This is a genomic window from Nocardioides sp. NPDC006303, assembly GCF_040613175.1.
GTDB lineage: Bacteria > Actinomycetota > Actinomycetes > Propionibacteriales > Nocardioidaceae > Nocardioides.
Map to the genome: position 1 here is coordinate 1 of NZ_JBEXRR010000040.1, position 55938 is coordinate 55938.

Consider the following 55938-nt stretch of genomic DNA (forward strand, 5'->3'; position numbering starts at 1 on the left):
TTTTTTAAAATGGTATTTTTTGGGGTATTATTGTGGTGGGTCCTATAAAACCACCCCCCCCGCGACTCCAGGAACTCGCCGGGGTCGTTGACCTCCGACTGCCAGTCCATGAGCTGTTTGACCCAGCTCATGTCGTTGTCCATCGGCCGGTCGGTGTCGACACCGGCGCGGCCGTCCTCCTTGTACTTCCAGTGCGCGGCCACGCCGAACTCGGCGCGGCGGTGCATCGCGAAGGTGCGGATCTGCAGCTCGACCGGCTTGCCCTGCGGGCCGATCACGGTGGTGTGCAGCGACTGGTACATGTTGAACTTCGGCATCGCGATGTAGTCCTTGAAGCGCCCCAGGACGGGGTTCCACCGTGAGTGCAGGATGCCGAGGACGGAGTAGCAGTCGCGCTCGTCCTCGACCAGGATCCGGATGCCGACCAGGTCGTTGATGTCGGAGAAGTCCTTACCGCCGACGATCATCTTCTGGTAGATCGAGTAGTAGTGCTTCGGTCGGCCGGTGACCGTCGCCTTGATCCGGGCCTCGTGCAGGTCGCGCTCGACCTGGTCGATGACCTGGGCCAGGAACTTCTCCCGTGACGGGTTGCGGTCGGCGACGAGGCGGACGAGCTCGTCGTACATCTTCGGGTAGAGGGTCGCGAAGGCGAGGTCCTCGAGCTCGAACTTGATGGTGTTCATGCCGAGCCGGTGGGCCAGCGGCGCATAGATGTCGAGGGTCTCGCGGGCGCTCCGCTCCTGGCTCTTCTGCGGGACGTAGCGCAGCGTACGCATGTTGTGCAGGCGGTCGGCAAGCTTGATCACCAGCACCCGGATGTCGCGGGACATCGCCACGACCATCTTGCGGATCGTCTCGGCCTGCGCGGAGTCGCCGTAGGTGACCTTGTCGAGCTTGGTGACGCCGTCGACGAGGTGGGCGACCTCCTCACCGAAGTCCCGGGTGAGCTCTTTGAGCGTGTAGGGCGTGTCCTCGACGGTGTCGTGCAGCAGCGCCGCCACCAGGGTCGGCTCGGTCATGCCGAGCTCGGCGAGGATCGTGGTCACCGCGAGCGGGTGGGTGATGTAGGGGTCGCCGCTCTTGCGCATCTGCGTGCCGTGGAGGCGCTCGGCCGTGACGTACGCCCGCTCCAGCAGGGCCAGGTCGGCCTTCGGGTGGTTGGACCTCACCGCCCGGAAGAGCGGCTCCAGCACAGGATTGCCCGGCGTGCCGCGGCCGCCGATCCGGGCCAGGCGCGCACGGACACTGCGGCCCGACGGGGCCGGGCCACTGCTCTCCCGCGCCTCGATGTTGTGCGCACGAGGCTGCGCGACGATGCGATCCTCTGCCATAGCCAGAGTCTACCGGCCCGACCCGGAGCGTTGGCTAGGACGACACTTGCGGGTTGGACACTTGCGGGCCACCTGCTAGCTGGTGAGCAGTGCGTGCACCGGCGTGTCCGGCAGCTTGCTGCGCGGGTCGAGGAAGCCGAGCTCGAGCAGAACCGAGACGCCTACGACGACACCGCCGCAGCGCTCGACGAGCTCGATCGTGGCCGCCGCGGTGCCACCGGTCGCGAGGACGTCGTCGATGACCAGCACCCGCTCCCCCGGCGCGACCGCGTCGGTGTGGATCTCCAGGGTGGCCTCGCCGTACTCCAGCGAGTAGGAGACCGCGTGGGTCTCGCGGGGCAGCTTGCCGGCCTTGCGGACGGGCACGAAGCCCACGCCGAGGTGCAGGGCCGCGGGGGCGCCGAGGATGAAGCCTCGCGACTCCATGCCGAGCACCTTGGTGACGGTCACGTTGCCGTCGGCGTCGCGCGCCGGAGCAGCGAGCGCCTCGACCACCTGGCTGAAGCCCGCGTGGTCGGCCAGCAGCGGGGTGATGTCCTTGAACCCGACACCCGGCTCCGGGAAGTCGGGTACGTCGGCGACCAGCCGCTCGAGGGTTTCCTCGAGCGACCGGCCACCAGCGGCCGTCTCGGAGACAGTCACTTCCGCTTCGACCTCGACTCGCGCTTCGGCTGCGGACGCCCGGCGGCGCCGCTGTCGGAGACCGAACGGTGCTGGTCGGGTACGTTGCGGCCCCGGCCGGTCGCGTTGCGGTTGGGGCTGGTGCCCCGGCTCACGCCGGCCTCGTGAAGGTCCTCGGAGGCGTTCTCCCGGAGCTCGTCCGGCTCGTCGTCCTCCGCGACCGGCATGCCCTCGTCGAAGACGGGAACCGCGGCGTACTTGTCGGCTTCCTTCATCCGTGCGGCGGCACGCTTCTCGGCGTCGACGACGTCCTTCTCCCTCGACTTCAGGTGCACCAGCAGCGGGGTGGCGATGAAGATCGAGGAGTAGGTGCCGACGGCCATACCGACGAAGAGGACCAGGGAGATGTCCTTCAGCGAGGAGGTGCCGAGCTGGACCGCGCTGACGTAGAGGATCGCGACGACCGGCAGCAGACCGATGATCGAGGTGTTCACCGAGCGGACCAGGGTCTGGTTGATCGCCAGGTTGGCCGCGGCGGCATAGGTCTGCTTCTTCTGCGACAGGTTGCGGGTGTTCTCCTTGACCTTGTCGAAGACCACCACCGTGTCGTAGAGCGAGTAACCGAGGATCGTCAGGAAGCCGGTGACCGTTGCCGGAGTCACCTCGAAGCCGATGATCGCGTAGACGCCGACCGTGATCACCACGTCGTGGAGCAGCGCGACGACGGCCGCGACCGACATCTTCCACTCCCGGAAGTAGATCCAGATGAACAGGACCACGCCGACGAGGAAGATGCCCAGCGCGAGGGCCGCCTTCGAGGCGACCCGCTGGCCCCAGCTGGGGCCGATGCCGGTGCGGCTGATGTCGTCCTCGGCCACGTCGGCGGTCTTGGTGATCGCCTCCATGATCGAGTTGTCGGCCTCGGAGTTGTCGGGGATCGCCTTGGTCTCGATGACGATCGACTTGCCACCGGCCGTGCGCACCGTGGCGCCGTCGGCGGCCTCGACGGCCGTGTCACCGACCGCCGTACGCAGGTCGTCGGCGAGCTCCTGGTCGGCCTGCGCGACAGTCACGGTGTAGCGCGTGCCGCCGGTGAAGTCGATGCCGAGGTTGATGCCCTGGAGCGAGACGCCGAGGACGACGGCGACGAGCACGACCGCGGAGACGGCGTACCAGAGCATCCGGCGACCGACGAAGTCGAAGGACTTCTCGCCGGTGTAGAGCTCCTTGCCGAGCCGCGAGATGGAGAACTTGCTCATCAGGCCTTGCCTCCGACCAGAGTGGTGCCCTTGGGCGTGGTGCCCTTGGGGGCGTCGACGGTGCCGATAGCGCGCTGGTCCATGCCGGAGAGCACGTGGCCCTTGTTGAAGAAGCCCCAGCCGGCCATCAGCTTGGTCATCGGGTGGGTGAACCAGAAGAACACCAGGACGTCGATGATGGTGGTCAGGCCGAGCATGAAGGCGAAGCCCTTGACCTCGTTGGTCGCGAAGACATAGAGCACGAACGCGGCCAGGAACGAGACCCCGTCGGAGGCCAGACACGTGTTTCGGGCGCGCGGCCAGGCCGTGTCGACGGCCACCCGCATCGAGCGGCCCTCACGCATGTCGTCACGCATCCTCTCGTAGAGGATGATGAAGGAGTCGGCGGTGATGCCGATACCGACGATCAGACCGGCCACGCCCGGAAGGTCCAGGGTGACGCCGGCGGTCTCGCTGAGCAGCAGGATCATCCCGTATGTCATCGCCCCTGCCACGAGCAGAGAGCCGATCACCACGATGCTCATCGCGCGGTAGTAGAGGATCGAGAAGATGACCACCAGGATCAGGCCGACGAGGCCGGCCCAGAGTCCGGCGGTGAGCTGGTTGCCGGCCAGGGTCGGGCCGATGACCCGGGTCTGGATGCCGTCCTCGGGGAAGTCGAGCGGCAGCGAGCCGTACTTCAGGTTGTTGGCCAGCGCGGCGGCGGACTCCTGAGTGAAGTCACCACTGATCTGGGCGCCTCCGCTGATCCGCGAGTCGGCGGTCGGGGCCGAGATCACCTTGCCGTCCAGGACGATCGCGAACTGCTCGCCGGTGCCGGCGATGGCGCCGGTGGTGTCGGCGAAGACCTTGTTGCCCTCGGACTTGAAGTCGAGGGTCACCACGTAGTTGGCCTGCTGCTGCGGGATGCCGTAGGAGGCCTCGCTGATCTCGGTGCCCTCGATGACGGCCGGCGTCAGCAGGTAGGGGACGCCGTCCTCGTCACAGGTCAGCAGCGGCTTTCCGGGGATGTCCTCGGCCGGCTCGGCGCCCGGGGCGGGACAGGTGAAGGAGTTGTAGGCGGTTGCCCACTCCTGCGGCACGTTGCGCATGAACTCGACCGCTTCGTCGACCGGAACGACCTCGTTCTCGTTCTGCTTCTCGGGCTCGGCACCCGCCGAGGCCGAGGGGCTGGCGCTCGGGTCGGTGCTCTCGGACGCCTTCTCGGATGCCTTGTCGGACGCACTGGCGGTCTCGGAGGCACTGGCGGTCTCGCTGCCGAACGCCGCGCGCGGCGAGGTGCCCGGGACGGTGCCGGCCGAGGGGTCCTCGACCATCGAGCCGCCGCTGGGGTCCGCGGCGCCGCAGGGCTTCTGCGGGCTGCAGGCGACCAGGCGGAAGCGGAGCTTCGCGGTCTGGCGGACGCGCTCGGCGGTCTCCTGCTGCACCTTGCCGGTGCCGGGGATGGAGACCTTGATGACGTCGTTGCCCTCGGTGGTCACTCGGCCGCCGGTGATGCCGGAGCCGTTGACGCGCTGGTCGATGATCGACTTGGCCTCGTCGAGGCTCTCCCTCGGGACCGATCCGCCCTCGGAGTTCTCCGCGGTCATCGAGATCTCGGTGCCGCCGCGCAGGTCGAGGCCCAGCTCGGGCTTCCAGGTGCCGGCGTACGCGATGCCGCCGAACATGATCGCAATGGCCAAGAAGAGCAGTGCGAGTGTCCGGCCGGGGCGCGCTGTCTTGCGTGCCATGTGTTGGTCAGTCCTTCTTGTCGAGGTCCACGATGACGTTCTCGGCGCCCTCAGGGGTCTCGTCGGCCTTGGCCTCGACCTCGGGGTCCTCGGCGGTGTTCTCGTCGATCTCCTCGGCAGGCGCCTCGGTGACCTTCTGGGCCACGGCCTGGCGCACGACCTGGATGACGACGCCGTCGGCGATCTCGACCTTGATGTTCGTCGTGGTCTCCTCGACCTCCGTCACCGTGCCGAAGAGCCCGGCGGTCAGCATCACCCGGTCACCCGGCTGGAGGTTGAGCTGGAGCTCACGAGCCTGCTTCGCACGCTTCTGCTGCGGCCTGATCAACAGGAAGTAGAACAGGACGATGATGACGATAAAGGGAAGGAATTCCACGGGGGTTCGGCTCCGACAGTCTGAGTGGTCACCGGCAGGCGCACGGCGACGTGCAAGTCTAACCAGGCACCTGGTTGAGACTGTGAATCAGGCCTCATCCCAGAGCGTTTCCTTGGACCAGGCCGCAGCTTCGGCGTTGGACGGCACCGGCAGCCCGAGGTGCTCCCATGCTGCCGGGGTCGCGACCCGGCCACGCGGCGTACGTGCCAGGAAGCCGGACCGCACCAGGAACGGCTCGGCCACCTCCTCGACCGTCTCGCGCTCCTCCCCCACCGCGACGGCGAGGGTGGAGACGCCCACCGGGCCGCCACCGAACCTCCGGCACAGGGCGTCGAGCACGGCCAGGTCGAGACGGTCCAGGCCGAGCGGGTCGACCTCGTAGAGATCGAGCGCCTTCTCGGCGATCTGCTGGGTGACCGTGCCGTCGGCCTTGACCTGGGCATAGTCGCGTACGCGGCGCAGCAGCCGGTTGGCGATCCGCGGAGTGCCTCGGGAGCGGCCGGCGATCTCGGCGGCGCCGTCGTCCTTGAGGGTGACGTCGAGCAGGCCCGCGGAGCGGCGCACGATCAGCTCGAGGTCGGCCGGGTCGTAGAGCTCGAGGTGGCCGGTGAACCCGAACCTGTCCCGGAGCGGGCCGGGAAGGAGGCCGGCGCGCGTGGTCGCTCCGACCAGCGTGAACGGCGGCAGGTCGATCGGGATCGCGGTCGCGCCCGGGCCCTTGCCGATGACCACGTCGACCCGGAAGTCCTCCATCGCCAGGTAGAGCATCTCCTCGGCTGGTCGGCTCATCCGGTGGATCTCGTCGACGAAGAGCACCTCGCCCTCGTTGAGCCCGCTCAGGATCGCGGCCAGGTCGCCGGCATGAGTGATCGCCGGGCCGCTCGTGATCCGAAGCGGCGCCGACATCTCGGCCGCGATGATCATGGCGAGAGTGGTCTTGCCGAGGCCTGGCGGCCCGGACAGGAGTACGTGGTCGGGGGCCCGCTCCCGCTGCCGTGCCGCCTCCAGGACGAGGCCGAGCTGCTCGCGGACGCGTTGTTGGCCGATCAGCTCGTCGAGGGTCTTCGGGCGCAGCGCGGCCTCGACGGCGCGGTCGTCGCCGTCGGCCTCGGCGATGGTGAGCGAGGAGCTGTACCCATCAAAGCGGGAGTCCTCCTCGGCCCGGTCCAGATCGTCCTCGTGCATGGGTCCTTATGCCTTCGAAAGGGTGCGCAGGGCCGCTCGCAGCAGCAACGAGATGTTGGCCTGGTCACCGGCCTCGGGCTCGATCGCGGTCACTGCCTTGTCGGCGTCCCGGGCGTTGTAGCCCAGGCCGACGAGGGCCTCGGTGACCTGGTCGCGCCACGGCGCCGCTGTGGTGGCGCGCGCTGGGGCGGAAGTGGTGCCGGTCGGTGCGCCGATCCTGTCCTTGAGCTCCAGGATGATCCGCTGGGCGCCCTTCTGGCCGATGCCGGGGACCTTGGTGAGGGTCTTGGCGTCCTCGCCCGCGATGGCCAGGCGGATGCCGTCGGGCGAGAGGACGGCGAGCATCGCCTGGGCGAGCTTCGGGCCGACGCCGGAGGCGGTCTGGAGGAGCTCGAAGAGGGTGCGCTCGTCGGTGTCGGTGAAGCCGAAGAGGGTCAGCGAGTCCTCGCGCACGACCAGGCTGGTCGGGAGGTGCGCCTCCTCACCCGTGCGGAGCGTGGCCAGTGTGTTGGGCGTGCAGAGCAGCTCGATCCCGATGCCGCCGACCTCGACGACGGCGGTGGAGAGACTGACTGCGGCGACCTTGCCGCGCACGGACGCGATCATCGGCGTACCTTCCCTGCCGCGGCCACCGCGGCTTCGATGCGGTTCTGGGCGCCTCCGCGCCACTGGTGGGTGATGGCCAGCGCGAGCGCGTCGGCGGCATCGGCAGGCTTCGGTGGGGTCGGGAGCCGCAGGATACGGGTCACCATGGCGGTCACCTGCTGCTTGTCGGCCCGGCCGTTGCCGGACACGGCGGCCTTGACCTCAGAGGGCGTGTGCAGGGCGACCGGCAGGCCGCGCCGGGCGGCGCAGACCATGGCGAGGCCGCTGGCCTGGGCCGTACCCATGATCGTGGAGACGTTCGAGCGCGCGAAGATCCGCTCGATCGCGACCGCGTCGGGCTGATGCTCCTCGATCCAGGCGTCGATGCCCTTCTCGATGCTCACCAGCCGCTCCCAGACGGGAAGATCCGAGGACGTACGGATCACTCCGACGTCCACCATCGACAGCGGCCGGCCGAGCGACCCGTCGACCACGCCCATCCCGCACCGGGTCAGGCCGGGGTCGATCCCAAGCACCCGCATCAGCACCTCCATCGAACGTCTGTTCGTAGCGTACCGGCATCGCTGGTCGAGCCGCCGGAGCCCCTGGGCGGAGGCGTGTCGAGCGTTGTATCGAGCTTGTCGAGATGACCAACACAGTCCTCTGTCCGCTCGACAGAACCGTGTTGGTCTCGACACGGATTCGCTCGTTCCTCACGAATCCGGCTCGACCAGCGAGGAGGTCAGGCGTCGACGGTCTCCATGACCTCGTCAGGGATGTCGGCGTTGGAGAAGACGTTCTGTACGTCGTCGAGGTCGTCGACGGCGTCGATGAGCTTGAAGACCTTCTCGGCGGACGGGGCGTCGGCGACCGGGATGTCCATGCTCGCGACGAACTGGACCTCGGCGGAGTCGTAGTCGATGCCGGCGTCCTGCAGCGCGGTGCGGACCGCGACGACGTCGGACGGGTCGGAGACGATCTCGAAGGACTCACCGAGGTCGTTGACGTCCTCGGCACCGGCATCGAGGGTGGCCTCGAGGAGATCGTCCTCGGAGACCTCCTTGCCCTCCTGCGCCTTCGCCACGACGACGACGCCCTTGCGGTCGAAGAGCCGCGAGACCGAACCCGGGTCGGCCATGGTGCCGCCGTTGCGGGTGACCGCGGTGCGCACCTCCATGGCCGCCCGGTTGCGGTTGTCGGTCAGACACTCGATGAGGAGCGCGACGCCCTGGGGGCCGTAGACCTCGTACATGATCGTGTCATAGCTGACCCCGCCGCCGTCGAGCCCACCACCGCGCTTGACCGCACGGTCGATGTTGTCGTTGGGGACCGACTGCTTCTTGGCCTTCTGGATCGCGTCGAAGAGGGTCGGGTTGCCGGTCGGGTCGGGACCGCCGGTCTTGGCCGCGATCTCGATCGTCTTGATGAGCTTGGCGAAGAGCTTGCCGCGCTTGGCGTCGATCGCCGCCTTCTTGTGCTTCGTCGTTGCCCACTTGGAGTGGCCGCTCATCTGGAAACCGTCCTTTGCCCCGCGTCGTCGCTGATGCTTGTCGTGCCACCACCGCTCTACCCATTTCGGGGCGCCACATGGCAGCAGACACCCAGTTTAACTACGTGCCGTACGTCACCGTCAGCAGCAGGTGTCGACGAAGAGCCGGTGCAGCCGGTCGTCGGCGTTGACCTCAGGGTGGAACGAGGTCGCCATGAGCTGGTTCTGACGTACCGCGACGGGGTGCTCCCCCACGCTCGCCAGCACCTCGACACCCGGGCCGATCTCCTCGACCCAGGGCGCCCGGATGAAGACGCCGTGGACCGTCTCGTCCAGCCCGGTGACCTCCAGGTCGGTCTCGAACGACTCCGTCTGCCGCCCGAAGGCGTTGCGCCGGACCGTGATGTCGAGCCCGCCGATGGTCTCCTGGCCCTGGGCCGCGTCGAGCAGCCGGTCGGCCAGGAGCACCATGCCGGCGCAGGTACCGAGCGCCGGCATCCCGCCCCGGACCCGCTCGCGGAGCGGGTCGAGCAGCTCGAACGTACGCGCCAGGCGCCACATCGTCGTCGACTCACCGCCGGGGATGACGAGCGCGTCGCACGCGTCGAGCTCCTCCCGGCGGCGTACGGACGTTCCCTTCACCCCCAGGCGGTCGAGAGCGGCGAGGTGCTCGCGGACATCGCCCTGGAGGGCGAGTACGCCGAGGGTGGTCACCAGCCGCGCTCCGCGAACTGGATCGACCTGGCGGGCTCGTCGACGTTGATGCCGACCATCGCCTCGCCGAGGCCGCGGGAGACCTTGGCGACGACGTCGGGGTCGTCGTGGAAGGTGGTCGCCTTGACGATCGCCTCAGCGCGCTGGACCGGGTTGCCGGACTTGAAGATGCCGGAACCGACGAAGACGCCCTCGGCACCGAGCTGCATCATCATCGCGGCGTCGGCGGGGGTCGCGATGCCGCCGGCGGTGAACAGGACGACCGGGAGCTTGCCGTTCTCGGCGACCTCCTTGACCAGCTCGTACGGAGCCTGGAGCTCCTTGGCGGCCACGTAGAGCTCGTCCTCGGCGAGGGCGCCGAGGCGGCGGATCTCGCGGCGGATCGTACGCATGTGGGTGACCGCGTTGGACACGTCGCCGGTGCCGGCCTCGCCCTTGGAGCGGATCATCGCCGCGCCCTCGGTGATGCGGCGCAGAGCCTCGCCGAGGTTGGTCGCGCCGCACACGAACGGCACGGTGAAGGCCCACTTGTCGATGTGGTTCTCGTAGTCGGCCGGGGTCAGCACCTCGGACTCGTCGATGTAGTCCACCCCGAGGCTCTGCAGCACCTGGGCCTCGGCGAAGTGGCCGATCCGGGCCTTGGCCATGACCGGGATGGAGACGGCCTCGATGATGCCGTCGATCATGTCGGGGTCGGACATGCGGCTCACGCCACCCTGGGCGCGGATGTCGGCGGGGACGCGCTCGAGCGCCATCACCGCCACCGCCCCGGCGTCCTCGGCGATCTTCGCCTGCTCGGCGGTGACCACGTCCATGATCACGCCGCCCTTGAGCATCTCCGCCATCCCGCGCTTGACCCGCGAGGTTCCCGTCTCATTCATGCTTGTTGCCATGGGGCGATCGTAGGTCGGGACAAGGCGTACGCCACCCTCGGAAAGCCCTGGTCAAGCCACTGTTCCCAAAGTGGACTGCTCCAAGTGGACTGCTACCCGGCCAACACCTCGGCGGCCTCTGCCACCGCGGTGGGGGCGCCGGCCAGCGACCAGGTGACGCCACCGGCTTCCACCTGGGTCATGGCTCCGCCGGCGCCCAGGACCAGGGCCGCGCCGGGGAGGCGGTCCCAGTCGGGGACAGAGTGCTGGCAGAAGAGGTGGAGCTTGCCCTGGGCGATGGCGGTGAGGTCCATCGAGCCGGAGCCGAGGATCCGGATGGAGGCGGCACCGCTGGTGACGCGGACGTACGCCTCGCCGACCGGTTGCTTCAGCTTCGAGGGGTGGAGGTAAGTGGTGAGGCAGGCGAGGGCGAGCGGCGTGTCGGGCATCGCGTCGAGCCGGACGCCGTTGCGGGTCGTGGGCAGCTCGGGGCCACCGACGTAGACCGCGTCCTCCGCCGGTGAATAGATCGCACCCAGGACGATACTGTTCACGTCTCCCGGGGCGCCGTCGGTCAGCGCCAGCGCCGAGCACCACCAGTCGAGGCCGCGTACGAAGTTGTAGGTGCCGTCGACCGGGTCGATGGTCCACACCCGGCCGGTGGTCGACTCGCGGGCCGAGCCCTCCTCGCCGAGGATGCCGTCCCCCGGGTGCTCGGCCGTCAGGCGTTCGACGATCGCCTTCTCCGCGGCCTTGTCGGCGGCGGTGACCAGGTCGGAGACCGAGGTCTTGGTCTCGATCGAGTCGCCGATGCCCTCGACACGCATCTTCGCGGCGAGCGAGCCGGCGCCGCGGACGAGCTCCGCGGCCAGGCGTACGTCTGCCTCGGTCGGCGCGGTCACGAGGCCGCCTCCTCGGCGAGGGCCTGCTTGCGGACGGTCCAGATGCGCTGACCGACGGTGACGGTCGAGGCGACGGCGAGGATCCACAGCGCGATGTAGATGAGCAGGTCGAGGGAGAAGATGCCGGCGAAGCCGGTCATCACCAGGACCAGGACCAGACGGTCGGCGCGCTCGGCGATGCCGACGTTGGCGGTGAAGCCCAGCGACTCGGCGCGGGCGCGGGCGTAGGAGGTGACCGCACCTATGACGAGGCACCACAGGGACAGTGCGAGATAGAGGTCTGAGTCGCCCGGGCCGGCGAAGTAGAGCGCCAGGCCACCGAAGACCGCGCCGTCGCCGAACCGGTCGAGGGTGGAGTCCCAGAAGGCACCGAACTTCGACGTACGTCCGACGGCACGCGCCATCGCCCCGTCGATCAGGTCGCTGAACACGAAGCAGGTGATGAAGATCGTGCCGGCCAGCAGCTCGCCGCGCGGGTAGAACGCCAGCGCTCCGACGACTACTCCGATGGTGCCGACGAGCGTCACGACATCGGGGCTGATCTTCAGCGCCACGAACAGCCGGACGATGGGCGCGAGGACGACTCCCTGAACGAAGCCTTTGATGTGATCCAACATGGCGCGGCCACGCTATCGGATCCCGCCGAGGCGTCACTCCCGCGCGCCGAAACGTCACCCACATTCTGCCGAGGCGTTACTCACGTCGGCCGAGGCGTCGCTCCGGTCGGCCGAGAGGTCAGCGGGTGACATCTCGGCCGACCTAAGTGACGTCTCGCCCGACGTAACTGACGTCTCGGCTAGGTTCCTTCGGTCAGATCGCGGACCTCGGCGTAGCGGGAGCGTACGGCGGGGTCGGGGTCGGCCTCGTAGACCTGGGTGCCGGCTAGCTCCCAGGTCGGGGGCTCTGCGCCGCCGGTGAGGATCCAGGCGGCCTGGCGCGCGGCGCCGTCGGCGACGTACTCCCCCGGCTCGGGGACGAGGACGGGATGGCCGAGGACGACGGGGGCGAGGCGGCGTACGGCCTCGGAGCGGGCGCCGCCGCCGACGAGGAGGACGCGGTTGACGGCGACGCCCTGGGACTTCAGGGCGTCGATGCCGTCGGCGAGGCCGCAGAGCAGTCCCTCGACGGCCGCGCGTGCCAGGTAGGCGGGCTCGGCGGTGGCGAGGGTCAGTCCGTGGATCACGCCACGAGCCGACGGGCGGTCGGGGGTGCGCTCGCCCTCGAGGTAGGGGACGAGGACCAGGCCGCCGGAGCCGGAGGGCGCCTCGAGCGCGAGCCGGGAGAGCTCCTCGTGGCTCACCCCGAGCAGCCGGGTGGTGGCGTCGAGGACGCGCGCGGCGTTGAGGGTGGCGACCAGCGGCAGGTAGCGGCCGGTGGCGTCGGCGAAGCCCGCCACGGTGCCCGACGCGTCGGAGGTGGGTGTCTCCGAGACCGCGCAGGCGACGCCGGACGTGCCGATGGAGACGACGACGTCGCCGGGCCGGGCGCCCACGCCCAGGGCCGCGCCGGCGTTGTCGCCGCAGCCGGGGCCGAGCAGCGCCCCCGCCGGCGTACGTCCCGCCGAGGCCGAGGGCGCGAGCACCTCCGGCAGCACGACGTCGTCCCGCCCGAGCGCGCGTTTGAGCAGGTCGCGACGGTATTCGCCGGTCACCGCGGAGTAGTAGCCGGTGCCGCTGGCGTCGCTACGGTCCGTACGCAGGGCCTCCAGCCCCGGGGCGCCGGCAAGCTTCCAGGTCAGCCAGTCGTGGGGCAGGCACACCGCCGCGACCCGAGCCGCCGAGTCCGGCTCGTGCTCGGCGAGCCAGCGCAGCTTGGTGGCCGTGAAGCTGGCCACCTGCACCGACCCGACGGCCTCGGCCCAGGCCGCGGCACCCAGCTCGGTGTTGAGCGCGGCGGCCGCGCCGGCCGAGCGGGTGTCGTTCCACAGCAGGGCCGGGCGTACGACCTCTCCGGCCTCGTCCAGGCAGACCATCCCGTGCTGCTGTCCGCCGACGGAGACGGCGCCGACATCATCGAGCCCGCCGGCGGCCTCGGCGGCCGACTCGAGCGCGGTCCACCACGCCGCCGGGTCCACCTCCGTCCCCTCGGGGTGCGGCGCGGAGCCGGAGCGCACCAGCGCCCCGGTCTCCGCGTCACGGACGACGACCTTGCAGGACTGGGTCGAGGAGTCGACCCCGGCGACGAGCGGCATGCCCTGCAACCTAACGAAGCCCGAGGAGGTGGTCCATGGCCAGCTGGTCGAGGTGCTCGAACGCGTAGCCGTGGTCCAGCTTCTCGATGTCGTACGTCGCCTTGCGGATGTCCTCGAGCGTCTCGCCCTCGGCCAGCGTCGGCACGGAGAGCTCCTCGACCTGCGAGGCCTCGAGCGCAGCCTTGACCTCCGGGTCCGCCCGGAACGCCTTCGCCCGCTCGCGCAGCACGAGGTAGTTGCGCATGCAGCCCGCGGCCGAGGCCCACACGCCGTCCTCGTCCTCGGTGCGCGGCGGCTTGAAGTCGAAGTGGCGCGGGCCCTCGTAGCCCTTGGTCTCCAGCAGGTCGACCAGGTTGAACGCGCCGCGCAGGTTGCCGGCGCCGAAGCGGAGGTCCTGGTCGAAGCGCGGGCCGTGCTGGCCGTTGAGGTCGATGTGGAAGAGCTTGCCGTGCCACAGCGCCTGGGCGACACCGGAGGCGAAGTTGAGCCCGGCCATCTCCTCGTGACCGACCTCCGGGTTGAGGCCGACCATCTCGGGACGGTCGAGAGAGTTGATGAACGCGAGCGCGTGGCCGATGGTCGGCAGCAGGATGTCGCCGCGGGGCTCGTTGGGCTTCGGCTCGATGGCGAACCGGATGTCATAGCCCCGTTCGGTCACGTAGTCGCCGAGCAGGTTGACCGCCTCGCGGTAGCGGTCGAGCGCGGACGCGATGTCCTTGGCCGCGTGGGACTCCCCACCCTCACGGCCACCCCACATGACGTACGTCGTCGCGCCGAGCTCCGCGGCGAGGTCGATGTTGCGCGCGACCTTGGCGATCGAGTAGCGGCGCACCTCACGGTCGTTCGAGGTGAAGCCACCGTCACGGAAGACCGGGTGACCGAACAGGTTGGTGGTGGCCATCGGCACCTTGAGGCCGGTCTCGTCCAGTGCCGCCTTGAGCTTGTCGATCTCCGCCTGACGCTCGGCGTCGCTCGCGTCGATCGCGAAGACGTCGTTGTCGTGGAAGGTGATGCCGTAGGCGCCGAGCTCGGCCAGCTTGTGCACCGAGTGGGCGACGTCGAGGTGAGGCCGGCTCGCCGAGCCGAACACGTCCTGCCCGTTCCAGCCCACGGTCCACAGCCCGAAGGTGAACTTGTCCTCGGGGGTGGGGGTGTAATCCGTCATAGCCTTGCTTCCTCACATTAGTTCATGACTCGGACTATATGGTCCTCATGAAACGCGACGGCCGTCACATTGTCAACCCTTTGGACACCTGTAAGCGGGTCGCTTGACCTAAAGTTCAGAACTTGGTCTAATCCCGTGCATGACCGTGAGAACCGAGCCTGCCCAGCATGCCGGGATGCGGGCGAGCAACCTCGCGCTCGTGCTCGGCGAGGTCGCCCGCACCAGCCCGGTCTCGCGGGCGCAGGTCGCTGCGCGCACCGGCCTGACGAAGTCGTCGGTATCCGGGCTGGTGTCCGATCTGATCTCCGCCGGCCTGATCCAGGAGAGCGCCCCGGCCGCGACCGAGCGTGGCCGGCCCGCCACGGCGCTCAACCTCGCCCCCGGAGGCGTCGCCGGCCTCGGCCTGGAGGTCAACGTCGACTACCTGGCCGCCGTGGTGACCGACCTGACCGGCGTGCCGCGCTACCACCACGTCGTACGCCGCGACAACCGCGGCCGCGAGGTCGACGAGGTGGTCGCCGACCTCATCGATCTGGCCCGTACGGCCACCCGCAGCGCCGCCTCCCAGGGTCTGCCGCTGTCAGGGGCCTGCGTCGCCGTGCCCGGCCTGACCGTCGAGGGCGCCGTCGTACGCACCCCCAACCTGGGCTGGGCACGGGTCGACCTCGCCGACGCCGTCGGCGAGGGCACCGGGCTCGAGGTCGACGTCGAGAACGAGGCCAACCTGGCGGCGCTCGGCGAGATGTGGTTCGGCGGTCACGAGCACGACGGCGCTCCCCTGCGCGACTTCGTGCACGTCTCCGGCGAGATCGGCATCGGTGGCGGCATCGTGCTCGGCGGCGAAGTGTTCCGCGGCGCGCACGCGGGCGCCGGCGAGCTCGGCCATGTCGTGGTGGCCCCCGACGGCCCGCGGTGCGGCTGCGGAGGCCACGGCTGCCTGGAGCGGATGGCCGGGCAGCAGGAGATCCTCGCCCGCGCGCAGGTGGCGACGATGGCCGACCTCACCCGGGCCTGCGAGGCGGGCGATCAGACGGCGCTCGATGCCGTCGCCGGCGCCGGCCGGCACCTCGGCGTCGCGCTCGCCTCGGTCATCACCCTCCTCGACCCCACCGCGATCGTGCTCGGTGGCGCCTTCGCCACCCTCGCGCCCTGGCTGACCGCGGCGACCGCGGCCTCGATCAGCCACCACACCGGCGCCGTCGAACCGCCCCGGCTGCTGGTCTCCGGGCTCGGCAGCGACGCCGCCGTGCGCGGAGCGGCCGGGACCGTCGTACGCCGCGTCATCGCCGATCCCGCCGCCCACCTCGCCCGCCAGGCAGCCCGCACCACCGGCTAGTTGCGCGAGACCGTCACCGTCGTGATCCGCCGGTCAGCGGTGCTGACCCGGTGCACGTCACCGGTGATCGTGACCAGAGCCTTGTCGGTGCCCGACTCGCCGGCGGCCGAAGCGGCCTCGACGTCGGAGAGCTCCGCGATGCCCTCGGCCACGGCGGTGGCGACCTTCTCCCCTGCCGAGGCGGCGACCCAGACCTCGACCTCACCGGGCTCGACGACGCGGTTGTAGCTGCGGTCGGCGAAGGCCAACCGAGTCGTCGGCACGTCGAAGCGTACGGTCGCCGACTCGCCCGGCTGCAGCGCCACCCGCTGGTAGCCGAGCAGCTGCGTGACCGGGCGGACCACCGAAGCGAGCAGATCGCGTCCGTAGAGCTGGACCACGTCCACGCCGGCGACGTCACCGAGGTTGGTGACGGTCGCCTCGACACCAAAGGTGCCACCCGCCTCGACCGAGCGGTCGGCCGAGAGCCCGCTGTAGCCGAAGGTGGTGTAGGAGAGTCCGAAGCCGAACGGGCGGGCCGGCGTCGGGTCGGTGCTGGTGACCTCGGACGGACCGCCCAACAGCGGCTGGAGGTAGCTGTAGGGCTGAGTCCCGGAGACCCGCGGCAGCGAGACCGGGAGCCGGCCCGACGGGTTGACCGCGCCGGAGATGACGCGCGCCAGTGCCGCACCGCCCTCCTCGCCGGGGAAGAACGCCTGCAGCACCGCGGCGGGGCGGGTCTCGTCCTCGAGCGCCCACCCGATGGCGTACGGGCGGCCGGTGACGACCACGAGCACGACGGGCGTGCCGGTCGCGACGACCGCGGACACCAGCTCGCGCTGGACGCCGGGGAGCTCGAGCGACTCGGAGTCGTTGCCCTCCCCCACCGTACCGCGGCCGAAGAGGCCGGCCTGGTCGCCGACGACGACCACGGCCACGTCGGCGTCCTCGGCGGCGGAGACCGCGGCGGGGAAGCCGGAGCGGTCCGTGCCCTCGACGTCACACCCGGCGACGACCTCGTAGGAGGAGGCGCCGAGCTCGGCCCGGACCGCCTCGGCGATCGTCGGCAGCTCGATGCCCAGAGGCTTCTCGGGGTAGCTCACCATCACGTGGTTGACGAAGGAGTAGCAACCCATCAGCGCCTCGGAGCGGTCGGCGTTCGGGCCGATGATCGCCACCTTGCCGAGGTCGCCCCTGAGCGGGAGGACCCCGTCGTTGCTGAGCAGCACGACCGACTCCTCGGCGAGCCGACGGGCCAGCGAGCGGTGGGCCGGGGAGTCCAGGTCGATCGACTCCGGAGCCCCCTCCTCCAGACCGGCCGCGAAGGACTCGTCGAGAAGACCGAGCTCCTCCTTCTGCTTCAGCGCGCGCAGCACGGCCCGGTCCACGATCGCCTCGGAGACCTCGCCGGAGCGGATCAGCGCCGCGAGCGGCTCGAGGTAGGCATCCCCGCTCGGCAGCTCGATGTCGACACCTGCCTCGAGGGCGTACGCAGCTGCCCTCCCGCGATCGGCAGCGATCGCATGCATCACCGCCAGGAACGCGACACCGAAGTAGTCGGCGACCACGACCCCGTCGAAGCCCCAGGTCTCGCGCAGCAGCGTGGTGAGGTGCTCGATCGAGGCATGCTGCGGCACACCGTCGATGTCGTTGTAGGACGCCATCACCGACCGCGCGCCACCGTCGAGGACTGCCATCTCGAACGGCGGCAGGAAGATGTCGGCGATCTCGCGCGGACCCGCCGAGAGCGGTGCGTGGTTGCGCCCGGCCCGCGAGCCCGAGTAGCCCACGAAGTGCTTCAACGTGGCATGCACACCGGCCGACTGCAGCCCGCGGACGTACGCAGTGCCGACCGTCCCGACGAGGTAGGGGTCCTCGCCGATGGCCTCCTCGCACCGGCCCCAGCGCGCGTCCCGGATCACGTCCAGCACGGGCGCCAGGCCCTGGTGGATGCCGAGGTCGCGCATGTCGGAACCGATCATCGCCGCCATCTCCTCGACCGCCTCGGGGTCGAAGGTGGCTCCCCAGGCCAGCGGGGTGGGAAACGTCGCCGCCTCCCAGGTCGCGAGTCCGGTCAGGCACTCCTCGTGGACCAGCGCGGGGATCCCCAGTCGGGTCTCGTCGACCAGACGCTTCTGCTCGGCCCACAGCCATGCGGCCCGTTCGGCAGGCTCGACCGGCCGGGTGCCGTAGACCCGGGTGTAGTGGCCCAGGCCGTGGGCGGTGATCTCCGAGAGTCGGCGGTCACCTCCCGAGATGTTGCTGCTCATCTCGTTGGCCATCGGCGCGACGACGTCGCCGCCGCGATCGAGCCAGTAGCCCACGATCTGGGCGAGCTTCTCCTCCAAGGTCATCTGGGCATGCAGGTCACGCACGCGGTCGGAGACGTGCGGCCAGGCGGGAAGGGGGGCGTTTTCAGTCACAGTTGTCCCTACTAGCCCTTCACCGCGCCCTGCAGGCCGCTGACGAGCCGGCGCTGGAAGGCGAGGAAGAGCACGAGAGCCGGGATCATCGCGAGCGTGGTGAACGCGAGGACACCGGCAGTGTCGGCGGAGTGTTCGGTGGAGAAGTCGGCGACGCCGAGCGGAAGCGTGCGCATCTTGTCCTGCAGCAGCAGGAGCGGCAGCAGGTAGGCGTTCCAGGAGGTCACGAAGGCCAGCACCCCGACGGTGATCATCCCGGGTGCGGACAGCGGCATCAGGACCCGCCAGAAGATGCCGATCCGGCTGGCACCGTCGATCAGCGCGGCCTCCTCCAGCTCCTTGGGCAGCGCCATCAGGAACGGCCGGAGGATGACCACCGTCATCGGCAGCGCGAACGCCGCCTGCGGCAGGGCCACGCCCCACCACGTGTTCGCCATCTGCAGGTTGCGGGTGATGATGATGAACAGCGGGATGATCGCCACCGCGGCCGGGAAGAGCAGGCCGAGCACGAAGACCATGAACAGCGCCTCGCGCCCACGGAACTGGTAGCGGGCCAGCGGGTACGCCGCCATCAGCCCGAAGACGACGGTCACCACGGTGGTGATGATCGCGATCATCGTCGAGTTGAGTGCGTACTGCCAGAACGAGGGGTTGTTCAGCACGCCCGCGTAGTTCGTCCAGACCCAGGGGTCGGGCAGCCCGGCCGGCTTGTCGGCGAGCTGGGCGTTGCTGCGGAAGCCGCCCAGTGCGCCGTAGAGGACGGGCCCGAGCGTGATCGCGACCACGACGAGCGCGATCAGGTATACCCACAGGTTGCCGCCGCCGAAGTTGCGGCGACGCTGCTTGCGGGGTGATCGGCCCGAGCCGTTTCCGGTCTCGGCGAGAGGTTCGAGGGTCACGCTGGCCATCACGCCGCCTTTCGCTTGCGGAAGAGAGCACCGACCAGAGCGCGCTCCGCCCGGGTGTATCGCTGGGTGTCGTCCTGGGTGTCACGACGCAGGATGAGGACCTGGTAGGCCAGCGCCATCGCGAAGGCGATGACGAACAAGATCACCGAGGCAGCGCCCGCGATGCCGTAGTTGTGGCGCTTGGTGCCCTCGTCGATCAGGTACGTCGCCATGGTGGTCGTCGCGTTCGCGGGACCGCCCTGGGTGAGCACCCAGATCATGTCGAAGCACTGGATCGACCCGATCATCGACAAGAAGGCCCAGGTGCGCATGGTCGGACCCAGCAGCGGGATGGTGATCTGCCGCTGCGTCTGCCACCAGGAGGCGCCGTCGAGCTGGGCGGCCTCGTAGAGCTCCTCGGAGATACCCTGCATGGCTGCCAGGAAGAGCAGCACGGCCAGGCCGAGATACTTCCAGGTGAGCACCAGGAGCACGACCCACAGGGCGTACTCCGGAGTGCCCAGCCAGCCCTGATCGGGCGGGGTCAGCCCGACCTTCGCGGTCATCGCGTCGAAGAAGCCGTACTGCGGTTGCAGCAGCTGCAGCCAGACCACCGCGGCGATGACCTCGGCGAGGACGTACGGCACGAAGATGATGGTCCGGAGCAGGCCCTGGCCCCTCATCCTCCGATTGAGCAGCAGCGCGATCGCCACTCCGAGCGGCAGCTGGAGCAGGATCGAGCCCACCACGATCACCGCGTTGTGGGCGACCGCGCTGCGGAAGACCTCGTCGCCGAGGACCTCGGCGTAGTTCTCCAGGCCGACGAAGTCGGTCAGGTCACCGAAGCCCTTCCAGTCATAGACCGAGAAGCGCACCGCGGTGATGATCGGCCAGGCGACGAAGAGCGCGATGAGCACCAGTGCGGGAGTGACGAAGACAAGGATCTCGAATCGCTTGCGCCAGGTGTCACCACTGAGTCCGGCACCCTTCGTACCGCCGGGCCCCCGGCGTACAGGAGCTGTACGCCGGGTGCCCGATGTGGCGTGTCCTGGCACCGCCCGAGCGGGGTCGGTCACGTCGTGTGTCACAGGTTCGACTCACTTTTCCTTGTCCGCGGCGGCCTGGGTGGCCTCGACGATGTCGGCTGCCGAGCCCTTCCCCGCGAAGACGTTGATGATGGCGTCGTTCATCGCGCCGCCGACGGACTGGCCGAAAGCGGTGTCGAAGTAGAGCTGGACGTACGGAGCGCTGTCACGGACCTTGATCAGGTCGGCCAGAGCGGGGTCCGTCAGCGAGCCGACCGCGTCGGGGTTGGTCGGCAGGCCCATCCCGTTCTCGGCGAAGCCCTTCTGCACATCGGTGGAGAGCAGGTACTTGGCGAAGTCGACCGATGCGTCGGGAGCGCCCTCGGAGACAGCCCAGGCGTCACCTCCGCCCATCTGCGCGGCCGGGTCGCCCTGGCCACCGTCGATGGTCGGGAAGGAGAACCAGCCGGTCTTCTCGCCCAGGCCCTTCTTGTCCTCGGTGATGCCCTGCATCACGCCGGGCTCCCAGTGGCCGGCGAGCTCCATGGCGACCTTCTCGGTCGCGAGGAGGCCGGAGGCCGAGGTCGGGCCCTCCTGGGCGCCGGTGGAGAGGAAGCCCTTGTTGAACGGCTCCTTCGCGACGATGTCGACGACGTCCTCACCCGCCTTCTCGAAGCAGGGGTCGGAGAAGTCGAGACTCTTGACCGCCGAGGTCAGCACGTCCTGCGAGCACTCCCGGACCGCGGTCCAGTAGTAGTAGTGCGCGGCCGGCCAGGCGTCCTTGCCACCGACCGAGACCGGCGCGATGTTCGCGGCCTTGAGCTTGTCGACGGCGGCGTAGAACTCATCCATCGTCTTCGGCGCGGCGCTGATGCCGGCCTTGGCGAAGAGGTCCTTGTTGTACCAGAAACCGACGACTCCGATGGAGAACGGCAGAGCGTACGTCTTGTCCTCGACCTGCCAGCCGGCGACCGAGCCGCCGATCATCTCGATCTCGTCGGCCGCGTCCTCGCTCAGGTCCTTGGTCAGCCCCGCCTCGACGTGGTCGGCGAGCTCGCCGCCGCCACGCTCCATGTAGACGTCGGGGATCTGCTCGGGGTCACCGCTCTGGAACGCAGCGTCCAGCTTGGTGAGCATGTCCTCGTGCGCGAACGCCTGCACCTTGACGTCGACGCCGGGGTTCGCCTTCTCGAAGTCCTTGGCGACCTGCTCGTAGTAGCCCTTCCCGGGATCGTTGTTGGAGTTGTGCCACCAGATGATGGTGTTGTCGTCGCCGCCACCGGAGTCGCCCGAGCCACCACAACCGGTGGCGGCAATCATCAATCCGGCGCACAGCGCGGCGAGCGCTTGTGTCTTCCTCGACATCTTGGGACCTCTTCGTCACTGCTCGGGGTATGGGGTGATCATGTGACTGCCGCCACATCGTGTGGTCGAGCATGGCGCGTGAGGGCGAGCATGTCAATCGTTGTCGATAACGTTTTCGTAGCCTGTTATCGACAATCCCCGAAGTGGGCTACTGTCAGGCCATGAGCACGCTCGATCAGCCACGCCCCCGCCGGGTGACCATCACCGACGTGGCCCGCGAGGCCGGCGTCTCCGTGGCCACCGTCTCCAAGGTGATCAACGAGCGCTACGGCGTCAGCGAGGCGACGGCCGAGAAGGTGCTCGCGGTTATCGACGAGCTCGGCTACCAGTCCTCGCTGATCGCCTCGAGCCTGCGCCGCAAGTCCACCGGCGTGATCGGCGTGCTCGTGGCCGAGTTCGAGCCCTACTCCGCCGAGCTCCTCAAGGGCATCTCGGCGGCGCTGGACGGCACCGGCTACGAGCTCCTGGCCCACGCGGGACGCACCGGCGCCCACAACCACACCGGCTGGGAGCGCCGCTCGCTCTCCCGCCTCGGTCACACCCTGATCGACGGCGCGATCGTGGTCACGCCGTCGATGATCATCACCGACGAGACCACCATCCCGGTCGTCGCGATCGACCCCCACACCGGGCCCGACGGCCCGATGACCGTCGACGCCGACAACATCACCGGCGCCCGGCTCGCCGTCGACCACCTGGTCGGGCTCGGCCACCGGCGCATCGGGTTCCTCGGTGGGCGCCCCGACCTCCGCTCCGCCGGCCTGCGCGAGCAGGGCTACCGCGAGGCCCTCTACGGCGCCGGTCTCAGCGTCTCCCCCGACCTGATCCGGGTGGGCGGCTACCACCCCGAGCTCGCCGAGGCACCGGCCCGCGAGCTGCTCTCACTCCCGGCCGGCGAGCGGCCCACCGCCATCTTCGCCGCCAACGACATCTCCGCGATCAAGGTCATCGAGGTCGCCGGCTCGCTCGGCCTGCGCGTGCCCGAGGACCTCTCGGTGATCGGCTTCGACAACGTACCCGAGGCCCGCGACGCCACTCCCCCGCTCACCACCGTCGCCCAGCCGCTGCACGAGATGGGCCGGGCCGCCCTCGGGCTCCTGCTCGAGCTGCTCGAGGGCAAGCAGACCGAGCGCCATCTGCGGCTGCCCGCCGAGCTGGTCGAGCGCAGCAGCACCGCTCCGCCGGCCTGAGCCTTCATCACGGTATGCAGCGAAAGGCGCACATCCCGTGCGGAGCTCCGCTGGGGATGTGCGCCTTCGCCTGCATACCTTGGTGAAGGAACGCGCCCGCTACACGTGCCCGGTAGCCGATGCTCTCCGCCGTGAGAGCGCGTCGACGCTGGCCGCGACCAGGAGGACCAGGCCGGTGACCATCCAGACGGTGCCCTGGGGCTGGTCGAGCAGGCCCATCCCGTTGTCGATGACGGCCACGACGGTGCCGCCGATGACGGCATCGATGACCCGGCCCTTGCCGCCGAAGAGCGAGGTGCCGCCGATGACGGCGGCGCCCACGGCGTACAGCAGGGTCGTCTCGCCGCCCGTGTTCGGGTTCACCGAGTTGGTCCGGCTGGCGATCATGATGCCTGCCACCGCCGCCATGGTCGAACAGAGGATGAAGCACGACAGGCGCACCCGGAACACGTTGATCCCGGCCCTCCGTGCGGCCTCGGCGTTGCCGCCGACCGCGTAGACGTGCCGGCCCCAGGCTGTGCGGGTCAGCGTGAAGGTGAGCAGGATCAGCAGGCCGACGATCACCACCAGCGAGACCGGCACCCCCTTGAGCGAGGTCAGCGCCGGGTTGCGGCTGCGCTCGGTGGAGAGGTAGCCGACCACGCCGAGCACCACGACCGTCAGCAGCCCGGTCTTCAGCGCCCACAGCAGGATGGGCTGCACCGTGAGGTTCTTGGCCCGGCGACGCGCATCGGTGATGTACGTCGAGCCCGCATAGCCCACGATGCAGACGATGCCGAGCACCCAGCCGAGCCAGACCGGCAGGTTGGCGTTGTTGAGGCCGTTGATGAAGTCGTTGCGGATGGGGATCGTCCCGCCCTCACCGATCATCGTCAGCAGCACGCCCTGCAGCCCGAGGAAAGCGGCCAGCGTGACCACGAACGACGGGATCCCGAGCCGGGCCACCAGCAGCCCGATGGTCAGGCCGATCACCGCTCCGGTGAGCAGTGCCGCCAGCAGCGCCGGGATCAGCGGCCACTCCTGCCGGGTGAGGCACACGCCGAGCACCCCGGCGCACGTGCCGCCCGCGAATCCCGCGGACAGGTCGATCTCGCCCAGCAGCAGCACGAAGACCAGGCCCATCGCGAGCACGGTCACCCCCGCCGACTGGCCGATCAGGTTGGCGAAGTTGAACGAGTTGGTGAACTGCTCGGGACGCAGCGCGGAGAAGACCACGACCAGCGCGATCAGACCCAGCACCGCCGGCAGCGAGCCGACCTCACCACCCCTGAGCTTGGCCATGTAGGCCCGGAAGATCCCGCCCAGCGAGTTGTCGGGCTCCGGGTCCGGTGCCGCGGCGATCGTCGGGTCATCGGTGTCGGTACTCATGCTGCACCTCCCTCAGGAACGACGCCGGTGGTGATCGCCTGCACGACCCGCTCACGCGTCGTGGAGGCGGCCTCGATCTGCCCGACCATGCCGCCCAGATACAGGACCGCGATGTCGTCGGCGACCTCGAAGACGTCGTTGAGGTTGTGGCTGATCAGCAGGACACCGAGGCCCCGGTCGGCCAGGCGCCGCACCAGCCGAAGCACCTGCTCGGTCTGCGCCACGCCGAGAGCGGCGGTCGGCTCGTCGAGGATGACCAGCTTGGAGTTCCACAGCACGGCCCGGGCGATCGCCACGGTCTGGCGCTGGCCACCGGAGAGGGAGGCGACCGGCGTACGCACCGATTTCAGCGTACGCACCGAGAGACCGTCGAGCGTCTCGCGAGCGCGCTGCTCCATGGTGTCCTCGTCGACCAGCCGGAGCCGACTCATCTCCCGGCCGAGGAACATGTTGTGGACGACGTCGAGGTTGTCGCACAGCGCGAGGTCCTGGTAGACGACCTCGATCCCGAGCGCGGCGGCGTCCTTGGGGTTGGTCACCTTCACCGGCTCGCCCTCGAAGAGGTAGTCGCCGGCGTCGAAGAGATGGATCCCGGCCATCCCCTTGACCAGGGTGCTCTTGCCGGCACCGTTGTCACCGACGAGCGCGGTGACCCGGCCCGCCTGGACCGAGAGGTCCACTCCGCGCAGGACCTGCACGGCGCCGAAGGACTTCTCGACGCCGTGCAGCTCCAGCAGTGGACTCACTGAGGCACGCCGTTCTCGGTGCACAGGTCGGCGATCGCGCCGGCGCACACCTCGGCGGCGTCGGCCTGACCGTCCTCGATGACGGTCCCGACGGTCTCCTTGGTGACCCAGACGGGCTCGGCGAGCACGGACGGCACGTCCGTGCCGGCCTCGGTGTCCTCGACGCTGCCTGTGGCCAGCGCCTCGGCAGCCTCCTCGTCACCCTCGATCAGCGCGATCGCCAGGTCCGCGGCGGCCTTGGCCTCGAGCGCGGTGTTCTTGTAGACGGTGCCGCACTGGAAGCCCTGCAGGATGTTCTGCAGGCCCTCGACCGAGGCGTCCTGGCCGGTCACCGGGATCTTGCCCTGGGCGTTGTTGGCCTTGAGCCGGGCGATGATGCCGCCGGCCATGGTGTCGTTGGCCGAGACCACGCCGTCGATCTTTCCGCCGTTGGCGGTGTACATCTGGTCGAAGACCTTCCCGGCCTTGGTGGCGTCCCACTCCCCCGACTGGTCCCCGACGAGCTTGTAGGTGCCGTCGGCGATCTTCGGCTCGAGCGCCTTCTCGTAGCCCGACTTGAACAGGGCCGCGTTGTTGTCGGTGGCCGCGCCGTTGACGTAGACGATGTTGCCGCCCTTCTTGCCCGCGGCGGTGATGCACTCGTCGAGGCCTGTGCCCATCAGCTCGCCGACCTTCACGTTGTCGAAGGAGACGTAGTAGGAGGCGCCGCCGTTGAGCGTCAGCCGGTCGTAGTCGATGCTCGTCACGCCCGCGTCGGCGGCCTTCTTCAGACAGGCCGCGCCCGACTCGGAGTCGAGGTTGGTGATGATGATGACCTTGACGTTCTCGTTGATCATGCTGTCGCACAGCTGACCGAACTTGGCGGTGTCGCCCTGGGCGTTCTGGATCGTGGCCTCGAGGCCGGCGTCGGCGAACGCCTTCTCGAGGTTGGGCCGGTCCTGGGACTCCCATCGGGGAGACGTGGTCGCGTCGGGGAGGATCACTCCGACGTCCGTGCCGCCCGAGTCTCCCGAGTCGCCACCGTCATCCGAGCCTCCACATGCCACGAGCGCTGCGGTCGACAGGGTCGCCACCGCTGCGACCGCCATCAGGCGGCCGATCTTGTGCGTGTTCATCGTCGAACTCCTCAGTCCTGGGTGTGATCTAAGTCACGTCGGGGTGCAACCTATCTCCTTCAGCGGCGATGTGAAGCGGTTCTGAGGAGATCTCGACGGCAGATTGATAACGGCCGTATGCCTTCAGGTCACCACTGCTCGTTACGGTGCGACGGCTCTCACCCGTCAACGCCCACTAGAACAGCGATCACGTGACCGCCACCTCGGATTTCCGCATGCCCACGACCAGCCGGGCAGACAGCGAACCCAAGAGCCCCAAATCTGGGCACACCTCCGGACACATCAGCGAGATCCACGGCCTGCGCGGTATCGCCCTGGCGCTCGTGGTCGCCTTCCATCTCTTCGGCAACGGCAGGGTCTCCGGCGGGATCGACGTCTTCCTGGTGATCTCCGGCTTCCTCGCCACCCGGTCACTGGTGGGCAGGGCCGAGCGCGGCCGGGTGAAGCTCGGCGAGCACTACGGACGTACGTTCGCGCGGCTCGCCGCGCCGGCACTGGTCGTGCTGGCCGCGACGGCAGCGCTGATGGTGGTCTTCATCCCGCAGACGCTGTGGACGCAGACGACCCGCGAGCTCGTCGCGGCGGCGACGTACACGCTCAACTGGGAGCTCATCGCCAACCAGCTCACCTACGGCGCCGCGGGGCCGTCCTCGACGCCGGTGCAGCACTTCTGGTCGCTCGCGGTGCAGGGGCAGTTCTTCCTGCTCTGGCCACTGGTGGTCGTCGGGCTGGCTCTGGTGCTCCGCGTCGTGGCGCGCGGCCGGCTGGGACGGCTCAGCCTCGCGCGGGTGCTGTTCGTGCTGACCGCGACCGCCTTCGCCCTCTCCTTCGCCTACGCGATCAAGGTCTCCGGATCCGACCAGGCGGCTGCGTACTTCAACTCCCTCACCCGCTTCTGGGAGATCGCCGCCGGCGCCCTGACCGCGCTCGCCCTGCGCCGCCTGAGCCTGCCCGAGAAGATCAGGCCGTACGCGGCGTGGACCGGTCTCGCCCTGGTCGTGACCTGCGGTTTCGTGATGGACGGCGCGGACCACTTCCCCGGCCCGCTGGCCCTGTGGCCGGTCGCCGGGGCGCTGCTGGTGATGGTGGGGTCCACCCCGTCGCCGCGTGGGCCGCGTCGCCTGCTGGAGACCCGCCCGCTGCGGTTCGTCGCCGACATCTCCTACGAGCTCTACCTGTGGCACTGGCCGCTGCTGATCGCGTGGCTCTACTACACCGGCGGGGAGCGGCTCACCGTCGCCTCGGCCGCGGGCGTGCTGGTCGTCTCCACGCTGCTCGCCTGGGCGACCAACCGGCTGGTGACCCGCCAGGTCCAGACGTACGTCATCAGGCCAGGCGGGCCGCGAGCCCTGGTCGCCACCCTGGCTGCACTCGTGGTCGCCGTCGGCGCCGGGTGGAGCGGTCTGGCCGCGATCGACCACTCCGAGGACAGGGCGATCGCGGCGGCGGCCCGGCTCGCCACCGCCGACCCCTTCACGACCGAGTGCCTCGGTGCGTCCGCGCTGGCGGTGGGGTCCGCGGGAGGCTCGTGCCGCAACCCCGACCTGCGGGGCGCGCTGATCCCGGCGGTGGCCGCGATCGGCGCGGACGACGAGAACCGGAGCCAGTGCTGGTCCTTCGAGGAGCGTCCGGTGCGCTTCAGCGCCTGCCCCAACGGGTCGGTCGAGGGCTACCGGAAGCGGCTGCTGATGGTCGGCGACTCGCACGCCGTCGCTCCGGTCGGCGCGCTCGACCTGATCGGCGACCAGCGGAACTGGCGCATCGACGTCGCCGCCCGCGCCGCCTGCCACTGGAACACCCGGCCGCTCGGCCGGAACATCGCCGACAACCGCCCCGCCTGCGCAGAGTGGAACCGGCAGCTCGAGGCCTACCTGCGCGCTCCCGAGCAGCAGGACCTCGACGCGATCATCGTCACCCACTCGGCCCGCAAGACGACCCAGCCGCTGGGCGCCGAGACTCCGTACGAGTCCACGGTCAACGGTCTGGTCGAGGCCTGGAGCCACCGGCCCTCGAAGGACGTGCCGGTGATCGCGCTCGTCGACAACCCGATGTTCGAGCCCGACAACGCCGCCTATCTGCGCACCACGCTGGGCTGCATCCAGCGGCACTCCCCCGAGACGGCAGGCGAGGCGTGCGGGCGGCCGCGCACCGACGTACTCGTCAAGGACCCGCACCGCGACGCGGTCGCCCGCGATCCCAACGCGCACCTGGTCGACATGACCCACCTCTTCTGCGGGGACGAGGTCTGCCCGGCAGTGATCGGCAACGTCATCGTCTACCGCGACGGCAACCACATCACCTCGCGCTACGCCCGCACCCTGGCGCCCTACCTCAGCCGGGAGCTCGCCCGGGTCGTCGACTAACGGGCGACGGCGAGCGCGTCGATCTCGACGAGCATCTCCTCGCGGGGCAGGCCGGTCATCACGGTGGTGCGGCACGGGAGGATGCCGCCCTCGGCGACGCGTGAGCCGATGAACTCGCCGTAGGCGTCGTTCATCGCGGCGAAGTCGTCGCGGGTGGTCAGGTAGACCCGGAGCATCAGCACGTCCTCGAAGCCCGCACCGGCGGCGGCCAGGATCGCCTCCACGTTCTGCAGGGTGCGTACGGTCTGGGCCTTCACGTCGCCGGGGAACAGGTACTCGTTCGTGGCGGGGTCGACCGGGCCCTGACCGGAGACCTGGATCAGGCCGCCGCGGACCACCCCCTGGGAGAAGGTGTGCGCCGGGGCCGGGGCCTGGTCGGTGGAGATGCGGATGTCGGACATGGGATGGGTTTCCTCTCGGGGTGTTCTCATGAGCTCCGGCCGGCCCAGTCGGCGGAGATCGCTTCGGTGGCCGCGAGGAGCTGCGGCACCAGGGCACGCACCCCATCGCGGGGCAGGATGACGTCGGGCACGGAGACGGAGACCGCGGCGACGACGCGCCCGGCCTCGTCGCGTACGGGCGCCCCGACGCAGTTGATGAAGTCCTCGTGCTCGGCGGCGTCCTCGGCCCAGCCCTGCTCGCGCGTCTGGGCGAGCACCTCGTGGTAGCTGGCCGCGTCCGGGATGGTGCGGCTGGTGAACGGCCGGAAGTCGATGCCGGCGACCACCGCCTTCTGCTCGCCAGGTGGCAACCCCGCGACCAGCACCTTGCCGACGGCGGTCGCGTGCAGCGCGGCGGGCAGACCCACCCGGGAGTACATCCGCACCGAGTGGGTGCTCTCCACCTTGGCGAGGTAGACGGCCGTGCCGTTCTCGTACGCAGCCAGGTGGACGGCCTGGCCGCCCGTCTCGGCCGCGAGGCGCGTCAGGTGGGGCTGGGCCACGTCGCGGATCGCGTGCTGGGAGAGGGCTGCGGTGCCGAGGGCGAACAGCCGCGAGCCGAGGTGGTAGCGCTGGCGGTCGTCGCGGCGTACGAACCGGTCCGCCTCCAAGGTGTGCAGCAGCCGCATCGCGGTGGTCTTGTGGACCCCGAGGCTGGCGGCCATCTGGTCGAGCGATCGCTCGCCCTCACCGAGCTCGATGAGGATCTGCAGCGCGCGGGAGAGACTCTGGCTCATCGCGGCCCGACCTCCTCACGGGTCGCCGGGGTGTCGATGCCGGACGCGCTCACCCGGGTCGCGGCCCAGTCGTCCTCGGAGCACTCGAGCAGCCGGGCGCGTACGTCGGCGGCGGGCGGTTGCGCGTGGTCGCCGGTCGCGGCCAGCACGCCCGCCGCGACCAGATGGCCCTGGCGCAGCCGGCCGACCGGGCCGGTCCCGTCGACGAGCGCGGCGAGGTAGCCCGCGGCGAAGCCGTCGCCCGCGCCCACCGGCTCCACGACGTCGACCCGGAGCGCCGGGACCTGCGTGGCGGATCCGTCGGCGTCGTGCTCCACGGCCGCATGGGAGTCGGCCTTGATCACCAGCCGCGGACGCTCGCCCAGGAGCTCGCGGAGCTCGTGGGGAGCATGCGTGCCGAGCGCCGCGCGCGCCTCGTCGGCGCCGAGCAGAACGATGTCGGCCGCGCGCAGCAGGTCGATCAGCGGCGCGATGCTGCGCCCGGCCCACAGGGCCGGTCGCCAGTTGAGGTCGACGCTGAGCCGGAAGCCGAGCTCGTCACGCAGCGCCAGCAGACGGGTGACCAGCGTCGATCCCTCCTCGAGGATGCCGACGGTGATCCCGGAGGTGTGCACGACCTCGGCCGAGGTCAACGCCTCCGCGACTCCCGGCAGATCCAGCAGGCCGACGTCCATCGCGGCGGCCGCGGAGCCGGCGCGGTAGTAGTGCATACGGCTGCCGCCGGGGGCGGGCTCCTTCAGGTAGAGCCCCGTCGGCCGCTCGGGGTCGCGCTCGGTCTCGACGTGCACGCCGCGGGCGATCAGGTCGGCGGTCACGACGTCGCCGAACGGGTCCTGGCCGAGCCGGGACACCCAGGCGGTCCGCACACCGAGGGCGGCCAGAGCACCGGCCACGTTGGCCTCGGCGCCGCCGACCGAACGACGCAGGGTCGTCGCCTCGGCGAGCGACTGGTCGCCCTCCGGACGCAGCACGACCATCGCCTCCCCGAGACAGACCACTCGCACGTCTCCACTACTGCCCACGGATGGAGCTCCTCCCCTGTTGGTTCTTCGCCGGGCCGTTGACGCCCGGCGTGGCCGATGCTACAACTAACGAATCGAAATACGCAATCACCGTTGCACATTATGCAACGAAGGAAGGACGGGCCATGGATCACCCGGCAGCCCACATCGACGCAACGGCCGTCGCAGCGCTGCGCGAGGAGCGGGTCGACTGGCGCCACAAGGCGATCCCGCCCGCGCTGTGGGGAGGTACGGTCGCCGAGGTGCTCGACGCGGCGCCCCGCCTCTCGCAGCTGCCCACACCCGTGCTCTCCCTCTCCCGCGTCGCGATGACCCACAACCGTGACGTGCTGGCCGCCTGGTGCGCGGAGCGCGGCATCGCCCTGGCTCCGCACGGCAAGACCACGATGGCTCCGCAGCTGTGGGCCGAGCAGCTCGCCGCCGGCGCCTGGGCGATCACCGTCGCGAACCTCCCCCAGCTCGCCGTCGCCCGCGCCTTCGGCGTCTCCCGGGTGATCGTGGCCAACGCGATCGTCTCCCCGCTCACCCTGCGCTGGATCTCCGACCAGATCACCGAGGACACGGGGCTGGAGGTGCTGGTGTGGGCCGACTCGCCACGGACGGTCGCTCTGATGCACGAGGCGCTCGCCGCCCATGCCGCCGAGGCCGGGCCGCGCCGCCCGCTCGGCGTCCTCGTCGAGCGCGGCGCCGCGGGCGGTCGCACCGGCGCCCGTGACGAGGCGACCGCGGTCGCCGTGGCCGAGGCCGTCGCTGCCTCTCCGCATCTGGAGCTCGCCGGGGTCACCGGCTACGAGGGCGCCCTGGCGCACACCACCGACGAGGCCGCGCTCGGCGTCGTCCATGCGTACGTCGACAGCCTGGTCTCCCTCCACCGGCGGATCTCCGGCCTGCTGCCCGCCGGCCGGACGCCGGTGGTGAGCGCCGGCGGCAGCGCGTACTTCGAGCAGGTGGCAGACGCGCTCGCGCCGTTGGTGGCCGACGACGAGGCTCGCGTAGTGCTCCGCAGCGGCGCCTACATCACCCACGACGACGGCTTCTACCGCGGCATCTCACCGCTGGGGAGCACGCCCCGCACCAGCGGGCCCGGTTTACGCAGCGCCCTTCACGGCTGGGTGCGGATCTCCTCCCAGCCGGAGCCGGGGCTCGCGCTCTTCGACGCGGGCAAGCGCGACCTGCCCTTCGACGAGGGCATGCCCGAGGCGCAGCTGCTGCGGGCACGGACGACCGGCTCCCCCGCGACCCCGCTCTCCGGCGTCGCGGTGACCGCACTCAACGACCAGCACGGCTTCCTTCGCTGGGACCCCGCCACCGAGGCGCCCGTCACGATCGGCGACGAGCTCCGGCTCGGGCTCTCGCACCCGTGCACCGCCTTCGACAAGTGGGGCCTCATCCCGGTCCTCGACGACGCCGACGCCGACGACCCGGTCGTCGTCGACCTCGTGCGCACCTGGTTCTGAGAGGAGCCACCATGACCGACCTGCTCATCCGCGACGCGACTGTCATCGACGGCAGCGGAGCCCCGGCGTTCCACGCCCACGTCAGCATCGACGCCGGGCGGATCACGGGCATCCACACCGATGCTCCGGCCCCGGTCGCGCGGCGCACCATCGACGCGGCCGGTCGGGCGCTGACGCCGGGGTTCATCGACATGCACGCCCACTCGGACCTGCAGATCCTGGTCAACCCCGACCACACCGCCAAGGTGAGCCAGGGCGTCACGCTCGAGGTCGTCGGGCAGGACGGCCTCTCGTTCGCGCCCGCCGACCCGGCGGCGCGCGCCCACCTACGCCGCCAGATCGCGGGCTGGAACGGCGAGCCCGACGACTTCGACTTCGACTGGGACACCGTCGCCGGCTACCTGGACCGGCTCGACCGCGGGATCGCGTGCAACGCGGCGTACCTCGTTCCGCAGGGGACCCTGCGGCTGATGGTCGTCGGTCCCGACAACCGGCCCGCGACTCCCACCGAGATCGCCGAGATGGCGCGCCTGCTCCGGGTCGGCCTCGAGGAGGGCGCGGTGGGGATGAGCAGCGGCCTGACCTACCCGCCGAGCATGTTCGCCGACGACGACGAGCTGGCCACGCTGTGCCGGGTCGTCGCCGAGGCGGGCGGCTACTACAGCCCGCACCACCGGTCCTACGGCGCCGGTGCGCTGGAGGCGTACGCCGAGATGATCGCCGTCGCCCGGGCCTCCGGGTGCGCGCTCCACCTCACCCACGCGACCATGAACTTCGAGCCCAACCGCGGACGGGCCGGCGAGCTCGTCGACCTCATCGAGGCCGGCCTGGACGACGGCGTCGACATCACGCTCGACACCTATCCCTACCTCCCCGGCGCCACCACGCTGAGCGCCGTGCTGCCCAGCTGGTCCACCTCCGGCGGCCCCGACGCCCTGCTCACGCGGATCGCGCAACCGGCCGACCGCGCGCGGATCGCGCACGAGCTCGACCATGTCGGCACCGACGGCTGCCACGGCTGCGTGACCGACTGGCGCACGATCCAGATCAGCGGCGTACGCAACCCGGAGCTGTCCGGCTACGTCGGCCGCACCGTCGCCGAGATCGCCGAGGAGACCGGCCAGGTGGCCACGGACGTCTTCTTCGACCTGCTCGTCCGCGACCGGTTGGCGACCACGATCCTCCAGCACGTCGGCCACGAGGAGAACGTGCAGACGATCATGCGGCACCGCACCCACTGCGGCGGCAGCGACGCGATCCTCGTCGGCGAGCGCCCGCATCCCCGCGCGTGGGGCACCTTCCCCCGCTACCTCGCCCGCTACGTACGCGAGCTCGGGGTGCTCGACCTGGTCGACTGCGTCCACCACCTCACCGGCCGCCCGGCGGCGAGACTCCGGCTGCACGAGCGCGGCCTCGTCCGGGAGGGGTACGCCGCCGACCTGGTGCTCCTCGAGCCCGACACCGTCCAGGACACCGCCACGTTCGAGCAGCCGCGGCAGCAGGCGCGCGGCATCGACTGGGTGCTGGTCAACGGCACCGCCGTCATCGAGGACGGCCACCGCACCGACGCACTGCCCGGACGGGCGCTGCGCCGCACCGACGAAGGGACCCGAGCCCGATGAGCAACCTCGTCATCGAGACGCTCCAGGACGACCAGGCGCTGGTCGTCGTACGCGCCTCCCGGCTCGACGACCCCGTCGCGCTCTGCCATGCGCTGGCCGCCGGGGGCATCCGGACCGTCGAGCTGACCTACACGACGCCGGGTCTCACCGATCTCCTCGCGCAGGTCAGCGCCCGGGCCGACGACGACATCGTCATCGGCGCCGGAACGGTGCTGACCGCCGATCAGGCTCGCGCCGCGCTCGCGGCCGGCGCCCGGTTCCTGGTGACGCCCGGCCTGCCGCCGGAGGCGGCGGAGATCGTCGCCGAGGGTCACGCCGCGGGTGCGGCCGTCGTCCTCGGCGCCCTCACTCCGACCGAGGTCCTCACCGCGACCACGCTCGGCGCCGACGCGGTCAAGATCTTCCCGGCACGGGCCGTCGGCCCGCGCTACTTCTCCGACCTGCGGGGACCGTTCCCCGAGGTCGCCCTGATCCCTTCCGGCGGAGTCGACGAAGACAACGCCGCGGAGTTCCTGCGGGCCGGCGCCATCGCCGTGACCGCCGGGACGTCGGTGGTCCAGCCCGCCGATGTCGACGAGGCCCGGTGGGAGCAGATCACCACCAACGCCGCCCGGTTCCGTGCAGCTCTGCGCTGAGTCCATCCCCCGATCCATCCCCCACCCCTGACCCGACGGGAGAACCAACCATGCATTGGCTCCAGACAAGCACCACCGGCCTGCTGCTGCTCTGCGCCGCAGCGATCGCCGTGCTCCTCTTCCTGATCATCAAGGTGAAGCTCGAACCCTTCATCGCCCTCTTCATCAGCGGCATCGGCCTCGCCGTCGCCGCCGGCCTGTCCGTCGAGCAGATGGTGGGCACCGCGCTCTCCGCGAAGGAGTCGCTCATCGAGACCGGCTTCGGCGGCGTACTGGGCCACATCGCGCTCATCATCGGTCTCGGCACCGTCCTCGGGTCACTGCTCGAGCGGTCCGGCGGCGCCGATGTCCTGGCCGCGAGGCTGATCGGCATCTTCGGCGAGCGCGGCACCCCGGTCGCGATGGGCCTGGTCGGCCTGATCTTCGGCATCCCGGTCTTCTTCGACATCGGCATCTTCGTGCTCGCGCCGCTGGTCTACGTCGCCGCTCACCGCGGCGGCAAGTCGCTCGTCCTCTACGCCCTCCCGGTCCTCGCGGGCCTGTCGATGACGCATGCCTTCCTGCCTCCCCACCCCGGCCCCACTGCCCTGGGCGGACTCCTCGGCGTCGACCTCGGCTGGCTGATCATCATGGGCCTGCTGTGCGGCCTGCCCGCGTTCGCCGCGGCCGGGATCCTCTTCCCCACGTGGATCGCCCGGCGGGTCCAGGTCTCCGTGCCCGAGGAGTTCCTGGTCGCGGAGACCGAGGCGGAGCAGGACAAGACGCCCACCACCCCGGTCGCGCTCTCCCTCGTCCTCGGGGTCATCGCGGTGCCGCTGGTCCTGATCCTCGGCGCGACCTTCGGCACGATGCTGCTCGACCCGGGCCGGCTGCTCAGCCTGCTCACCTTCTTCGGCAACCCGGCGATCGCGCTCACCATCGCCGTGCTCCTCGCCTTCTGGCTGCTCGGCATCCGGCGCGGGATGAGTCTCGAGGAGATCTCCGAGTTCACCGGTGCCTCGCTGCGGCCGGTCGGCATGATCCTGCTCGTCGTCGGCGCCGGCGCGTTCTTCGGCGCGGTGATCACCGCGACCGGTGTGGGCACCGCGCTCGCCGAGGTGCTCTCCGACGCCGGCCTGCCGATCCTGCTGCTGGCCTACGTCATCTCCTGCGCGCTCCGGATCGCCCAGGGCTCCGCGACCGTGGCGATCGTGACCACCGGCGGCATCATCGCGCCGACCCTCGGCACCGGCTACTCGCAGCCCGAGCTCGCCGTGATCGCGGTCGCGATCGCCGCCGGCTCGATCATCCTCAGCCACGTCAACGACGGTGGCTTCTGGATCGTCTCGCGCTACTTCAACCTCACCGTGAAGCAGACCCTGGCCACCTGGACCGTGCTGGAGACGGTGCTCTCGATCGTCGGGTTCGCGGCCGCCGCCGTGGCCTGGGCGATCGTCTGAGCCCCAGGCCGACCTGCTAGGCCGACGCCCACGCCTGCGCGAGCAGGTCGCGGGTGTCGGTCAGCAGCTGCGGCAGGGTCTTGGTGCGGCCGATGATCGGCATGAAGTTCTGGTCGCCGACCCAGCGGGGCACGATGTGCTGGTGCAGGTGGGCGGCGATGCCTGCGCCGCCCGCGGTGCCCTGGTTCATCCCGATGTTGAAGCCCTCGGCGCGCGAGACGCCGGCGAGGGTGCGTACGGCCTGCTTGGTCAGCACCGCCATCTCGGCGGCCTCCTCGTCGGTGGTCTCGACGTAGCCGGCGATGTGGCGGTAGGGGCACACCATCATGTGGCCCGGGGCGTACGGATAGAGGTTGAGCACCACGAAGCAGGTCTCGCCGCGGTGGACGACCAGACCCTCGGCATCCTCGAGCGTCGGCACCCGGCAGAACGGGCACTCCGTCTCCGAGGGGTCGGTGGGCTTGTTCTCGCCGCGGATGTAGGCCATCCGGTAGGGCGTCCACAGGCGCTCCAGACCGTCGCCCTCGCCGATGCCGTCCTGGATGAGCACCCCGTCCATCTCTGTCACGCGGCAAACACTACTTAACCCCTCACAGGCCCATTCAGGACAGGCTCAGTCGGTCGCTTCCCCGCCCCGCAGCGCGTACGCCCCGGCGACGGCTGCGGCGAGCAGCACGACCACGCAGGCTGCCGTGATCCCGGACAGTGCCTGCCAGGGGAACGTCAGCGGTGCGCCGGGCACGTCGCGTACGACCGCTTGCCGCAACAGCCAGCCCGTGAACCCGGTGGCCGCGCCGCCGACCAGCAGAGCGCCGGCGCCGGTGAAGACCGTCTCCCAGAGCGCGGTCCGGCGCACCTGTGCCGGGGTGGCGCCGACGAGCCGGGCGGTGGCGGTCTGGCGGCGGCGCTGGCTCGCCCCGATCAGGACCGCGTTGACGGCCGCGATCGCGGCGTAGATCCCGGCAGGGCCGAGCATCACCCACAGCACGACCGTGTTCATCTCGCGTGCCTCGGCCGACACCGCTCCGACCCACTCCTCGCCGGTGCTCACCTCGGCCCCGGTCTCCCTGATCGACCGTGCGGTCCCGGCGACGTCTGCGCCGGCGTCGGTGTGCACGAAGACCGTTCCGGTGTCGCGGGCGACCCTGTCGATGCGTGGCAGATCGTCGGGCACGATGATGTCGCTCCACAGGTTCGGGGCGTCGGGCACGACCGCGACCAGGCGCACCTTGACGCTCCGGCCGTCGATGCGCATCCGGCGGGTCTGGCCGACCCGGCCGCCGAGATCGGTGACGTAGGAGGCGGTGACCGCCATCGCGCGGCCGTGCAGGTCGGCGAGACTCCCCTGCGTCGCCTGCAGACTGCGCGTCGCGGCAGCGCCGGAGACATCGACGACCTCGACGTCCTCGGGAACGCCCCCGAAACCGACCTGCGCCGTGCGGCGTACGTCGCTCACATCCACCCCGGGCACGCCCTGGATCCGCTCGGGGCGCTCGGCCTCGACGACCAGCTCCGACCTGAGAGCGGCTCGGTCGGCGCCCTCGCTCCAGTCGGCGGTCGCACCGACCGCGAGCACCATCGAGCCGGCCACCGCCATGATGGCCACCACCGGCGCCGCCACCGCGGCGGTCATTCGGCTGCTGGTGCGGGCGAGGTCGCGGGCCAGATGCGCCGCCGGGTCCCGTCCTGACACCGTGGCACCAGCGAGAGCAGCGAGCTCGGTGTAGAGCAGGCCACCCACCGCGTTGACCCCGATCACGGCGACGATCGGCAGGAACATGCCCACGAGCAGGGCGAACAGCAGCGGCATCTCGGGAGCGACGACGGCGCTCGCGACCAGCGCGCCGGCCGCGGTGAGCGCGACCAGCGCCTGGACCACCGTGGGCCGTCGCCGCTCGAGAACCGCGTCGCGGAGCGCCTCGACCGGCTGCGTACGTCCCGCCCGGGCGCCGGCGCGCCAAGCCCCGACCAGCGCGACGCCGACACCGCAGGAGGCGGCGATCGCCCATCCGGTGCCCTGGCTCGGCATCGCGAGCAGGACCGGAGTGACCCCGGCCTGGTGCAGGATGCGCAGCACCGGCACCGTCACGGCGGTGCCGAGCAGGCAGCCCGCGACCGTGCCGACGGCCGCGACCGCGAGCGCCTCTCCGAGCAGCAGGGTCCGCACCTGGCGCGGGGTGGCGCCGAGCAGGCGGAGCAGGCCGAGCTCGCGGCGCCGGGTGGCCACCACGAACCCGAAGGTCGAAGAGACCACGAAGAGCGCCAGGAAGAGCGAGATGCCGGCCATGATCCCGAACAGCGACCCGAGGTCGTCAATCTGCGTCCGGGTCTGCGGGTCCAGCCCGTCGGTGGCCGTGCCGAGCGCTCCCAGCATGTTGGTGGCGAGGGTGATCAGGGCGATACCGCCGGCGAGGGCTACGGCGGCCCCGGCGTACGGAGGCCACGACTGACGCAGGCTCTTCAGGCTGTGCGCGACCATCGCGACGACGCTCATCGCACGGGCTCCAGCTCGGCCATGCGGGCGGCGATCCGGGCGGCGTCGCTGCGCCCCAACTGCCCCACGACCCGGCCGTCGGCGAGGAACAGCACGCTGTCGGCGTACGAGGCGGCGAGCGGGTCGTGGGTGACCATCACGACCGTCTGCGCCGGCCCGTGCGTGACCGGCGCGTCGACGAGATTTCGCAGCAGCTCGAGCACGTCGCGTCCGGCGTGGCGGTCCAGTGCGCCGGTGGGCTCGTCGGCAAAGAGCACCGCGGGCCGGGCGTGCAGCGCACGCGCGATGGCGACGCGCTGCTGCTGGCCGCCGGAGAGCTCCGGCGGCCGCCTCCGGGCCAGCCCGTGCAGACCGACCTGCTCGAGAGCTCCGATCACCTCGGCCCGATTCGGGCGCCGCCCGGCGAGGCGGGTGGGAAGGGCGACGTTGTCGTACGCGGTGAGAGCGTCCAGCAGGTTGTACTGCTGGAACACGAAGCCCATCATCTGTCGGCGCAGCTTCGTCAGCGTCGTCCGGTTCAGGCCGGCCAGGGCGGTGCCCGCGACCCGGACGCTGCCCCGGGTGGGCCGGTCCAGGCCGGCGGCGATCTGCATCAGCGTGGACTTGCCCGATCCCGACGGGCCCATGATCGCGGTGAACGTCCCGGAGGCGAAGGCATGGCTCACGCCCCGCAGGGCGTCGACCTTGCCGGAGCGGGAGCGATAGGTGCGGGTGACGTCGTCGAGCACGACGGCGGGCGGGCCGGGCGGCCGGGGCGCGTGGATGGCGTCCGGGATGGTGGCGGTCATGGTTTCCAGCAAACGCCTCGTACGCGGCGCGCACACGGGCGCAGACGCCACGGCGAGGTAGCGCGTGCGCTACCCCGCCGCGGGGACGCGAGTGCCTAGGCTCGAGAGTCATGAGACCACCACCCGACGTCTGGGCCGCGCTGCGCTCCTCCCCCTGGCGGCTGCTCGCCTCCAGCTGGCCTTGGCGCGCCCTGGTCTACCTGGCCTCCGGTGCCCTGATCGGTCTCGTCGTCGCCTTCCTGCTGTTCGTGCTGATCGGCGTCGGACTGCTCACCCTGGTCCTCCTGGTCGGGCTGCTGGTTCTCGCCGGGATCCCGCTGCTGGCGGCGCTCGTCGCCGACGTGGAGCGGGTACGCCTCCGGCTGATCCTCCCCGACGCCCGTCCCGGGTCCGCCGGGCCGCCGGAGCCGATCGCCTGGAGCGACCGGCTCCGGGCCCTGCGCCGGCTGCGGATCTCCGGGCCCGAGGTCGGCTACACCGTGCTGGTCGCCACGGTGCTGTGGGTGGCCGACGCCGTCGTGCTCAACCTGATCATCACCATCCCGGGTGTGCTCGTGCTCGCCCCGGTCCTGGTCCGGCTCGACGCTCCCGTCGCGTTCGGTCCCTGGGAGCTCACCACGCCTACCGAGGCCTGGATCGCCGTGGCCCCGGGGCTGGTGCTGCTGATCGCCGGTCTGTACGCCGCCACCCTCCTCGCCGCCGCCCAGGCCAGCCTGGCGCGGCTCCTGCTCGAACCGGCCCAGACCCGGCTGGCCGCGGCCGTCGACGAGCTGCGCCGGTCCCGTGTCGAGCTCGTCGATGCCTTCGAGACCGAGCGCAGCCGGATCGAGCGCGACCTCCACGACGGCGCGCAGCAGCGGCTGGTCGCGCTGACCATGACCCTCGGCCTGGCCGAGCTGGAGGTGCCCGAGGGTGCCGGGCTCGACCTCGTCCGGCAGGCGCACACTCAGGCCGAGACGGCGCTGGCCGAGCTCCGCGCCACGGTCCGCGGGATCCATCCGCGGGTACTGGTCGACCACGGGCTCACCGCTGCCGTCCGGGAGCTCGCCGACGCCGCCGGGCTGCCGGTCTCGGTCGACCTGCGTGTGGACGGCCGGTTGCCGGCGCCGGTCGAGGCCGCGGCGTACTTCGTGGTGGCCGAGGCGCTCACCAACGCGGTCCGCCATGCCGGTGCCCGCTCCGCCCGCGTGCAAGGGCAGGTCACCGGTGACCGGCTGGAGGTCTGCGTACGCGATGATGGGGCCGGCGGCGCGACCGTGCGTCCCGGGGGCGGACTCGCCGGCCTCGCCACTCGATTGGCCGCCCTGGACGGCCACCTGGAGGTCACCAGCCCACCGGGCGGACCGACGGAAGTGAGGATGACGTGCCCGACCGTGCTCCCCTGAGGATCGTCCTGGCCGAGGACGCCGCGCTGCTGCGCGAGGGCCTCCTCGCCATCCTCGAGCGAGCCGGCCACGAGGTCATCGCCGCGGTCGGCGACGCGGACGCCCTGCTCGCCTTCACCGACCACACCCGCCCCGACGTGGTGATCACCGACATCCGGATGCCTCCGACCCACACCGACGAGGGGCTGCGTGCCGCGGCCGAGCTCCGCCGGCGGCACCGCGACCTGGCCGTCCTGGTGCTCTCGGCCTACGTCGCCGACGCCTACCTCGCCGAGCTCCTCGACACCACCGGTGGCGGCGGTATCGGCTACCTCCTCAAGGACCGGGTCGGCCATGTCCGGGACTTCCTCGACAGCCTGGACCGGGTCGCCGGCGGCGAGACCGTCGTCGACCCCCAGGTCGTACGCGGCCTCCTCAACCGGCACCAGCCCGACGGTCCGCTCGACGTGCTCTCGAAACGCGAGCGAGAGGTCCTGGCCCTGATGGCCGAGGGCCGCACCAACGGCAGCATCGCCACCGCGCTGTTCGTCTCCGAGGCCGCCGTACGCAAGCACGTCGGCAACATTTTCGCCAAGCTCCGGCTCGACCCCACCACCGACCGACGCGTCTCCGCCGTCCTCGCCTACCTGCGCGAGGCCTAGCGGAGCAGCGAACGGATCAGAAGGTGATCCCCCGGGCGGCGAACCGGTCGCGGACCAGGTCGGCGGCCGCCTGGCCGTCGCGAGCAGCCGCTGCGGCGTACGTCTCCGCGGCCGCGGCCTGGAAGCTGGTGTCCGGGGCGTAGGAGAACTGGGAGTAGATCAGGGTGGTGTCCCAGTCGCGGGTGGAGAGACCGAGGGCCTCGTAGCCCTCGCGGATCTCCCACAGCGCCTGGCTCCAGATCTGGCCGTCGTAGTGGACCTGGTTGCGGCGGTCCTCGAGGGTCAGGTCGAGGTGGAAGCTGCGGATGCAGTGCGGGGCGTCGGTGTAGGAGGTCGCGTCCCAGTCCATCGGGCAGGAGGGGTCGGCGGCGACCGGCCAGCCGTACTCCGAGGCGGCGTCAAGCCCGACGGTCACGGCGAGGTAGTCGCCGAACGACTCCCCGATCGCGCCGGCGTCGAGGCTGCTGCCGTAGCCGGGCACCTGGTCGGCGTGGACGGCGTGCCCGTACTCGTGGACGATCACCTCGGCGTCCTCGGCGTCATCGACGCCGCCCTTGCCCAGCCGGATCCGGAACGGCTTGTCGGTCTGGTAGGAGTTGTCGCCGCCGTACTGGTTGATCTTGACCGAGAACGGCTCGTTCAGCACGCCCGGGAGCGTCTCACCGAAGCCGAGGGTGTGCAGGTAGGTCTGCGCCCGGGTGACCCAGAAATAGCCCATGACCTGCTCGAACTGGTCCTGGTGGCGGTCGTAGGAGTAGCTGTTGGTCGTGGAGTACGCCGGCGTGCCGGTGCTCGACTCGACGACGGCGTAGTCGCCGCGGAGGTAGCCCGAGCCGTCCAGGTGGGTGAGCGGCACCAGGGCGTAGGCGCTGTCCGGGACGGCGCTCGCGGCGTCCTTCTGGTCGGTCAGGTCCTGGTCGTTGCTGGACTGGACCGGGTTGACCATGAACACGCGAGCAGTGCCCTCGGAGGAGCCGCTGCCCGGGGCCGCGGTGACCGGGCTCAGCGGGACGGCGAACCCGGCGGTTGCCGCCAGTCCGGCGGTGACGGCGATCGAGAGTCTGCGCATGTGGGGCATGGTCTTCTCCTGGAATGAACGGCCGAGCGGCCGGGTGATACCGGGAGGCTATACCGCGAGGATGTCCTTGGACAGGAGTTCTTCCAGAGGAAGGTCGGGGTCGAGCTCGATCCCGAAACCGCGGGCGTGGCCGTCGATGACGAACCAGATGGACTGGGCGGTGAGCCGCTCCAGCGTCTCCGCGGGCAGGCGCTCGCCGGTGCGGGTCAGCCAGCGGCGTACGGCACCGAAGACGGCGCCGACCAGACCGTAGATCAGCGGGTCGAGGGCCTCGGCCTCCTCCTCGGTGGGCTTGCCCCCAAGAGCCAGGACGGCGGTGCCGACGATCGCGGAGATCCGGCCGGCGAGCTGCTCCATCCCCTGCTGGAAGGGGCCGTCGTCGCCGCCGTCGATGTCGTGGTCGGCGGCGAGGTGGAGCGCCGGATGGGCCCGGGCCCAGCGGACGTAGGTGCCGATGATCCGCTCGATGATCTCCGGCACGGTGCCGTCGAGGGTGATCCCGGGCATCAGGTCGGACCAGAGGCCGTCGAGGATCGCCTGCTGTACGGCCCGGTCGAGGTCGGCGCGGTCCTCGAAGTGGCGGTAGATGACCGTGCGAGACAGTCCGGCGCGAACCGCGATCTGCTGCACCTGCACGTCGGCGCCGGGCTCACCGGCCTCGATCACCGCGATCGCGGCATCGATGATCTGCTGGCGGCGCTGCTCGTTGTGCTTGCTCCACCGGTCCTGCCGACCGTCGCGCTTCTCCCCGGCCACCCGCTTCTCCCCCTGCTCCCGTGCTCCCCGAATTCAACCCGGTGTCGAGAGCGTCTCAGCGCTCCTTGCGACGCCCAAGAGAGTATCGGGGTTTCCGCGACTTCGCGGCGATGCCCCGCATCTCCTCGAGATCAGTGATCTTCACCCGCGGACGGCCGGACTCGGCGCCGCGTCGCTTCTCCTCACGGTCGATCGCCTGCCAGCCGGCCAGGTCGACCATGCCGGGCTGGCGGCTGCGTACGACCGCGGTGATCTCGCCGGCGTCACCGACCGGAGCCGGGATGCGGTCCGTGTCGAGGTCGTCGAGCACCTGCTCGACGGTCTCCTCGGCGTCGGACTTGTTGGTGCCGATGAAGCCGTTGGGACCACGCTTGACCCAGCCCGCGACGTAGACGCCCGGGAGCACCCGGCCGCGCTCGTTGGGGACGGTGCCGGTCGCGGCGTCATAGGGGAGGTCGGCCACGGGCAGGCCCTTGTAGCCGACCGCGCGCAGCAGCATCCCGGTCTCGAGGACCTCGGTCTCGCCGGTGGGAACCGCCCGGACGACACCGTTCTCGTCGCGCTGGAGGCGGTTGCGGCCGACCTCGACCCCGGTGACCCGACTCTCGCCCAGCACGCGCACCGGCGAGCTGAGGAAGCGAAGGACGATCGTACGCAGCTCCGGACGCACCTCGCGGCCGGCGAGCTCGCGCAGCAGCCGGCTGGTGGTGTCACCGCCGGCCAGCGCCTCCTCGAGCGGGAGGTCACCGGTGTCGACGACGACGTTGACACCGGAGTGCCCCATCAGCCCGACCAGCTCGGGGACGGTGAAGGCCGCCTCCCCGGGCCCCCTGCGCCCGAGGACGACGACCTCCTTCACCGCGCTGTGGCGCAGGACCGCCAGCGGTCCCTCGGCGATGTCGGTGCCCGCCAGCCGCTCCGGGTCCTCGGCGAGGATCCGGGCGCAGTCGAGCGCCACGTTGCCGTTGCCGACCAGGACGACCCGCCCCGAAGGGATGGACTCCGGGTCGAGGTGGACGGGCAGGTCCTGCTTGTCCGGGTGGCCGTTGTACCAGCCGACGAAGTCGGTCGCGCTCAGCGATCCGGGCAGGTCGTCGCCCTCGATCCCGAGAGCGCGGTCGCTCGCCGCGCCGACGGTGTAGACGACGGCGTGGTAGCGGGCGGTCAGCTCGGCGTGGGAGACGTCCTTGCCGACCTCGACGCCCAGGAAGTAGCGGAACCCGGGCTGCGACTCGATCTGCGCGAAGAGCTTCTCGACCTGCTTGGTGTTCTGGTGGTCGGGCGCGACGCCGGCCCGGACCAGGCCGTACGGCGTCGGCAGCCGGTCGAAGACGTCGACGGTGATCTCGGGGTGCTTGAGCAGCTCGTCGGCGGCGTACATCCCCGCCGGCCCGGCGCCGACCACCGCGACCCGGAACGGTCCGGTGCGGGTCAGCCGGCGCTGGGGGTGGACCAGAGCGAGCGGGGTGCGGTCCTTGTGCGGGAAGACCTCGAAGTACTCCGCGTTGATCGCCAGGAACGGCGTCTGCGCTGCGGTCAGGGTCGTGTGCGGGACGATCGCGTCGGCCGGGCAGGCCGTGACGCAGGCTCCGCAGTCGACGCAGCTCTTGGCGTCGACGTAGAGCATCTCGGCCTCCCCGAAGCCGGGCTCGCCCGGGGCGGGGTGGATGCAGTTGACCGGGCAGGCGACCACGCACGAGGCGTCCGCACAGCACGACTGGGTGACGACGTGAGGCACTTGTGGCTACCGTTCTAGGGCGTCGGGCTCAGATGGATCAGTAGGACGCCGCGCGCGGCTCGGCGCGGAAGCGCGAGGCGCGACCGTCGATGCCGGTCATCCTCCACAGCAGCTTGGCCGGGCCCTTGCGGATGCCGAGGTTGTCGGCCAGGAGGCGTACGTCACCGAAGAGGTCACGCAGCAGCTTCTCGGACTCCTCCGACTTCCACCAGATCTCGCGGGCGACCTCGTCCGGGATGCCCATGTCGTGGCGGGCCTGCTTGCTCGGCACCATGATCACGTCGCAGAGCAGGCGCATGATGATCGGGAAGATGTAGGCCAGCAGGGTCTTCTTCACGCGGCCGAGCTCGGGCACGTGCTGCTCGAGGTACTGGTGGGCGAAGCCGATGTGACGGGCCTCCTCGGCGATGTGGATCTGCATGATCCGGTTGGCCGCGGGGTGGCTGCCACCGGATCGCATCGCACCCTTCTGCAGGTGGTCGATCGGCTCCTCACCTGCGAGGATGCCGGTGAAGAACGCCTCCGGGAAGAACGCGCCCGCCGAGGCCATGAAGGGCACCAGGACCTTGAAGTACGTCGGCGCGCCCGCCACGTCCGGGTTCACCCGGTTGACGAACTCCTGGAACATCTGGGTGTGGTGGGTCTCCTCGGTCACCTCGTGAGTCGCGTAGCGGAACTCCGGGTTGTTGTTCTTCGACCAGACCAGGTGGTTCATGACACCGCCGATGAGCAGCTGCTCGAACTGCAGGCCGACCTTGGCGACCTGGGCCCAGCGGTACATCCCGATCTCGATCTGGCGCTCCTTGGACAGCGCCTTGTACCAGGGGTGGGCGCCGATCTCGTCGGCGTCGTTGAGGATCCAGCGCTCATCGTCGGGCAGCACCGCGAGCTCGTCGGAGTCCCAGTCGATGTCCTTGAACGGGTCGAAGTGCACCTCCACCGAGGCCTCGGACAGCGTACGAAGCGTGTCGAGGTAGGCCTGCTTGCCCTGGCGGACGTATCCAGTGGACTTCTCATCCTGAACGGCGGTCATGACGATCGCTCCTTCACCGTTGAGTTCTACGTTGAGCTGCTAACGACGTGACTCACGTTACCCGGACACGCGTCCCGATAACAAGAGTACGCGCGACTTCGTGTCACGTTTATCTTTCCGCCGCTCAGGGACGCCACGAAATGCCGCGAGGGCGGTGCGTGACGTTCACGCACCGCCCTCGAGAGGTTTCGGATCAGACCTGCTCGTGCGACTCCACAGCAGCAACGATCCGCTCGATGGCCTCGTCGACCGGGATGCCGTTCTCCTGGTGACCGTCGCGGTAGCGGAAGCTGACCGCACCCTTCTCGACGTCCTCGCCACCGGCGATCAGCATGAACGGGATCTTCTGGAGCTGGGCGTTGCGGATCTTCTTCTGGAAGCGGTCGTCGGACTCGTCGACCTCGACCCGGATGCCCTTGGCCTTCAGCTTGGCGGCGACCTCGTAGAGGTAGTCGTCGAACGCGTCGGCGACCGGGATCCCGACGACCTGGACCGGGGCGAGCCACGGCGGCATGGCGCCGGCGTAGTGCTCGACCAGCACACCCAGGAACCGCTCGATCGAGCCGAACTTGGCCGAGTGGATCATCACCGGCTGCTGGCGGGTGCCGTCGGCGGCCTGGTACTCCAGGTTGAACCGGTCCGCGGCGGGCTGGTTGAAGTCGTACTGCACCGTGCCCATCTGCCAGGTCCGGCCGATGGCGTCCTTGGCCTGGACGGAGATCTTCGGTCCGTAGAATGCCGCGCCGCCCGGGTCGGGCACGAGGTCGAGACCGGTCTCGCTCGCGACGTCCTCGAGGATCTTCGTCGCCTCGGCCCAGTCCTCGTCGCTGCCGACGAACTTGTCCTTGTTGGAGTCGTCGCGGGTCGACATCTCCAGGTAGAAGTCGTCGAGACCGAAGTCCTTGAGCACGGTCAGCATGAAGTCGAGCAGGTGCTTGACCTCGGCCGGCGCCTGCTCCTTGGTGCAGTAGGAGTGGGAGTCGTCCTGGGCGAAGCCACGCACGCGGGTGAGCCCGTGGATGACGCCCGACTTCTCGTTGCGGTAGACCGACCCGAACTCGAACAGCCGCAGCGGCAGCTCGCGGTAGGAGCGCCCGCGCGAACGGAAGATCAGGTTGTGCATCGGGCAGTTCATCGCCTTGAGGCGGTAGTCCTGCCCGTCCACGTCCAGCGCCGGGAACATGCCGTCGCCGTAGTAGGGCAGGTGACCCGAGGTGTGGAAGAGCTGCTCCCGCGCGATGTGCGGGGTGCCGACGTACTCGAAGCCGTGCTCGATGTGCTTGGCGCGTACGTAGTCCTCCATCTCCCGCTTGATGATCCCGCCCTTGGGGTGGAAGACCGGAAGGCCGGAGCCGATCTCGTCCGGGAAGGAGAAGAGGTCGAGCTCGCGGCCGAGCTTGCGGTGGTCGCGGCGCTCGGCCTCCTCGATCCGGACCAGGTGGGCGTCGAGCGCCTCCTTGGACTCCCAGGCGGTGCCGTAGATGCGCTGGAGCTGCTTGTTCTTCTCGTCGCCACGCCAGTACGCCGCGGCGCTGCGCATCAGCTTGAAGGCCGGGATCCGCTTGGTGGTCGGCAGGTGCGGCCCGCGGCACAGGTCCTTCCACGCGATCTCGCCGTTGCGGTCGAGGTTGTCGTAGATGGTCAGCTCGCCGCCGCCGACCTCGGCGCTGGCACCTTCGGCAGCGTCGGCAGCCGAGCCCTTGAGGCCGATCAGCTCGAGCTTGTAGGGCTCCTCGGCCAGCTCGACGCGGGCGTCGTCGTCGGTGGTGACCCGGCGGGAGAACTTCTGGTTGGCCTTGATGATCTTCTTCATCCGGGACTCGATCTTGACCAGGTCCTCCGGGTGGAACGGGGTCTCGACGTCGAAGTCGTAGTAGAACCCGTCGGTGATCGGCGGCCCGATGCCGAGCTTGGCCTCCGGGAAGAGCTCCTGCACCGCCTGCGCCATCACGTGCGCGGTCGAGTGACGCAGGATGTCGTGGCCGTCCTTGGAGTCGATCAGGACGCCCTCGACGGCGTCGCCGTCGACCAGCTCGTAGGAGAGGTCCTTCAGGTCCTCGCCGACCCTGGCCGCGATCACGTCGGGGTTGTCCGCGAAGAGCTCCCACGCCTTCGTGCCCGTAGTGACCGCCCGTTCCTCGCGCCCGTCGGGGGTGAGTACGGCGATCTTGATCTCGGACACGGATGCTCCTGTGGGTTCCAGTGATGTGTGGACCGCGATGCTCGCGCGGCGTTCCGATCGTATCCGCCGCCGGCGGCGTACTGCGAATGGGTGAACCCGTGTCAGATACGGTCGCGAGATAGCCCTCAGCGGCCCGGTCCGCGCCGAGGCTTCGACTCGGTCGCCGGATCCCATAGGGGGCATGCGGCTACACTTCCGCCTCGATCGATCTCCGTCCCGCTCTTTGATCTGAAAGGTCTCGTGCTCCCCACCACCGGCCCCAAGTCCCGTCTCATCGACCCGTCTCGCCGGGTCCGCCGGCTACAGCGGCGTACGTCGACGGCGACCGTCATGATCACCCTGGGCCTCGGCGCGCTGGCGATGCTGTTCCCGGCCACAGTCGTGGCACAGCAGGCGGCCGACCGCTGGAACAGCGGGCAGTGGGCGGAGGTGAGCGTGGTGGAGCGCTGCGAGTTCGACAGCGGCACCGGCGAGATCACCTCCTGCCGGGGCCAGTGGCACGTCGACGGCGAGCGGGTCACCGGAAGCATCCACGGCACCCTGCGCGACATCGGCCGCGACCCCGACCCGTCGAAGGCGACCTTCCGGATGTGGGTGGTCGACTCCGATGCCTACGGAGAGCATGCGATCAACCCGTGGCCGGCCCGCATCGTCGGGATGGGCCGCGATCCGGTGCTCTGGGGCGGGATCGCGCTCACCTTGCTCGGGCTGGTGGTGCTGCCGACGCGGCGGGCGTGGCTGCGTACGCCGGGCGAGGAGACGCTCAGCGAGGACCTCGACATCCGGCTGAGCACCCACCCCGCGCACGGACGGGCCTGGCTGGCGCCGGTCGGGCTGGTCCTCGGCCCGGCGCTCATCGCGCTCGGCGCCTGGGTCGCCACTCGGCCACACTTGCCGATGGTGCTCGTGCTGGCCGGGGGGCTGGTTGCGCTCAGCGGGCTGATCCTCGGGTTCCGGCTGACCTGGCTCGGGCTGCGGCGTCCGGTCGCGGTGGACCTCGGGCTCTATGAGGGCGGCCTGGTCCTGGAGTACGCCCGGCACACCGACGTCATCCTCTGGGAGGACGTGACCAGCATCGATACCGGTGTCGTCGACGAGCGTAAGGCCAACCCTCGCATCGACGTCACCCTGCACCTGGTCACCGGCGCCGCGCTGCGGCTGCCGCGCGTCGACCACCAGCACTCCTTCACCGCCCACATGCACCGGATCGCGTCCGGATCACTGCCGACTGGGTGAGGACGCGGTGCGGTAGCGTCGGCGTCGATGAACCAGATGCGCGCAACCGTGGTCCACAAGGGCGAGCTCTCCGTGCGGTCCGTCCCGCGTCCCGAGCCCGGGCCGGGACAGCTGCTGATCAAGGTGCTGCGCGCCGGGATCTGCGGCTCCGACCTGCACGTCCGAGAGCACGCCGACGAGCTCAACGAGGTGGTCACCGAGCTCGGCTACACCACCGCGATGAAGCCCGAGCAGGAGATCGTCCTGGGCCACGAGATCCTGGGCTCGGTCGTCGCCTACGGCCCGGAGACCCGCGGTCGCTGGGAGCCGGGCACCTCGGTGACCGCGCTGCCGGTGCTGCGTACGGACGGGGCGGTCCACATGGTCGGCTTCGACGTCGACTCCCCCGGCGGTTTCGCGGAGTACTGCGTCGTCCAGGAGGCTTTCACGTTCCCGGTGCCCGACGGCGTCTCACCCGACCAGGCTGCGTTCACCGAGCCGCTGGCGGTCGCCTTCCACGCCGTACGCCGCGGAGCGGTCTCCGCACGGCGCCCGGCCGTGGTCATCGGCTGCGGCCCGATCGGGCTGGCCGTCATCCTCATGCTCAAGGCACAGGGGGTGAAGACGGTGGTCGCCTCCGACCTCTCCCCCGCCCGGCGCGCGCTCGCGGTGAAGTGCGGTGCTGACGTGGTCGTCGACCCCCGCGAGTCCTCGCCGTGGGACGCCTACAAGCAGCGCGGTCCGGTGACGTCGCTGACCGACTATCTGGGCTTCGGGATCGACGCGATGCAGGTCGTACGCCGCATCCCGCTGCTCCCCTGGGAGACCGTGCTGCTCAACGCCGACCGCCTCGGGCAGTCGCCGGCAGGTCCGGTCGTCTTCGAGTGCGTCGGGGTGCCGGGGATGCTCGAGCAGATCATGACCGCGGCGCCGCTGCACACGCGCGTCGTGGTGGTCGGGGTGTGCATGGAGCCGGACACGATCCGGCCGGCGATCGCGATCCACAAGGAGATCGACCTGCGGTTCGTGTTCGGCTACGACCCTGCCGAGTTCGCGCGCACGCTGGAGCTGATCGCCGGCGGGAAGGTCGACCCCTCGCCACTGCACACCGGCACCGTCGGACTCGACGGGGTCGCCCAGGCCTTCTCGGATCTGGCCGACCCGGAGACGCACGCGAAGATCCTCGTCGATCCGTGGGCGTGACGCGAGACACGGCACCGTCGATTCTGGTGGACGGATCACCTACCAGTAGTATCTGATCCACCAGCGGCCCGTTCCGGTCTTGCCCCCGGCCGCTCTCGCCGAACTTTGGACTCGGTAACTCATTATGGCGAGACACCTCGCTTGAAAAGTTGACTCCTTGTCTCAGCAGAGCTTCAGCGCGCTCGGCGTGCCCGCAGACCTCACCGCCGTCCTCGATCACCACGGCATCACCTCCCCCACCCCGATCCAGGCCGCGACCCTGCCGGACTCCCTCGCTGGGCGCGACGTGCTCGGCCGTGGGCGGACCGGGTCGGGCAAGACGTACGCCTTCCTGCTTCCGCTCGTCGCCCGCCTCGCGGGTGGCGCCAGGGCGAAGTCCGGCAAGCCGCGGGCGCTCGTGCTCGCCCCGACGCGTGAGCTGGTCCGCCAGATCGAGGAGTCGCTGCGGCCGCTCGCCGCGGAGGCCGGCCTGAGCGTGCAGACCGTCTTCGGTGGTGTCGGGCAGAACCCGCAGGTCATCGGCCTGCGCAAGGGTGCCGACGTCGTCCTCGCCTGCCCCGGCCGGCTCGAGGACCTGATCGCGCAGCGTCACGCCGACCTGTCCTCGATCGAGGTCACCGTCCTGGACGAGGCCGACCACATGGCCGACCTCGGCTTCCTGCCCGCCGTGCGCCGCCTCCTGGCGACGACGCCGAAGGGCAGCCAGCGCCTCCTCTTCAGCGCAACGCTCGACAAGGGCGTCAACGTGCTGGTCAAGCAGTTCCTCCAGCAGCCGGTCGTCCACGAGGCCGACTCCGCGCAGTCGCCGGTGGCCGAGATGGAGCACCACGTGCTCCACCTCTCCGCCCGCGAGCACCGCATCCCCGTGCTCGCCGACCTCGCCGCCGCTCCGGGCCGCACCGTCGTCTTCACCCGCACCAAGCACGGCGCCAAGGGCGTCGCCCGCCAGCTCGGCCGCGCCGGCATCCCGGCCGTCGAGCTCCACGGCGACCTCTCCCAGAACGCCCGGGTGCGCAACCTGGAGGCCTTCCACTCCGGCCGGGCGACCACCCTGGTGGCCACCGACATCGCCGCCCGCGGCATCCACGTGGACGACGTCACCCTCGTCGTCCACGCCGACCCGCCCGCCGAGCACAAGGCCTACCTGCACCGCTCCGGCCGTACGGCCCGCGCCGGTGCCTCCGGCACCGTGGTCACCCTGATGCTGCCCGACCAGGTCAAGGATGTGCGCACCCTGACCCGGGCCGCCGGGATCAAGCCGACCACCACCCGCCTCGACAGCCCCACGCACCCCATCCTGATCGAGCTGGCGCCCGGCGAGCGGAGCCGTCCCGGCCCGTTCGTGCCCGTCGTCGCCCAGCCCCCGCGCCGCCCCGCCGGCGAGGGCACCGGCAACCGGAAGAGCCGCCCCGGCTCGCGCGCCCGCAAGCGTCAGCGCGCCACCGGCAGCCGCTGACCCCGCCTCCGACTCAAGACTGAGGACGGCGCCCGACCCTGGAACTAGGGTTGGCCGGGTGACTGTGCACGACGACGGCTCCTCCGGCCGGCTGGCGACCTTCTTCGCGACCGACGACGACTGGGAGCGGGAAGGCTCGATCACGCTCGGCGACTGGCTGGTCGGGGCGGTCGTGCTGGTCGCGAGCCTGGTCACCCTGGAGCTGATCCGGGGAGTCGGGACGCTGGATTCGAGCGACGCGCCGACCTGGGTCGAGTGGACGGCGGTGGTGATCGGCGCCGCGCTGCTCGTCTTCAGGCGGCGCTTCCCGCTCACGATCGCGCTCCTGGCCGCGCTGCACATGTTCGTCACCGGCGTGTGGCTCCCGACCGTGATGGGCCTGCTGCCCATGCAGATCATCTACTTCGTCGCCTTCTTCGCCGGGGCCGCCTGGGCACGGCGCCGACGGGACATGGTGGTCGTGATGGGGCTGATCACCCTGTTCATGTTCGCCTGGCTCTCCTGGCAGTTCGCGGTGGGCAGCGGCATCGACGAGATCCGCGAGGCGACCGCCGACGCGGAGGGCTCCTCGCTCATCGGCCCGGTGACCGCCTACGTGCTGCTCACCACCTTGATGAACCTGCTCTACTTCGCTGGTGCGATCGTCGGTGGCCAGGTCGCCTGGCGCGGTGCGCGACAGAAGGCCGAGCTCGCCGAGCAGGCCGCGACCATCGCCGCCCAGTCCGGGCAGCTCCAGCGCCGCGCCGTGATCGACGAGCGCCTACGCATCGCCCGCGAACTGCACGACGTCGTCGCGCACCACGTCGCGGTCGTGGGGGTCCAGGCTGCCGCCGGCCGCAAGCTGCTCGAGCGCGGCCGTCCCGATGACATCGAGGGCGCCGCCGAGGCGCTCGGCAACGTCGAGGCCTCCGCGCGCGAGGGCGTCACCCAGATGCGCTCCCTGCTCGGCACCCTGCGCGACCCGGCCGGCGACGCGGAGACGGAAGCTGAAGGCGTACGCCGCCCGGAGCCGCGGCTCGAGGACCTGCCCACGCTCCTGGACGAGGTGCGCGAGAGCGGGCTGCGGGTCGACTACGAGGCCGTCGGGCCGGTCGAGGAGCTCTCGCTGCCGCTGGCGCACTCGGTCTACCGGATCGTCCAGGAGGCGCTGGCCAACGTACGCCGCCACTCCACCGCCGACCGCGCCCAGGTCGTCCTCCGCGTCGACCGGGCGGCGGCCGCGCCGTACGCGGAGGTCGAGATCACCGACAACGGCCGGCCCCGGCACGGCACCTCCGGCAGCGGCCTGGGTCTGCTGGGCGTACGCGAACGCGCAGCCGTCCGGAAGGCGGAGGTCGACATCGGTCCCAGGGCCGTGCAGGGGTTCCGGGTGCGGGTGCGGTTCCCGCTCGACTCCCCCGTCGCGTCGGCGGGAGCGGCACGATGATCCAGGTACTGCTGGCCGACGACCAGCAACTGGTGCGCTCGGGGTTCCGTCTCATCCTCTCGATGGAGGACGACATCTCGGTGGTCGGTGAAGCCTCCGACGGCGCCGACGCGATCGCGAAGGCGCGCGAGCTGCGGCCCGACGTGGTGCTGATGGACGTACAGATGCCCGGCACCGACGGCATCGAGGCGACGCGCACGGTGGTCGCCGAGGGGCACGCCAAGGTGATCATCCTGACCACCTTCGACCGCGACGACTACCTCTTCGACGCGCTCGCCGCGGGCGCGAGCGGGTTCCTGCTCAAGAACGCCGACCCCGACTCCCTGGCCGAGGCGGTGCGGGCCGCCGCCGACGGGCATGCGCTGCTCGCCCCTGAAGTCACGATGCGCGTGATCGGCCGGGTGACCAGCGACAACGCCCCGTCGGTGCCGCAGCCGAAGCCACCCAGAGAGCTCGAGCTGCTGACCGCTCGGGAGCGCGAGGTGCTGCTCCTCATCGGCGAGGGGCTGAGCAACAACGAGATCGCCCGCCGACTGTTCCTCACCGAGGCGACCGTGAAGACCCACGTATCGGCCTGCCTGGCCAAGCTGCAGCTGCGCGACCGGGTACAGACCGTGGTCTTCATCCACCGTCACGGCCTGCTCCCGGCCGGCCCGCCCAACGGGTGAGGGCGAGCTCATCCTCGCGACGGATCCGCCCGGCGCGGCGCTGAAATAGCGTGGGTCCCGTTCGTTTCCAACGCAGAGGAGATTCGATGCTCGAGGTCAGCGGGCTGACCCGCCGCTTCGGCGAGACGGTCGCCGTCGACGACGTGTCCTTCCCGGTCCCGTCCGGTGGGCTCACCGGGTTCGTGGGCGGCAACGGTGCCGGGAAGACCACCACCATGCGGATGATCATGGGAGTGCTGGCCGCGCACGCCGGAACGGTGTCCTGGCAGGGGCACGAGGTCACCCGCGAGGACCGGCGCCGGTTCGGCTACATGCCCGAGGAGCGCGGCCTCTACCCGAAGCAGCCGATCCTGGACCAGCTGGTCTACCTGGCGCGACTGCGCGGCATGTCCACCGCCGACGCGCGCCGGGAGATCACCGTGCTGCTGGAGCGGTTCGGGCTGGGTGGTCGCACCAAGGATCCGCTGGAGAAGCTGTCGCTGGGCAACCAGCAGCGGGTCCAGATCATCGCCGCGCTCGTCCCCGCGCCGATGGCGCTGATCCTCGACGAGCCCTTCTCCGGGCTCGATCCCGACGCCATCGACGCGATGGCGGACCTGCTGCGCGAGCATGCTCGCGACGGCGTACCCGTCGTCTTCTCCTCCCACCAGCTCGACCTCGTCGACCGGCTGTGCGACCGGCTGGTGGTGATGGCCCGCGGCCGGGTGGTCACCCAGGGGACGGGTGAGGAGCTGCGCGCCGACGCCGCGCTCCGCTACCGGGTCGTGCTCGACGGTGACGCCGGCTGGGTACGCGACCTGCCGGGGCTCCACGTCCGCGACGTCTCCGGCCCCGAGGCCGAGATCGAGGTCGTCTCCGCCGGTGCCGAGCAGAAGCTGCTCACCGAGGCCACCAGCCGTGGGAACGTGCTCGACTTCCACCGCGTCGTACCCCGTCTGTCCGAGATCTACCGGGAGGTCACCGCATGACCACGGTGAAGACCAGAAAACAGCCCGTGTGGCAGATCGTCGCCCGCCGCGAGATCGCGGTCCGCGCCACCGACAAGTCGACCCTGATCGGCACCGCGGTGATGCTCGCGGTGATCGTGGGCGTGCTCGGCTTCACCGCGTGGAGCGAGAGCCGCGAGAAGACCTACGACCTCGCCTACTCCTCCACGGCCTCGCAGGCGATGGTCGAGGGCATCGCCGAGCGTGCCTCCGACATCGACGAGAAGGTACGCATCGTGCCGGTCGCCGTCGACGACGCGGACGCCGCCCGGCACGCGCTCGACGAGGAACAGGCCGATGCCTATCTGCGCCCGGACACCGACGGCTGGACCCTGGTCACGCTCGAGGACGCCGACTCGGAGCTGCGCGACGTGGTCAGCCAGTCGGTCGAGGCGATCGTCCTGGCCGGCAACGCCGACGCGGCCGGCACGACCGCGGCCGAGCTGACCGAAGGCTCGGCGGTCGGAGTCGATCAGCTCGAGGGCGACAGCGAGCTGTCCGCGATCCGCTGGGTGGTCGGGTACGCGCTCGCGATCGTCTTCTACTTCGCCTCGATCATGTTCGGGATGACGCTGGCCAACAGCGTCGTGGAGGAGAAGCAGTCGCGGATCGTGGAGATGATCGCCGCCGCCGTACCGCTGCGGCAGCTCCTCGCCGGCAAGATCATCGGCAACGCCGTCATCGCCGTCGGGCAGATGCTCGTCTATGTGGCCGTCGGGCTCGTCGGCCTGAGCCTGACCGACTTCAGCTTCGCCCTACCGGCCCTGTCCGGCGCCATCGGCTGGTTCGTGGTCTTCTTCCTGATCGGCTTCGTGGTGCTCTCGACCCTGTGGGCGGTCGCGGGCGCGCTCGCCTCCCGCACCGAGGACCTGCAGTCCTCCTCCACCCCGATCACGATGCTGCTCATGGTGATGTTCTTCGGCGCCCTCTACCTCGACGGCGTCGGCGAGCAGATCGGTTCGTACGTCCCACCGCTCTCCGCCGTCCTGATGCCGATGCGCCTGGTCGAGGGCACCGCGGCCTGGTGGGAGCCGATCATCGCCGTGGTCCTGCTCCTCGCCTTCGGCGTAGCCCTGGTACGCCTCGCCGAGCGCCTCTACAGCCGCGCCCTGCTCCAGACCGGCGGCCAGCTCTCCCTCAAGGCGGCCTGGCGGCTCGAGGAGTAGCCGAGGCGTCACCCCCGTCGGCCGAGGCGTCACGTGCGTCGGCCGAGATGGCACCGCGGAGCAGCCGCGGCGAAACGCGGAGCGTTCTCATCGCGACAGGTCTTCATCTTCGCGGCGATCGGCTCCGCGGTGGGCCTGGGAAACATCTGGCGTT

The 55938-nt window shown here is 70.4% G+C and carries 49 protein-coding genes; 16 read left to right on the forward strand and 33 right to left on the reverse strand.

Annotation, left to right across the window (positions count from 1 at the left end):
* The 15 genes from ABZY89_RS23580 to xylA form a co-directional block, all read right to left on the reverse strand.
* Positions 1-1331, reverse strand: a 1331-nt coding sequence (locus ABZY89_RS23580; RefSeq protein WP_355231120.1) for a RelA/SpoT family protein, incomplete at its 3' end; no start/stop codon positions are given.
* Positions 1332-1406: 75 nt separating this feature from the next.
* Positions 1407-1973, reverse strand: coding sequence for an adenine phosphoribosyltransferase (locus tag ABZY89_RS23585; RefSeq protein ID WP_355231121.1), 567 nt, complete (start codon positions 1971-1973; stop codon positions 1407-1409).
* Positions 1970-3211, reverse strand: a complete 1242-nt coding sequence (secF, locus tag ABZY89_RS23590; protein WP_355231122.1) for a protein translocase subunit SecF — start codon at positions 3209-3211, stop codon at positions 1970-1972. Before secF ends, ABZY89_RS23585 begins: the two co-directional genes overlap by 4 nt.
* Positions 3211-4941: a protein translocase subunit SecD gene (secD, locus tag ABZY89_RS23595; RefSeq protein ID WP_355231123.1), complete on the reverse strand. Its 1731-nt coding sequence runs from the start codon at positions 4939-4941 to the stop codon at positions 3211-3213. The genes secF and secD overlap by 1 nt, the downstream gene beginning before the upstream one ends.
* A gap of 7 nt (positions 4942-4948) precedes the next feature.
* A complete protein-coding gene (gene yajC / locus ABZY89_RS23600; RefSeq protein WP_355231125.1) occupies positions 4949-5317 on the reverse strand; it encodes a preprotein translocase subunit YajC in 369 nt (122 codons plus the stop codon).
* 87 nt (positions 5318-5404) lie between these two features.
* Complete coding sequence (ruvB, locus tag ABZY89_RS23605; RefSeq protein ID WP_355231127.1) at positions 5405-6502, reverse strand: Holliday junction branch migration DNA helicase RuvB; 1098 nt, start codon at positions 6500-6502, stop codon at positions 5405-5407.
* 6 nt (positions 6503-6508) lie between these two features.
* On the reverse strand, positions 6509-7108 hold the full coding sequence (gene ruvA / locus ABZY89_RS23610; protein ID WP_355231129.1) for a Holliday junction branch migration protein RuvA: 600 nt from the start codon (positions 7106-7108) through the stop codon (positions 6509-6511).
* Complete coding sequence (gene ruvC, locus ABZY89_RS23615; protein WP_355231131.1) at positions 7105-7629, reverse strand: crossover junction endodeoxyribonuclease RuvC; 525 nt, start codon at positions 7627-7629, stop codon at positions 7105-7107. Before ruvC ends, ruvA begins: the two co-directional genes overlap by 4 nt.
* A 200-nt stretch (positions 7630-7829) precedes the next feature.
* Entirely contained in the window at positions 7830-8597 is a 768-nt protein-coding gene (locus tag ABZY89_RS23620; RefSeq protein ID WP_141804943.1) for a YebC/PmpR family DNA-binding transcriptional regulator, read from the reverse strand.
* A gap of 120 nt (positions 8598-8717) precedes the next feature.
* Positions 8718-9290, reverse strand: a complete 573-nt coding sequence (gene pdxT / locus ABZY89_RS23625; RefSeq protein WP_355231132.1) for a pyridoxal 5'-phosphate synthase glutaminase subunit PdxT — start codon at positions 9288-9290, stop codon at positions 8718-8720.
* Complete coding sequence (pdxS, locus tag ABZY89_RS23630) at positions 9287-10183, reverse strand: pyridoxal 5'-phosphate synthase lyase subunit PdxS (RefSeq protein ID WP_160022862.1); 897 nt, start codon at positions 10181-10183, stop codon at positions 9287-9289. The genes pdxT and pdxS overlap by 4 nt, the downstream gene beginning before the upstream one ends.
* A 92-nt stretch (positions 10184-10275) precedes the next feature.
* Positions 10276-11064: an inositol monophosphatase gene (locus ABZY89_RS23635; protein ID WP_355231134.1), complete on the reverse strand. Its 789-nt coding sequence runs from the start codon at positions 11062-11064 to the stop codon at positions 10276-10278.
* Positions 11061-11681 (reverse strand): phosphatidylinositol phosphate synthase, encoded by a 621-nt coding sequence (gene pgsA, locus ABZY89_RS23640; protein WP_355231135.1) that lies wholly within the window; start codon positions 11679-11681, stop codon positions 11061-11063. Before pgsA ends, ABZY89_RS23635 begins: the two co-directional genes overlap by 4 nt.
* 179 nt (positions 11682-11860) lie before the next feature.
* Positions 11861-13255, reverse strand: a complete 1395-nt coding sequence (gene xylB, locus ABZY89_RS23645) for a xylulokinase (protein WP_355231137.1) — start codon at positions 13253-13255, stop codon at positions 11861-11863.
* Positions 13256-13265: 10 nt separating this feature from the next.
* On the reverse strand, positions 13266-14420 hold the full coding sequence (gene xylA, locus ABZY89_RS23650) for a xylose isomerase (RefSeq protein ID WP_355231139.1): 1155 nt from the start codon (positions 14418-14420) through the stop codon (positions 13266-13268).
* 139 nt (positions 14421-14559) lie between these two features.
* On the opposite strand from xylA, the gene ABZY89_RS23655 reads away from it, so the two are divergent.
* A complete protein-coding gene (locus tag ABZY89_RS23655; protein WP_355231140.1) occupies positions 14560-15756 on the forward strand; it encodes an ROK family transcriptional regulator in 1197 nt (398 codons plus the stop codon).
* Here the strand turns inward: ABZY89_RS23655 and ABZY89_RS23660 are convergent.
* The 4 genes from ABZY89_RS23660 to ABZY89_RS23675 are packed head-to-tail and all read right to left on the reverse strand — an operon-like array spanning position 15753 to position 21435.
* Positions 15753-18158, reverse strand: coding sequence for a glycoside hydrolase family 3 N-terminal domain-containing protein (locus tag ABZY89_RS23660; protein WP_355231142.1), 2406 nt, complete (start codon positions 18156-18158; stop codon positions 15753-15755). The two genes, ABZY89_RS23655 and ABZY89_RS23660, sit on opposite strands and share 4 nt — an antisense overlap.
* Positions 18159-18169: 11 nt before the next feature.
* Positions 18170-19066, reverse strand: a complete 897-nt coding sequence (locus ABZY89_RS23665; protein ID WP_350658861.1) for a carbohydrate ABC transporter permease — start codon at positions 19064-19066, stop codon at positions 18170-18172.
* Positions 19066-20133: a sugar ABC transporter permease gene (locus ABZY89_RS23670; RefSeq protein ID WP_355231143.1), complete on the reverse strand. Its 1068-nt coding sequence runs from the start codon at positions 20131-20133 to the stop codon at positions 19066-19068. Before ABZY89_RS23670 ends, ABZY89_RS23665 begins: the two co-directional genes overlap by 1 nt.
* 9 nt (positions 20134-20142) lie before the next feature.
* The gene (locus ABZY89_RS23675) at positions 20143-21435 is read right to left on the reverse strand and encodes an extracellular solute-binding protein (protein ID WP_355231145.1); all 1293 of its coding nucleotides are present in this window, start codon (positions 21433-21435) and stop codon (positions 20143-20145) included.
* Positions 21436-21596: 161 nt separating this feature from the next.
* Here ABZY89_RS23675 and ABZY89_RS23680 point away from each other — a divergent pair, with 161 nt between their 5' ends.
* Complete coding sequence (locus ABZY89_RS23680) at positions 21597-22625, forward strand: LacI family DNA-binding transcriptional regulator (protein ID WP_355231147.1); 1029 nt, start codon at positions 21597-21599, stop codon at positions 22623-22625.
* Positions 22626-22724: 99 nt separating this feature from the next.
* Here ABZY89_RS23680 and ABZY89_RS23685 read toward each other — a convergent pair whose 3' ends face one another.
* Genes ABZY89_RS23685 through ABZY89_RS23695 form a run of 3 tightly spaced genes read right to left on the reverse strand, consistent with a single transcriptional unit; the run spans position 22725 to position 25854 of the window.
* Positions 22725-23993, reverse strand: a complete 1269-nt coding sequence (locus ABZY89_RS23685; RefSeq protein WP_355231149.1) for an ABC transporter permease — start codon at positions 23991-23993, stop codon at positions 22725-22727.
* Positions 23990-24739, reverse strand: a complete 750-nt coding sequence (locus ABZY89_RS23690) for an ATP-binding cassette domain-containing protein (protein WP_355231151.1) — start codon at positions 24737-24739, stop codon at positions 23990-23992. Before ABZY89_RS23690 ends, ABZY89_RS23685 begins: the two co-directional genes overlap by 4 nt.
* Complete coding sequence (locus tag ABZY89_RS23695) at positions 24736-25854, reverse strand: substrate-binding domain-containing protein (RefSeq protein WP_355231153.1); 1119 nt, start codon at positions 25852-25854, stop codon at positions 24736-24738. The genes ABZY89_RS23690 and ABZY89_RS23695 overlap by 4 nt, the downstream gene beginning before the upstream one ends.
* Positions 25855-26069: 215 nt before the next feature.
* Here ABZY89_RS23695 and ABZY89_RS23700 point away from each other — a divergent pair, with 215 nt between their 5' ends.
* Positions 26070-28217 (forward strand): acyltransferase family protein, encoded by a 2148-nt coding sequence (locus ABZY89_RS23700; protein ID WP_355231155.1) that lies wholly within the window; start codon positions 26070-26072, stop codon positions 28215-28217.
* Here the strand turns inward: ABZY89_RS23700 and ABZY89_RS23705 are convergent.
* Genes ABZY89_RS23705 through ABZY89_RS23715 form a run of 3 tightly spaced genes read right to left on the reverse strand, consistent with a single transcriptional unit; the run spans position 28214 to position 30416 of the window.
* Positions 28214-28618, reverse strand: coding sequence for a RidA family protein (locus ABZY89_RS23705; protein WP_160022834.1), 405 nt, complete (start codon positions 28616-28618; stop codon positions 28214-28216). The genes ABZY89_RS23700 and ABZY89_RS23705 overlap by 4 nt on opposite strands.
* A 26-nt stretch (positions 28619-28644) precedes the next feature.
* The gene (locus tag ABZY89_RS23710) at positions 28645-29394 is read right to left on the reverse strand and encodes an IclR family transcriptional regulator (protein ID WP_355231157.1); all 750 of its coding nucleotides are present in this window, start codon (positions 29392-29394) and stop codon (positions 28645-28647) included.
* The gene (locus ABZY89_RS23715) at positions 29391-30416 is read right to left on the reverse strand and encodes a sugar kinase (protein ID WP_355231159.1); all 1026 of its coding nucleotides are present in this window, start codon (positions 30414-30416) and stop codon (positions 29391-29393) included. The genes ABZY89_RS23710 and ABZY89_RS23715 overlap by 4 nt, the downstream gene beginning before the upstream one ends.
* Positions 30417-30541: 125 nt before the next feature.
* Between ABZY89_RS23715 and ABZY89_RS23720 the strand changes: the two genes are divergently transcribed.
* From ABZY89_RS23720 to ABZY89_RS23735, 4 genes are read left to right on the forward strand one after another with little or no spacing between them, the layout of a single operon-like run.
* The gene (locus ABZY89_RS23720) at positions 30542-31873 is read left to right on the forward strand and encodes an amino acid deaminase (protein WP_355231160.1); all 1332 of its coding nucleotides are present in this window, start codon (positions 30542-30544) and stop codon (positions 31871-31873) included.
* Between the two features lie 11 nt (positions 31874-31884).
* Positions 31885-33495 (forward strand): D-aminoacylase, encoded by a 1611-nt coding sequence (locus ABZY89_RS23725; RefSeq protein ID WP_355231161.1) that lies wholly within the window; start codon positions 31885-31887, stop codon positions 33493-33495.
* On the forward strand, positions 33492-34130 hold the full coding sequence (locus ABZY89_RS23730) for a bifunctional 4-hydroxy-2-oxoglutarate aldolase/2-dehydro-3-deoxy-phosphogluconate aldolase (protein ID WP_355231163.1): 639 nt from the start codon (positions 33492-33494) through the stop codon (positions 34128-34130). Before ABZY89_RS23725 ends, ABZY89_RS23730 begins: the two co-directional genes overlap by 4 nt.
* Positions 34131-34180: 50 nt before the next feature.
* On the forward strand, positions 34181-35569 hold the full coding sequence (locus ABZY89_RS23735) for a gluconate:H+ symporter (RefSeq protein ID WP_355231165.1): 1389 nt from the start codon (positions 34181-34183) through the stop codon (positions 35567-35569).
* A 16-nt stretch (positions 35570-35585) separates the two neighbouring features.
* Here ABZY89_RS23735 and ABZY89_RS23740 read toward each other — a convergent pair whose 3' ends face one another.
* From ABZY89_RS23740 to ABZY89_RS23750, 3 genes are read right to left on the reverse strand one after another with little or no spacing between them, the layout of a single operon-like run.
* Complete coding sequence (locus tag ABZY89_RS23740; RefSeq protein ID WP_355231195.1) at positions 35586-36128, reverse strand: HIT domain-containing protein; 543 nt, start codon at positions 36126-36128, stop codon at positions 35586-35588.
* A gap of 54 nt (positions 36129-36182) precedes the next feature.
* On the reverse strand, positions 36183-38063 hold the full coding sequence (locus ABZY89_RS23745) for an FtsX-like permease family protein (protein WP_355231167.1): 1881 nt from the start codon (positions 38061-38063) through the stop codon (positions 36183-36185).
* Entirely contained in the window at positions 38060-38851 is a 792-nt protein-coding gene (locus ABZY89_RS23750; protein ID WP_355231168.1) for an ABC transporter ATP-binding protein, read from the reverse strand. Before ABZY89_RS23750 ends, ABZY89_RS23745 begins: the two co-directional genes overlap by 4 nt.
* A 110-nt stretch (positions 38852-38961) precedes the next feature.
* On the opposite strand from ABZY89_RS23750, the gene ABZY89_RS23755 reads away from it, so the two are divergent.
* Both ABZY89_RS23755 and ABZY89_RS23760 read left to right on the forward strand, forming a co-directional pair.
* Entirely contained in the window at positions 38962-40236 is a 1275-nt protein-coding gene (locus ABZY89_RS23755; protein WP_355231170.1) for a sensor domain-containing protein, read from the forward strand.
* Entirely contained in the window at positions 40215-40877 is a 663-nt protein-coding gene (locus tag ABZY89_RS23760; RefSeq protein WP_355231172.1) for a response regulator transcription factor, read from the forward strand. The genes ABZY89_RS23755 and ABZY89_RS23760 overlap by 22 nt, the downstream gene beginning before the upstream one ends.
* 16 nt (positions 40878-40893) lie before the next feature.
* Here the strand turns inward: ABZY89_RS23760 and ABZY89_RS23765 are convergent, their stop codons facing one another.
* The 5 genes from ABZY89_RS23765 to thrS all read right to left on the reverse strand — a co-directional run bounded on the left by ABZY89_RS23765 (position 40894) and on the right by thrS (position 47664).
* Positions 40894-41946, reverse strand: coding sequence for a M36 family metallopeptidase (locus ABZY89_RS23765; RefSeq protein ID WP_355231174.1), 1053 nt, complete (start codon positions 41944-41946; stop codon positions 40894-40896).
* A gap of 57 nt (positions 41947-42003) precedes the next feature.
* A complete protein-coding gene (locus ABZY89_RS23770) occupies positions 42004-42711 on the reverse strand; it encodes a TetR/AcrR family transcriptional regulator (protein ID WP_355231176.1) in 708 nt (235 codons plus the stop codon).
* 55 nt (positions 42712-42766) lie between these two features.
* The gene (locus ABZY89_RS23775; RefSeq protein ID WP_355231178.1) at positions 42767-44449 is read right to left on the reverse strand and encodes an FAD-dependent oxidoreductase; all 1683 of its coding nucleotides are present in this window, start codon (positions 44447-44449) and stop codon (positions 42767-42769) included.
* A 37-nt stretch (positions 44450-44486) separates the two neighbouring features.
* The gene (locus ABZY89_RS23780; RefSeq protein ID WP_355020188.1) at positions 44487-45482 is read right to left on the reverse strand and encodes a diiron oxygenase; all 996 of its coding nucleotides are present in this window, start codon (positions 45480-45482) and stop codon (positions 44487-44489) included.
* Positions 45483-45675: 193 nt separating this feature from the next.
* Positions 45676-47664, reverse strand: coding sequence for a threonine--tRNA ligase (thrS, locus tag ABZY89_RS23785; RefSeq protein WP_355231180.1), 1989 nt, complete (start codon positions 47662-47664; stop codon positions 45676-45678).
* A gap of 240 nt (positions 47665-47904) precedes the next feature.
* Between thrS and ABZY89_RS23790 the strand changes: the two genes are divergently transcribed.
* From ABZY89_RS23790 to ABZY89_RS23820, 7 genes are all read left to right on the forward strand, one after another.
* Positions 47905-48900 carry a hypothetical protein gene (locus ABZY89_RS23790; RefSeq protein ID WP_355231182.1) on the forward strand — a complete coding sequence of 332 codons (996 nt, stop codon included), beginning with the start codon at positions 47905-47907 and terminating at the stop codon, positions 48898-48900.
* A 27-nt stretch (positions 48901-48927) separates the two neighbouring features.
* Positions 48928-50082, forward strand: a complete 1155-nt coding sequence (locus tag ABZY89_RS23795; RefSeq protein WP_355231184.1) for a zinc-binding dehydrogenase — start codon at positions 48928-48930, stop codon at positions 50080-50082.
* Positions 50083-50239: 157 nt separating this feature from the next.
* A complete protein-coding gene (locus tag ABZY89_RS23800) occupies positions 50240-51538 on the forward strand; it encodes a DEAD/DEAH box helicase (protein ID WP_355231185.1) in 1299 nt (432 codons plus the stop codon).
* Positions 51539-51596: 58 nt separating this feature from the next.
* A complete protein-coding gene (locus tag ABZY89_RS23805) occupies positions 51597-52964 on the forward strand; it encodes a histidine kinase (protein WP_355231187.1) in 1368 nt (455 codons plus the stop codon).
* Complete coding sequence (locus tag ABZY89_RS23810) at positions 52961-53632, forward strand: response regulator transcription factor (RefSeq protein WP_355231189.1); 672 nt, start codon at positions 52961-52963, stop codon at positions 53630-53632. The genes ABZY89_RS23805 and ABZY89_RS23810 overlap by 4 nt, the downstream gene beginning before the upstream one ends.
* A gap of 86 nt (positions 53633-53718) precedes the next feature.
* Positions 53719-54600 (forward strand): ATP-binding cassette domain-containing protein, encoded by an 882-nt coding sequence (locus ABZY89_RS23815; protein WP_355231191.1) that lies wholly within the window; start codon positions 53719-53721, stop codon positions 54598-54600.
* Positions 54597-55784, forward strand: a complete 1188-nt coding sequence (locus ABZY89_RS23820) for an ABC transporter permease (protein ID WP_355231193.1) — start codon at positions 54597-54599, stop codon at positions 55782-55784. Before ABZY89_RS23815 ends, ABZY89_RS23820 begins: the two co-directional genes overlap by 4 nt.
* Positions 55785-55938 lie beyond the last annotated feature (154 nt).

What these genes read in the sequence shown, in the direction of transcription:
- secF (WP_355231122.1), bottom strand. Translation starts at nt 3,211, where the DNA reads ATGAGCAAGTTCTCCATCTCGCGGCTCGGCAAGGAGCTCTACACCGGC.
- secD (WP_355231123.1), bottom strand. Translation starts at nt 4,941, where the DNA reads ATGGCACGCAAGACAGCGCGCCCCGGCCGGACACTCGCACTGCTCTTC.
- ruvB (WP_355231127.1), bottom strand. Translation starts at nt 6,502, where the DNA reads ATGCACGAGGACGATCTGGACCGGGCCGAGGAGGACTCCCGCTTTGAT.
- ruvA (WP_355231129.1), bottom strand. Translation starts at nt 7,108, where the DNA reads ATGATCGCGTCCGTGCGCGGCAAGGTCGCCGCAGTCAGTCTCTCCACC.
- ruvC (WP_355231131.1), bottom strand. Translation starts at nt 7,629, where the DNA reads ATGCGGGTGCTTGGGATCGACCCCGGCCTGACCCGGTGCGGGATGGGC.
- ABZY89_RS23620 (WP_141804943.1), bottom strand. Translation starts at nt 8,597, where the DNA reads ATGAGCGGCCACTCCAAGTGGGCAACGACGAAGCACAAGAAGGCGGCG.
- pdxS (WP_160022862.1), bottom strand. Translation starts at nt 10,183, where the DNA reads ATGGCAACAAGCATGAATGAGACGGGAACCTCGCGGGTCAAGCGCGGG.
- pgsA (WP_355231135.1), bottom strand. Translation starts at nt 11,681, where the DNA reads ATGTTGGATCACATCAAAGGCTTCGTTCAGGGAGTCGTCCTCGCGCCC.
- xylB (WP_355231137.1), bottom strand. Translation starts at nt 13,255, where the DNA reads ATGCCGCTCGTCGCCGGGGTCGACTCCTCGACCCAGTCCTGCAAGGTC.
- xylA (WP_355231139.1), bottom strand. Translation starts at nt 14,420, where the DNA reads ATGACGGATTACACCCCCACCCCCGAGGACAAGTTCACCTTCGGGCTG.
- ABZY89_RS23655 (WP_355231140.1), top strand. Translation starts at nt 14,560, where the DNA reads ATGACCGTGAGAACCGAGCCTGCCCAGCATGCCGGGATGCGGGCGAGC.
- ABZY89_RS23665 (WP_350658861.1), bottom strand. Translation starts at nt 19,066, where the DNA reads ATGGCCAGCGTGACCCTCGAACCTCTCGCCGAGACCGGAAACGGCTCG.
- ABZY89_RS23675 (WP_355231145.1), bottom strand. Translation starts at nt 21,435, where the DNA reads ATGTCGAGGAAGACACAAGCGCTCGCCGCGCTGTGCGCCGGATTGATG.
- ABZY89_RS23680 (WP_355231147.1), top strand. Translation starts at nt 21,597, where the DNA reads ATGAGCACGCTCGATCAGCCACGCCCCCGCCGGGTGACCATCACCGAC.
- ABZY89_RS23685 (WP_355231149.1), bottom strand. Translation starts at nt 23,993, where the DNA reads ATGAGTACCGACACCGATGACCCGACGATCGCCGCGGCACCGGACCCG.
- ABZY89_RS23695 (WP_355231153.1), bottom strand. Translation starts at nt 25,854, where the DNA reads ATGAACACGCACAAGATCGGCCGCCTGATGGCGGTCGCAGCGGTGGCG.
- ABZY89_RS23700 (WP_355231155.1), top strand. Translation starts at nt 26,070, where the DNA reads ATGCCCACGACCAGCCGGGCAGACAGCGAACCCAAGAGCCCCAAATCT.
- ABZY89_RS23705 (WP_160022834.1), bottom strand. Translation starts at nt 28,618, where the DNA reads ATGTCCGACATCCGCATCTCCACCGACCAGGCCCCGGCCCCGGCGCAC.
- ABZY89_RS23710 (WP_355231157.1), bottom strand. Translation starts at nt 29,394, where the DNA reads ATGAGCCAGAGTCTCTCCCGCGCGCTGCAGATCCTCATCGAGCTCGGT.
- ABZY89_RS23720 (WP_355231160.1), top strand. Translation starts at nt 30,542, where the DNA reads ATGGATCACCCGGCAGCCCACATCGACGCAACGGCCGTCGCAGCGCTG.
- ABZY89_RS23725 (WP_355231161.1), top strand. Translation starts at nt 31,885, where the DNA reads ATGACCGACCTGCTCATCCGCGACGCGACTGTCATCGACGGCAGCGGA.
- ABZY89_RS23730 (WP_355231163.1), top strand. Translation starts at nt 33,492, where the DNA reads ATGAGCAACCTCGTCATCGAGACGCTCCAGGACGACCAGGCGCTGGTC.
- ABZY89_RS23735 (WP_355231165.1), top strand. Translation starts at nt 34,181, where the DNA reads ATGCATTGGCTCCAGACAAGCACCACCGGCCTGCTGCTGCTCTGCGCC.
- ABZY89_RS23740 (WP_355231195.1), bottom strand. Translation starts at nt 36,128, where the DNA reads ATGGACGGGGTGCTCATCCAGGACGGCATCGGCGAGGGCGACGGTCTG.
- ABZY89_RS23745 (WP_355231167.1), bottom strand. Translation starts at nt 38,063, where the DNA reads ATGAGCGTCGTCGCGATGGTCGCGCACAGCCTGAAGAGCCTGCGTCAG.
- ABZY89_RS23750 (WP_355231168.1), bottom strand. Translation starts at nt 38,851, where the DNA reads ATGACCGCCACCATCCCGGACGCCATCCACGCGCCCCGGCCGCCCGGC.
- ABZY89_RS23755 (WP_355231170.1), top strand. Translation starts at nt 38,962, where the DNA reads ATGAGACCACCACCCGACGTCTGGGCCGCGCTGCGCTCCTCCCCCTGG.
- ABZY89_RS23765 (WP_355231174.1), bottom strand. Translation starts at nt 41,946, where the DNA reads ATGCGCAGACTCTCGATCGCCGTCACCGCCGGACTGGCGGCAACCGCC.
- ABZY89_RS23780 (WP_355020188.1), bottom strand. Translation starts at nt 45,482, where the DNA reads ATGACCGCCGTTCAGGATGAGAAGTCCACTGGATACGTCCGCCAGGGC.
- ABZY89_RS23795 (WP_355231184.1), top strand. Translation starts at nt 48,928, where the DNA reads ATGAACCAGATGCGCGCAACCGTGGTCCACAAGGGCGAGCTCTCCGTG.
- ABZY89_RS23810 (WP_355231189.1), top strand. Translation starts at nt 52,961, where the DNA reads ATGATCCAGGTACTGCTGGCCGACGACCAGCAACTGGTGCGCTCGGGG.
- ABZY89_RS23815 (WP_355231191.1), top strand. Translation starts at nt 53,719, where the DNA reads ATGCTCGAGGTCAGCGGGCTGACCCGCCGCTTCGGCGAGACGGTCGCC.
- ABZY89_RS23820 (WP_355231193.1), top strand. Translation starts at nt 54,597, where the DNA reads ATGACCACGGTGAAGACCAGAAAACAGCCCGTGTGGCAGATCGTCGCC.